Origin of the sequence: Actinospica sp. (assembly GCF_035552695.1) — a bacterium.
In the GTDB taxonomy this organism is placed as follows: Bacteria; Actinomycetota; Actinomycetes; order Streptomycetales; family Catenulisporaceae; genus Actinospica.
Genome location: NZ_DASZKT010000044.1, coordinates 56,931 through 114,601, shown reverse-complemented (window position 1 = coordinate 114,601; position 57,671 = coordinate 56,931). Strand labels below are relative to the sequence as shown.

53 protein-coding genes (1 of these 53 only partly in view) are annotated in these 57,671 nt (G+C 69.7%); 29 read left to right on the top strand and 24 right to left on the bottom strand.

The window, feature by feature from the left end:
* Positions 1–480, bottom strand: partial view of an APC family permease gene (locus VG296_RS07685; RefSeq protein WP_325564567.1) — the beginning only. It extends 975 nt beyond the left edge of the window; the window shows 480 of its 1,455 coding nt (coding positions 1–480); the start codon lies at positions 478–480; the stop codon falls past the left edge of the window.
* A gap of 125 nt (positions 481–605) precedes the next feature.
* Between VG296_RS07685 and VG296_RS07680 the strand changes: the two genes are divergently transcribed.
* The gene (locus tag VG296_RS07680) at positions 606–1,799 is read left to right on the top strand and encodes an ROK family transcriptional regulator (protein WP_325564565.1); all 1,194 of its coding nucleotides are present in this window, start codon (positions 606–608) and stop codon (positions 1,797–1,799) included.
* Positions 1,800–1,936: 137 nt separating this feature from the next.
* Positions 1,937–4,789 (top strand): glycoside hydrolase family 2 protein, encoded by a 2,853-nt coding sequence (locus VG296_RS07675; RefSeq protein WP_325564563.1) that lies wholly within the window; start codon positions 1,937–1,939, stop codon positions 4,787–4,789.
* Positions 4,790–4,864: 75 nt separating this feature from the next.
* Here the strand turns inward: VG296_RS07675 and VG296_RS07670 are convergent, their stop codons facing one another.
* From VG296_RS07670 to dctA, 6 genes are all read right to left on the bottom strand, one after another.
* Positions 4,865–5,218 carry a hypothetical protein gene (locus VG296_RS07670; protein ID WP_325564561.1) on the bottom strand — a complete coding sequence of 118 codons (354 nt, stop codon included), beginning with the start codon at positions 5,216–5,218 and terminating at the stop codon, positions 4,865–4,867.
* Positions 5,219–5,284: 66 nt separating this feature from the next.
* Positions 5,285–5,524 carry a DUF5999 family protein gene (locus VG296_RS07665; RefSeq protein ID WP_325564559.1) on the bottom strand — a complete coding sequence of 80 codons (240 nt, stop codon included), beginning with the start codon at positions 5,522–5,524 and terminating at the stop codon, positions 5,285–5,287.
* Between the two features lie 200 nt (positions 5,525–5,724).
* Positions 5,725–6,618, bottom strand: a complete 894-nt coding sequence (locus VG296_RS07660) for a transglutaminase family protein (protein ID WP_325564557.1) — start codon at positions 6,616–6,618, stop codon at positions 5,725–5,727.
* Positions 6,619–6,632: 14 nt separating this feature from the next.
* The gene (locus VG296_RS07655; protein ID WP_325564555.1) at positions 6,633–7,604 is read right to left on the bottom strand and encodes an alpha-E domain-containing protein; all 972 of its coding nucleotides are present in this window, start codon (positions 7,602–7,604) and stop codon (positions 6,633–6,635) included.
* Positions 7,605–7,621: 17 nt separating this feature from the next.
* On the bottom strand, positions 7,622–9,217 hold the full coding sequence (locus tag VG296_RS07650) for a circularly permuted type 2 ATP-grasp protein (RefSeq protein WP_325564553.1): 1,596 nt from the start codon (positions 9,215–9,217) through the stop codon (positions 7,622–7,624).
* Positions 9,218–9,330: 113 nt separating this feature from the next.
* The gene (dctA, locus tag VG296_RS07645) at positions 9,331–10,668 is read right to left on the bottom strand and encodes a C4-dicarboxylate transporter DctA (RefSeq protein ID WP_325564551.1); all 1,338 of its coding nucleotides are present in this window, start codon (positions 10,666–10,668) and stop codon (positions 9,331–9,333) included.
* A 123-nt stretch (positions 10,669–10,791) separates the two neighbouring features.
* Between dctA and VG296_RS07640 the strand changes: the two genes are divergently transcribed.
* Both VG296_RS07640 and VG296_RS07635 read left to right on the top strand, forming a co-directional pair.
* A complete protein-coding gene (locus VG296_RS07640) occupies positions 10,792–12,456 on the top strand; it encodes a sensor histidine kinase (RefSeq protein WP_325564549.1) in 1,665 nt (554 codons plus the stop codon).
* Positions 12,453–13,163, top strand: coding sequence for a response regulator (locus VG296_RS07635; RefSeq protein ID WP_325564547.1), 711 nt, complete (start codon positions 12,453–12,455; stop codon positions 13,161–13,163). The genes VG296_RS07640 and VG296_RS07635 overlap by 4 nt, the downstream gene beginning before the upstream one ends.
* A gap of 17 nt (positions 13,164–13,180) precedes the next feature.
* On the opposite strand, the gene VG296_RS07630 is transcribed toward VG296_RS07635, so the two are convergent.
* The 3 genes from VG296_RS07630 to VG296_RS07620 form a co-directional block, all read right to left on the bottom strand.
* Complete coding sequence (locus VG296_RS07630; RefSeq protein WP_325564545.1) at positions 13,181–13,759, bottom strand: hypothetical protein; 579 nt, start codon at positions 13,757–13,759, stop codon at positions 13,181–13,183.
* Between the two features lie 239 nt (positions 13,760–13,998).
* Entirely contained in the window at positions 13,999–15,453 is a 1,455-nt protein-coding gene (gene argG, locus VG296_RS07625) for an argininosuccinate synthase (protein ID WP_325564543.1), read from the bottom strand.
* An 80-nt stretch (positions 15,454–15,533) separates the two neighbouring features.
* Positions 15,534–16,595: a PucR family transcriptional regulator gene (locus VG296_RS07620; protein ID WP_325564541.1), complete on the bottom strand. Its 1,062-nt coding sequence runs from the start codon at positions 16,593–16,595 to the stop codon at positions 15,534–15,536.
* Positions 16,596–16,703: 108 nt separating this feature from the next.
* Between VG296_RS07620 and VG296_RS07615 the strand changes: the two genes are divergently transcribed.
* From VG296_RS07615 to VG296_RS07605, 3 genes are read left to right on the top strand one after another with little or no spacing between them, the layout of a single operon-like run.
* On the top strand, positions 16,704–17,801 hold the full coding sequence (locus VG296_RS07615) for a Gfo/Idh/MocA family oxidoreductase (protein WP_325564539.1): 1,098 nt from the start codon (positions 16,704–16,706) through the stop codon (positions 17,799–17,801).
* Positions 17,798–18,721, top strand: a complete 924-nt coding sequence (locus VG296_RS07610; RefSeq protein ID WP_325564537.1) for a PmoA family protein — start codon at positions 17,798–17,800, stop codon at positions 18,719–18,721. Before VG296_RS07615 ends, VG296_RS07610 begins: the two co-directional genes overlap by 4 nt.
* The gene (locus VG296_RS07605; RefSeq protein ID WP_325564535.1) at positions 18,715–19,425 is read left to right on the top strand and encodes a cupin domain-containing protein; all 711 of its coding nucleotides are present in this window, start codon (positions 18,715–18,717) and stop codon (positions 19,423–19,425) included. The genes VG296_RS07610 and VG296_RS07605 overlap by 7 nt, the downstream gene beginning before the upstream one ends.
* Before the next feature lie 17 nt (positions 19,426–19,442).
* On the opposite strand, the gene VG296_RS07600 is transcribed toward VG296_RS07605, so the two are convergent.
* On the bottom strand, positions 19,443–20,348 hold the full coding sequence (locus tag VG296_RS07600; RefSeq protein WP_325564534.1) for a TIGR01777 family oxidoreductase: 906 nt from the start codon (positions 20,346–20,348) through the stop codon (positions 19,443–19,445).
* 108 nt (positions 20,349–20,456) lie between these two features.
* Between VG296_RS07600 and VG296_RS07595 the strand changes: the two genes are divergently transcribed.
* Positions 20,457–20,951 carry a MarR family transcriptional regulator gene (locus tag VG296_RS07595; protein WP_325564532.1) on the top strand — a complete coding sequence of 165 codons (495 nt, stop codon included), beginning with the start codon at positions 20,457–20,459 and terminating at the stop codon, positions 20,949–20,951.
* A 125-nt stretch (positions 20,952–21,076) separates the two neighbouring features.
* Positions 21,077–22,045, top strand: coding sequence for an aldo/keto reductase (locus VG296_RS07590; RefSeq protein WP_325564530.1), 969 nt, complete (start codon positions 21,077–21,079; stop codon positions 22,043–22,045).
* A 12-nt stretch (positions 22,046–22,057) separates the two neighbouring features.
* Here the strand turns inward: VG296_RS07590 and VG296_RS07585 are convergent, their stop codons facing one another.
* From VG296_RS07585 to VG296_RS07555, 7 genes are all read right to left on the bottom strand, one after another.
* Positions 22,058–22,750 carry a DUF4232 domain-containing protein gene (locus VG296_RS07585; RefSeq protein ID WP_325564528.1) on the bottom strand — a complete coding sequence of 231 codons (693 nt, stop codon included), beginning with the start codon at positions 22,748–22,750 and terminating at the stop codon, positions 22,058–22,060.
* 88 nt (positions 22,751–22,838) lie between these two features.
* Positions 22,839–24,953 carry a glycoside hydrolase family 36 protein gene (locus tag VG296_RS07580; RefSeq protein ID WP_325564526.1) on the bottom strand — a complete coding sequence of 705 codons (2,115 nt, stop codon included), beginning with the start codon at positions 24,951–24,953 and terminating at the stop codon, positions 22,839–22,841.
* An 89-nt stretch (positions 24,954–25,042) separates the two neighbouring features.
* Positions 25,043–27,592 (bottom strand): carbohydrate-binding protein, encoded by a 2,550-nt coding sequence (locus VG296_RS07575; protein ID WP_325564524.1) that lies wholly within the window; start codon positions 27,590–27,592, stop codon positions 25,043–25,045.
* A 262-nt stretch (positions 27,593–27,854) separates the two neighbouring features.
* A complete protein-coding gene (locus VG296_RS07570; protein WP_325564522.1) occupies positions 27,855–28,841 on the bottom strand; it encodes a LacI family DNA-binding transcriptional regulator in 987 nt (328 codons plus the stop codon).
* Positions 28,842–28,941: 100 nt separating this feature from the next.
* Positions 28,942–30,297: a sugar ABC transporter substrate-binding protein gene (locus VG296_RS07565; protein WP_325564520.1), complete on the bottom strand. Its 1,356-nt coding sequence runs from the start codon at positions 30,295–30,297 to the stop codon at positions 28,942–28,944.
* Positions 30,298–30,345: 48 nt separating this feature from the next.
* A complete protein-coding gene (locus VG296_RS07560) occupies positions 30,346–31,182 on the bottom strand; it encodes a carbohydrate ABC transporter permease (protein WP_325564518.1) in 837 nt (278 codons plus the stop codon).
* A gap of 10 nt (positions 31,183–31,192) precedes the next feature.
* A complete protein-coding gene (locus VG296_RS07555) occupies positions 31,193–32,134 on the bottom strand; it encodes a sugar ABC transporter permease (protein WP_325564516.1) in 942 nt (313 codons plus the stop codon).
* A gap of 164 nt (positions 32,135–32,298) precedes the next feature.
* On the opposite strand from VG296_RS07555, the gene VG296_RS07550 reads away from it, so the two are divergent.
* Positions 32,299–33,060 (top strand): DUF2071 domain-containing protein, encoded by a 762-nt coding sequence (locus VG296_RS07550; RefSeq protein WP_325564514.1) that lies wholly within the window; start codon positions 32,299–32,301, stop codon positions 33,058–33,060.
* A gap of 51 nt (positions 33,061–33,111) precedes the next feature.
* Here the strand turns inward: VG296_RS07550 and VG296_RS07545 are convergent, their stop codons facing one another.
* Both VG296_RS07545 and VG296_RS07540 read right to left on the bottom strand, forming a co-directional pair.
* A complete protein-coding gene (locus VG296_RS07545) occupies positions 33,112–33,366 on the bottom strand; it encodes a hypothetical protein (RefSeq protein ID WP_325564512.1) in 255 nt (84 codons plus the stop codon).
* Between the two features lie 83 nt (positions 33,367–33,449).
* Complete coding sequence (locus VG296_RS07540) at positions 33,450–33,854, bottom strand: hypothetical protein (RefSeq protein ID WP_325564510.1); 405 nt, start codon at positions 33,852–33,854, stop codon at positions 33,450–33,452.
* Between the two features lie 21 nt (positions 33,855–33,875).
* On the opposite strand from VG296_RS07540, the gene VG296_RS07535 reads away from it, so the two are divergent.
* Positions 33,876–34,214: an MMPL family transporter gene (locus tag VG296_RS07535; protein WP_325564508.1), complete on the top strand. Its 339-nt coding sequence runs from the start codon at positions 33,876–33,878 to the stop codon at positions 34,212–34,214.
* Between the two features lie 69 nt (positions 34,215–34,283).
* Entirely contained in the window at positions 34,284–35,867 is a 1,584-nt protein-coding gene (locus VG296_RS07530) for a N,N-dimethylformamidase beta subunit family domain-containing protein (RefSeq protein WP_325564506.1), read from the top strand.
* Here the strand turns inward: VG296_RS07530 and VG296_RS07525 are convergent.
* On the bottom strand, positions 35,839–36,831 hold the full coding sequence (locus VG296_RS07525) for a hypothetical protein (protein WP_325564505.1): 993 nt from the start codon (positions 36,829–36,831) through the stop codon (positions 35,839–35,841). The two genes, VG296_RS07530 and VG296_RS07525, sit on opposite strands and share 29 nt — an antisense overlap.
* Positions 36,832–36,936: 105 nt before the next feature.
* On the opposite strand from VG296_RS07525, the gene VG296_RS07520 reads away from it, so the two are divergent.
* From VG296_RS07520 to VG296_RS07510, 3 genes are read left to right on the top strand one after another with little or no spacing between them, the layout of a single operon-like run.
* Positions 36,937–38,193: a hypothetical protein gene (locus tag VG296_RS07520; protein ID WP_325564504.1), complete on the top strand. Its 1,257-nt coding sequence runs from the start codon at positions 36,937–36,939 to the stop codon at positions 38,191–38,193.
* 17 nt (positions 38,194–38,210) lie between these two features.
* The gene (locus VG296_RS07515; protein WP_325564502.1) at positions 38,211–39,410 is read left to right on the top strand and encodes a glycosyltransferase; all 1,200 of its coding nucleotides are present in this window, start codon (positions 38,211–38,213) and stop codon (positions 39,408–39,410) included.
* Positions 39,407–40,948 (top strand): glycosyltransferase, encoded by a 1,542-nt coding sequence (locus tag VG296_RS07510; protein ID WP_325564500.1) that lies wholly within the window; start codon positions 39,407–39,409, stop codon positions 40,946–40,948. Before VG296_RS07515 ends, VG296_RS07510 begins: the two co-directional genes overlap by 4 nt.
* On the opposite strand, the gene wecB is transcribed toward VG296_RS07510, so the two are convergent.
* Positions 40,914–42,023 carry a non-hydrolyzing UDP-N-acetylglucosamine 2-epimerase gene (gene wecB / locus VG296_RS07505; protein WP_325564498.1) on the bottom strand — a complete coding sequence of 370 codons (1,110 nt, stop codon included), beginning with the start codon at positions 42,021–42,023 and terminating at the stop codon, positions 40,914–40,916. The genes VG296_RS07510 and wecB overlap by 35 nt on opposite strands.
* A 215-nt stretch (positions 42,024–42,238) precedes the next feature.
* Here wecB and VG296_RS07500 point away from each other — a divergent pair, with 215 nt between their 5' ends.
* From VG296_RS07500 to VG296_RS07435, 14 genes are all read left to right on the top strand, one after another.
* Entirely contained in the window at positions 42,239–43,576 is a 1,338-nt protein-coding gene (locus VG296_RS07500) for a glycosyltransferase (RefSeq protein WP_325564496.1), read from the top strand.
* Entirely contained in the window at positions 43,573–44,802 is a 1,230-nt protein-coding gene (locus VG296_RS07495) for a glycosyltransferase (RefSeq protein ID WP_325564495.1), read from the top strand. The genes VG296_RS07500 and VG296_RS07495 overlap by 4 nt, the downstream gene beginning before the upstream one ends.
* Positions 44,799–45,344 carry a hypothetical protein gene (locus tag VG296_RS07490; protein ID WP_325564493.1) on the top strand — a complete coding sequence of 182 codons (546 nt, stop codon included), beginning with the start codon at positions 44,799–44,801 and terminating at the stop codon, positions 45,342–45,344. The genes VG296_RS07495 and VG296_RS07490 overlap by 4 nt, the downstream gene beginning before the upstream one ends.
* Before the next feature lie 82 nt (positions 45,345–45,426).
* A complete protein-coding gene (locus VG296_RS07485) occupies positions 45,427–46,215 on the top strand; it encodes an ABC transporter permease (RefSeq protein ID WP_325564491.1) in 789 nt (262 codons plus the stop codon).
* On the top strand, positions 46,202–47,125 hold the full coding sequence (locus tag VG296_RS07480) for an ABC transporter ATP-binding protein (protein WP_325564489.1): 924 nt from the start codon (positions 46,202–46,204) through the stop codon (positions 47,123–47,125). Before VG296_RS07485 ends, VG296_RS07480 begins: the two co-directional genes overlap by 14 nt.
* A 1-nt stretch (position 47,126) precedes the next feature.
* The gene (locus tag VG296_RS07475) at positions 47,127–48,266 is read left to right on the top strand and encodes a glycosyltransferase (RefSeq protein ID WP_325564487.1); all 1,140 of its coding nucleotides are present in this window, start codon (positions 47,127–47,129) and stop codon (positions 48,264–48,266) included.
* Positions 48,263–48,886 (top strand): acyltransferase, encoded by a 624-nt coding sequence (locus VG296_RS07470; protein WP_325564485.1) that lies wholly within the window; start codon positions 48,263–48,265, stop codon positions 48,884–48,886. The genes VG296_RS07475 and VG296_RS07470 overlap by 4 nt, the downstream gene beginning before the upstream one ends.
* Positions 48,887–49,987, top strand: coding sequence for a DegT/DnrJ/EryC1/StrS family aminotransferase (locus tag VG296_RS07465; RefSeq protein WP_325564483.1), 1,101 nt, complete (start codon positions 48,887–48,889; stop codon positions 49,985–49,987).
* 6 nt (positions 49,988–49,993) lie between these two features.
* The gene (locus VG296_RS07460; protein ID WP_325564481.1) at positions 49,994–50,998 is read left to right on the top strand and encodes a Gfo/Idh/MocA family oxidoreductase; all 1,005 of its coding nucleotides are present in this window, start codon (positions 49,994–49,996) and stop codon (positions 50,996–50,998) included.
* Between the two features lie 28 nt (positions 50,999–51,026).
* On the top strand, positions 51,027–52,328 hold the full coding sequence (locus tag VG296_RS07455) for a nucleotide sugar dehydrogenase (protein ID WP_325564479.1): 1,302 nt from the start codon (positions 51,027–51,029) through the stop codon (positions 52,326–52,328).
* A 70-nt stretch (positions 52,329–52,398) separates the two neighbouring features.
* On the top strand, positions 52,399–52,845 hold the full coding sequence (locus VG296_RS07450; RefSeq protein ID WP_325564477.1) for a carboxymuconolactone decarboxylase family protein: 447 nt from the start codon (positions 52,399–52,401) through the stop codon (positions 52,843–52,845).
* A gap of 24 nt (positions 52,846–52,869) precedes the next feature.
* Positions 52,870–53,382 carry a YbaK/EbsC family protein gene (locus VG296_RS07445; RefSeq protein ID WP_325564475.1) on the top strand — a complete coding sequence of 171 codons (513 nt, stop codon included), beginning with the start codon at positions 52,870–52,872 and terminating at the stop codon, positions 53,380–53,382.
* A gap of 139 nt (positions 53,383–53,521) precedes the next feature.
* Complete coding sequence (locus tag VG296_RS07440) at positions 53,522–54,076, top strand: SigE family RNA polymerase sigma factor (protein ID WP_325564473.1); 555 nt, start codon at positions 53,522–53,524, stop codon at positions 54,074–54,076.
* Between the two features lie 2 nt (positions 54,077–54,078).
* Complete coding sequence (locus VG296_RS07435) at positions 54,079–55,056, top strand: hypothetical protein (RefSeq protein ID WP_325564471.1); 978 nt, start codon at positions 54,079–54,081, stop codon at positions 55,054–55,056.
* Positions 55,057–55,072: 16 nt separating this feature from the next.
* Here VG296_RS07435 and VG296_RS07430 read toward each other — a convergent pair whose 3' ends face one another.
* Complete coding sequence (locus VG296_RS07430) at positions 55,073–56,230, bottom strand: hypothetical protein (RefSeq protein WP_325564469.1); 1,158 nt, start codon at positions 56,228–56,230, stop codon at positions 55,073–55,075.
* A 28-nt stretch (positions 56,231–56,258) separates the two neighbouring features.
* Positions 56,259–57,539 carry a mannosyltransferase family protein gene (locus tag VG296_RS07425; protein ID WP_325564467.1) on the bottom strand — a complete coding sequence of 427 codons (1,281 nt, stop codon included), beginning with the start codon at positions 57,537–57,539 and terminating at the stop codon, positions 56,259–56,261.
* Between the last annotated feature and the right edge of the window lie 132 nt (positions 57,540–57,671).

Sequence of the window (57,671 nt, the reverse complement as noted above, 5' to 3'; positions counted from 1 at the left end):
CACGGCCCACATGCCCACGGTCAGCCGCCCGATGTTCTCCACGCGCCGCCACAGCAGCAGCATCACCAGCGCGATCACCGCGATGCCGACGATGTCGCCCTGACCGCGCGTCATGCTCGGCCAGAGGTAGGCGAGGTACTGCACCAGGCCCTGCACGCCGGTGGACATGATCAGCGGGATGAAGAGCATCGCCGTCCACACGAACAGGAACGGCATCAACCGGCCGGTCCGGTACTGGAAGGCCTCACGCAGGTACACGTACGTCCCGCCGGAGCCGGGAAGCGAGGCGCCGAGCTCGGCCCAGATCAGGCCGTCGGCCAGCGCGAGGACGGCACCGGCGATCCAGCCGATGATCGCCTGCGGGCCGCCGAAGGCGCCGACCATCAAGGGGATGGTGACGAACGGACCGATGCCGACCATCTGACTCATATTGATCGACACGGCCTGGAACAGGCCGATCTTTCTGGACAGCTCCTGCATCGCATCCTCCAAGGCGTGGGCGGTTAGGTAAAGTTAAGTTCCTATACAATATGAGTCAAGGGGGCGGCGGATCACCGATTGGCTACAGTTGGCGCAGGTGGCGTGATCAGGAGCGGATGGCCTTGGTGGACAGCGAAGTTCCGTGGAACCGGCAGCGGTTGCGCAGCAACAACGAGCGGTTGCTGCTCGAGCAGCTGCGCACGGTCGGACCGACCTCGCGGGCCCAGCTCGCCCGGGATACCGGCCTGTCGAAGCCCACGGTCTCGCACGCGCTCGCCGCGTTGGAGGAGCACGGCCTGGTGCGCGCGGCCGGCAGGATCGCGGCCGAGCGCGGCCGCACGGCGCTGCTCTACGAGTCCGATCCCACGGCGGGCTATGTGCTGGGCATCGACATCGGCCGGGCCCGGCTGCGCGCCGCGGTGGCCGATCTTTCCGGCGAGATCCTGGCGCGCACCGACGTCCCCAACCAGGGGCGCACCGCGAACGCGGTCGCCGACGCCGCGGCCCGGGCCGCCGGGCAGGCGCTGCGTGCGGCGGACGTCCCGGCCACGAGCGTCATCCACGCCGCCGTGGGCACGCCGGGCGTGTTCGATCCCGAAGACGGCCGGGTGCGCTACGCGGCGAACCTGCCGGGCTGGGGCCGCAGCGGACTGTTCGGGCGGATCCGCGAGCGGCTCGGCGGCATCGAGATCTCCGTGCACAACGACGCGAACCTGGCCGCGCTCGGCGAGTACGACTTCGGCGCGGGCCGGGACAGCCGGCTGTTCGTCTACGTGCTGATCGGCACCGGGCTCGGCGTCGGCATCGTGGCGAACGGCGAACTGTTCACCGGCGCGCACGGAGCGGCCGGCGAGGTCGGCTTCCTCCCGGTGTCGTTCTCGGCGCCGGGCTTCGGCGACGCGGCGGACCCGCATCCCGGCGGCGAGTTGGAGGAGGCCGTCTCGGCGGACGCCGTCGTGCGCGCGGCACGCGAACGCGGCCTGAAGGGCCGGTTGACCGCCAAGCGCGTGTTCGACGAGGCGCGTGCGGGACACCCTGCCGCGGTCGCCGCCGTGCACCAGGAAGGCGAGCGGATCGCGCACGTCGTCGCGGCGATCAGCGCCGTGATCGACCCGGACGTGGTCGTGCTCGGCGGCGGTGTCGGCCACAGCGCGGACCTGATGCTCGACCCGGTGCGCGAGGTCCTGCACCGGAGCACCCCGCTGCGCCCGCTGCTCAGCGCGAGCGAACTCGGCGACGACGCGGTGCTGCTCGGCGCCCTCACCACGGCCCTGCGCGTCGGGCGGCCGCAGGTCTTCGATCGGCGGACTGGGAAGTAGCGGTCCGCGGGGCGGACAATAGTGATCATGGGAGTGAGCGTTGACGGGCGCTGCTTCGCGAGCTAGCGTCCCCCGAGTAAAGTTATCTAACTTTACTAAGACTGCCCGCGGACACCCACGCCCTCAGGGAGACTTGAGTGAACGTCCGAAAGCTCAGAAATCGGCTGGCCGTCCCGCTCGCCGCCACCCTCGCGATCACGGCGGTCGCCGGATTCCGCTACGCCCCGGTCGCCCCCACCTTCCGGTACGCCTTCAAGTACGCATCCACCAACCCCGCCGCGCAGTACGCCGTCCCCGGGGCGGTACTCGGCTCCGGCGGCTGGCAGGTGCTCTCCAGCGCCAAGACCAGCGCGTCCGGAGCCGCGATCTCGGCCTCCTCGTTCGACGCCTCCGGCTGGCTCCCGGTCGGCAACGACGACGGGGGCGCACCGGGGACCGAGATCGAGGCACTGCTGCAAAACGGCGCGTGCCCGAACGTCTACTACTCGACCAACATGAAGTCCTGCTTCGGCTACGAGAGCAAGAACGGCGCGGATTCGGTCGCGCAGTTCGACGTGCCCTGGTGGTACCGAACCGACTTCACCGCGAACCTCACCTCCGGCCAGCATGCGAATCTCGTGGTCAACGGGATCGTGGGCGCGGCCGACCTATGGGTCGACGGAAAGGAGGTGGCAACGCAGAGCACTGTCGAAGGCGCGTACACCCGCCACACCTTCGACGTCACCGGCGATCTGACACAGGGCACGAACACGCTCGCGCTCGAGGTGTACCCGAACAACCCGAACACGATGCTGACACTCGACGACGTGGACTGGAACCAGATTCCGCCGGACAACAACACCGGCATCCAGATGCCGATCCAGCTGCTCACCTCGGGCGCTTTGAGCGGCGCGGACGCGCACGTGGTCGAGAGCAACGCGACGGATCTGAGCAGCTCCGCGCTCACGGTGAAGACGAACGTCACCAACCACACGTCATCCGCGCAATCCGGCGTGGTCAACGCAACGATCACCCCGCCGGACGGGAGCACGCCGATCGCGCTCCAGCAGACCGTGACCGTCCCGGCGAACTCGACGCAGACGGTCTCGTTCACCCCGGCGGCCCACCCCGCGCTGACGATCAGGCATCCGGCGGTCTGGTGGCCCTACCAGATGGGCGCGCAGCCGCTTTACGGGCTGACGACCTCGATATCGCAGAGTTCGACCGTTTCGACCACGACGACCGGCACGTTCGGTATCAGGACCGTGACCTCGTCGCTCGTCGGCGCGGGGCCGGTGGACGAGAACGGCGTGCGGCAGTACAAGATCAACGGCGTGCCGTTCGTGGCCCGCGGCGGCGGTTTCGCCCCGGACCTGTTCCTGCACTACTCGGCCGCGGACATCGCCAAGCAGATCTCGCTCATGCGGGACATGGGCGTCAACATGATCCGGCTCGAGGGCCACTTCATGCCGGACGACTTCTACCAGCAGATGGACCAGGCCGGGATCATGATCGATTCCGGGCTCCAGTGCTGCGACGCGTGGGGAAACGACCTCAGCGGCAACCTGCTGACCGTCGCCACGAACTCGGCGCTGGCCATCGGACAGGACGAGGTCGACCACCCGAGCGTCGTCACCTTCTCATGGAGCGACAACGCTCCCGGCTCGGCCGATGCGAAGGACACCCTCGCGGCGTTCGCGCAGGCGGATTTCGACGTTCCGGTCGTCGCATCGGCCGAGGAGAACAGCGTCGCCCCGCTCGGCGACTCGGGCGAGAAGGAGGGTCCGTACGACTGGGTTCCGCCGGACTACTGGTACGACACGACGCACAACCAGCCCGGCGACAACCAGACGAACGCGGGCGGCTCCTGGGGCTTCGACAGCGAGCAGAGCGCGGGCGACACCATCCCGACCCTCGACTCGATCAACCGCTTCCTCTCCCCCGCCGAGCAGCGGCAACTGTGGCAGTCGCCGACGTACAACCAGTACCACGCGAACTATGAGACCGGGCACGGCGACTACCAGTTCGGCACGCTGTACTACTTCGACCAGGCGATGAACAACCGGTTCGGCACGCCGACCGGCCTCGACCAGTACGTCGAGGACGGCCAGGTGCAGAACTACGAGAACACGCGTGCCCAGTTCGAGGCGTTCCTCGACCATTCGACGAACAGCGCCACGCCGTCCACCGGCACGATGTACTGGCAGATGAACAAGGGCTGGCCGTCGCTGCTTTGGAATCTCTACAACCAGGACGGCGATCAGGCCGGCAGCTTCTACGGTGCGCAGGAGGCGAATCAGAATCTTCACGCTCTCTACGCGCTGGACAACGGCACCGTGACGCTCGACAACCTCGGCGGTACGACGCAGAGCGGCCTGTCGGTCGAGTCAAAGGTCTACAACACATCGGGGACGCTGCTCGACGACCAGACCGCGAGCAGCGTCGGCCTCGGCTCGCAGCAGGTCAAGAACAAGCTGCTCACACCGAAGGTCCCGGCGACCGTGACGAGCAAGTCGAAGGCGAGCACGTACTTCGTCGAACTGACGCTGCGGCAGAACGGGAACACCGTGGACCGCAACGTCTACTGGGAGTCGACGTACCCGGACAAGGTGAACTGGTCCGCGACGCTGAACGGGCAGAACGCCAATTCTTACGCGACGATGACCCAGTACGCCGACCTACAGTCGCTCAACTCGCTCGCGGCGGGCACGGTCAGCGCGAGCAACGTGACGACGACGAGCAAGCCGGGGCCGAACGGAGCCGACAGGGTCGCGGACGTGACGCTGACCAACACGTCCGCCAAGGCCGTCGCCTTCTTCCTGCGGACGGACCTGCGCCGCCCGGACAGCAGCGAGGTGCCGTCGGCGCTGTGGAGCGGGAACGACAGCACGCTGTTCCCCGGCGAGTCGGAGACCGTGAGCGTCACCTATAAGGCCGCTGACCTTGCCGGAGCGAGCCCGCTGATCAGCCTGTCCGGCTGGAACGTCGCGTTGCTGGACATCGCGGCCTGAGAACGCGAACGCGCACACAGAGCCGTCCCCCGGGGTTCCGGGCTCCGGGGGACGGCGATCGTGGGCGCCTGTCCGTCAGTCGCGGCGGCGCGGGGCCGCTCCGGGAGTGTCGGCGACTTCCGCGATGATCAGCTCGACGAACGCGTGCGGCAGCGCGCAGCGCGCGGCGATCCAGTTCGCGGGCACCCGGCGCCTGGCCAGCTCGTAGGCCAGCGCGATGCGCTCGCTCGGCGCGTCAGGATCCTGGTCCTGCGGCGGGTGCGCCGCGGCGCGGTCCGGCGTCCGCGGGGCCTCGTACCGTTCACTCCTGGCCCACGCCCGCCGGGCGAGGCGGCCGAGCGCGAGCCTCAGCCGGCCGAAGAAGCCCGAGCGGGACGGGGGCGCCGTTCGCCGCCGCCCAGGCGCGCCGTCGCGATCCGGGGAATTCACATACGACCCTTACCCGCGCTCAGCCCGCTTCATCGCCTCCGGCGGAAATCGGGTCGGCGTCCGGGCTCAGGCCTGGGCGAGCAGGTCGGTGGGCCGCCGCGGCGCGACGATCCGGCCGTCCGGAAGCAGCTCGCCGGTGTCCTCGAAGAGCACGATGCCGTTGCACAACAGGCTCCAGCCCTGCTCAGGGTGGGTGGCGACGGGCATCGCCGCCTCACGGTCGGGTGCGTCGGCATCGGGGCAGGCAGGCCAGTGCGCGCACGCCCTGGCCGCTGTCGGGGAGGGGTCCTCGTTCACCACGATCACACCGCCGAAATGTCCGGTTTTCTGCGTAAGCAGCTAGCCTGAGTATCGCGCACCCGGGTGACCAGAGAGCTAACGATGAGATAACGAACCCATGAGAGATGTTTTGAGAGATGGTGGTCGGGCAGCTCAGAGCGCCGCCCGACCACCACTGACCGTTCAGATTACGCTCTCGGGACGGCCGGCCGCTCCCGTTGCCGAAGTCACGCCAGCCGCGTCAGCTTCACCGAGACGGTCAGCGTGCTGTCCGGCGAGCCGAGATAGATCCCCTTGTGCGGGACGACGTCGCCGTATTCGCGGCCGTAGCCGACCACGACGTGGCGCAGGCCGGGGGCGACGTTGTTGGTGGCGTCGATGCCGTACCAGGCGCCGGCCCAGTACTCGGCCCACGCGTGGCTCTGGCCCTCGCAGCTGACGCCGGGCGTGGACTCCTGCAGCGGGAATAAATAGCCTGATACGTAGCGGGCGGGCAGGCCGGCGGCCCTGAGCATGCCGATCGCGATGTGCGAGAAGTCCTGGCAGACGCCCGACTTGCTCTCCCAGGCCTCGCGGCCGCTGGTGTGCACGCCGGTCGCGCCGGGCACGTAGGACATCGCCTCGTGGATCCAGCCGCAGACGCGCTCGGCGGCGGTGTGCGGTCCGCCGTCCGCGACGCGCTCGCGGAGCTCTTCTCGCAGCGCGGGGCTGAGCCTGGTCCGGCCCGTGGTCCCGGTGAACTCCGCGAGGTCGCCGGACTCGATCACGTCCTCGATCGCCTCCCAGGTCGCGTCGCGCAAGCCCGCGGAGTCCGGCTCCGCCCACGTCGAGGGGCTGGTCTCGACGACGGAGCTCGCGTTGATCGTGAGCGACTCGTGCGGGTCCTGGAGGTCGAAGCTGGTCACCCGGGTGCCCCAGTAGTCCGTGTACTGCGACGTCTGCGCCCGCGGGCCGACCTCCACCCGGCTGGACAGCCGGGTCTGGGCCGCGGTGTCCAGCGGGGTCATCCGCAGTTCGTTGTACGACGCGCGGACCGGGCCGTCATAGCTCAGCGCGGTCTCGTGCCGGATCGCGATGCGCCAGCGGCCGAGGGAGGTGTCTTCGGGCTCGAATATCGACATCGTCGTGGTCTCCCTCAGTCCTCGCGGTGCTGCCAGGCCAGCGGCGCGCTGTACTGGAAGTATTCGTCGGCCACGTGCCGGGTCGCGGTGACGCAGCCCTCCTGCAGCTCCTTGAGATACGCCGTCAGCTGGGTGCCGAGGGTGCGGTCCTCGGCGTACTCGAGCATCGTGCGCATCCGTCCCACGTCGCGGCGCGCGGACGGCAGGCCTCTGCCGACCAGTCCTAGGTGTCCGCCGGATGCCGCGAAACCATCGCCCGCGAGCGTGGCGAGGCATTGCTCGGCGACGCTGAGCGCGTGGATGACCGAGCGCGGGAACGTCTGGTCCAGCAGCAGGAATCGCGCCGCGGACTGCGGGTCGCGGCCCCAGCCGAGCGAGCGGCGGTGCGGTTCGTCGGCTCCGGCGGCGCGCAGCAGCGTCGACCAGTCCGGCGCGTTGCGGGAGGCGACCATCTTGGCCGACAGCAATCGCGCCGTCATGTCCACCCGCTCCAGGCTGCGGCCGGTCGTCAGGAACAGCCAGCCGTCGTCGCGGCTCATCGTCGAGTCGGCGAGGCCGCAGAACAGCGCCGCGCGTTCCCGGACGAACCGCAGATAGGCGTACGGTCCGAGCCGGCCGGCGGCCTTGCGCTGGCCGGGCAGCGCGTGCCAGGTGGCGTTCAGGCACTCCCACGCCTCGGTCGAGATCACCTCGCTCACGCCACGTGCGTTGTCCCGGGCCGCGCACCACGCCCCGGACACGGCGCTGGGGCTGGCCGTGTCGAAGCCGAGCAGGTCCATGACCCCGACCGCGTCGTACCTGGCTCCCCGCGGGTCGGCGGGCTTCACGCCGAGGATGGCGTAGAGCGTGCGGCACGCGGCGTGCTCGTCGGTCGCGGGATCGTCGAGCAGTCGGTGCATGAAGGCGTCGAGGATGCGTGCCGTGTCGTCGGCGCGCTCGACGTACCGGCCGAGCCAGAACAGTGACTCGGCGATCCGGCTGAGCATGAACCGTCCTCCTTCGCCTATTTCGCCTGCTGCTGTTGCTGTTGCTGTTGCTGCTGTTGCTGCTGGAAGCCGTCGGCGCCGGGTCCCGCGAGCCGGCCGGCCACGGCCTCGGCGGGATCCAGCTGGCCGTCGACCGCGTCGCTTCCGTCGGATTGCGCGGGGCTCACGGCGTCCGGGTCGAAGTCCGGGGCGAGCACCCAGGTGTCCTTGGAGCCGCCGCCCTGGCTGGAGTTCACGATCAGCGCGCCCTCGCGCAGCGCCACGCGGGTGAGCCCGCCCGGCAGCACCCAGACCCGTTCCCCGTCGTTGACCGCGAACGGGCGCAGGTCGATGTGCCGCGGCGCGAACCGGTCGGTGGTGAACGTCGGCGAGGTGGAGAGCGCGACCGGACGCTGCGCTATCCAGCCGCGCGGGTTCTTCGCGACCTGGGTCCGCAGGTTCACCAGGGTCTTCTCGTCGGCGGCCGGACCGATCACGATGCCCTTGCCGCCCGCGCCGTCCACCGGCTTCAGGACGAGGTCGGCGAGGTGGTCGAGCACGAATTCGAGGCGTTCCGCGTCCTCGAGGCGGTGCGTCTCGACGTTGTCGAGCACCGGGTCCTCGCCGAGGTAATACCTGATCAGCTCTGGAATGTAGGTGTATATGAGCTTGTCGTCGGCGGCGCCGCAACCGACCGAGTTGGCGATCGTCACGCTCCCGGCGCGGGCGGCGTTCAGCATTCCGGGGACGCCGATGACGGATTCGGGCCGGAAGTGCAGCGGGTCGATGAAGTCATCGTCGATGCGCCGATAGATGACGTGCACCGGCTCGTCCCCCGCCGTCGTGCGCATCCGGACCTCGTTGCCGACGCAGAACAGGTCGCGCCCCTCGACGAGCTGAACGCCCATCAGCCGCGCCAGCAGCGCGTGCTCGAAGTACGCCGAGTTCGCCACACCGGGCGTGAGCACGACGACGGTCGGGTCGACGACGTCCGGAGGGGCCGCGGCGCGCATCGCCGCGAGCAGCCGCACCGGGTAGTCGTCCACGGGACGCACGCGCTGCTCGGCGAACAGGCCGGGGAATGTGCGGGTCATGATGCGCCGGTTCTCCAGCACGTAGCTGACCCCGGAGGGCACCCGCACGTTGTCCTCTAGGACCCGGAAGCGGCCGTCCACGTCGCGCACCAGGTCGATGCCCGCGACGTGCACGCGCACCCCGTTCGCCGGCTCGATGCCGTGCGCCGCGCGGTGGAATCCGCTGCCGGTCAGCACGACCGAGCGCGGAACGATCCGGTCACGGAAGACGTTCGCCGGCCCGTAGACGTCGGCGAGGAAGGCCTCGAGGGCCAGCACCCGCTGCCGCACCCCGCGGTCGATCAGATCCCATTCCTCGGCGGCGATCACCCGCGGCACCAGGTCCAGCGGGAAGGGCCGCTCCTCGCCGTCGAAGGCGAAGGTGACTCCGCGGTCGGTGAACGCGCGGGCCACCTGGTCGGCGCGCAGCCGCAGCTCACTCGGGTCGAAATGCTCCAGCGCCGCGCGCACGGCCTTGTAGGCCGGCCGCGGCTGGGCCGGTCCCGAGAACATCTCGTCCCAGGCCGCGCCCAGTGCGTACTCCTCGAACACATCCGCCATGTCCGAAAGGTAGAGGCGGGATGTTTCCGAACCATGACAACCGTGGTGATCTTTGTGTCGGGTGCCGGTCCCGATTTCGGGACCGGCACCCGGTTCTCACGAGATCAGTCTGCTCAGACTCCGGCGAGCGCGGGGGTCTCCGCGTCCTCGTCGATCGTCGCCCCACTGAGCACGGCGCGGGCCCGATCGCGGTCCAGCACGCCCTCCCACGCCGCGACGACGAAGGAGCCGACCGCGTTGCCGCACGCGTTGGTCAGCGCCCGGGCGGTGGACATGAAGCGGTCGATGCCGAAGATCAGCATGATGCCGGTGACTGGGATCGTGCCGACCGAGGCGAGCGTGGCGGCCAGCACGATGAATCCGGACCCGGTCACGCCCGCCGCGCCCTTCGAGGTCAGCAGCAGGATCGCGAGGATGCCGAGCTGCTGCGCGAGGGAGAGATGGGTGCCGGTGGCCTGCGCGACGAACAGCGCCGCGAGGGTCAGGTAGATGCAGGTGCCGTCGAGGTTGAAGGAGTATCCGGTCGGCACCGTGAGGCCGACCACGTCCTCCGGCACGCCCGCGCGCTCGATCTTGCGCATCAGCCGCGGCAGCACCGTCTCGCTCGACGAGGTGCCGAGCACGATCAGCAGTTCGTCCTTGATATAGCGCAGCAGCGACAGGACGTTGAGCCCGAAGGCCGCGCAGACCGCGCCGAGCGCCACGATCACGAAGATCGCGCAGGTGCCGTACATCAGGCCGATCAGCGAGCCGAGGCTGGTCAGCGTGTGCACGCCGTATTTGCCGACGGTGAAGGCCATCGCACCGAACGCGCCGACGGGGGCCGCGTACATGATGATGCGCAGAATCGCGAAGAACACCTTGCCGAGCTTCTCGACGCCCGCCGCGACTCCGGCCGCCGGCTCGCCGACCAGCTTGATCGCGACGCCGAAGAGCACCGCGAAGAACACCACCTGCAGGTCGCTGCCGGTCGAGGTGAACGCGCCGAGCGCGCTCGGCGGCACGATCTCGGTGAGGATCGACCAGAATCCCTGGGCCCTGCCCTCGGCGGCGTACTGCGCCGCGCTGCCGGTGAGCTTCAGCGAGGCCGGGTCGGCGTGGATCGAACTGCCCGGGTGCAGCACGTCGATCGCGATCAGGCCGAGCACGAGGGCGACGGTGGTCATGCCCTCGAAGTAGATGAGGGATTTGATCCCGATCCGGCCGACCTTGCGTAGATCGTCGACGCCCGCGATGCCGCCGACGACCGTCACGAAGATGATCGGGCCGACGACCATCGTGATCATGGATACGAACACCGTGCCGAGGGGCTCGAGATTGGTGCCGGCCTTGGGCCAGGCCGCACCGACCACGACCCCGGCCACGATCCCCACCAGTACCCACACGTACAACTGCCGATACCACCCCGACCGGCCTCTCACCGCCGTGCTCGTCGCTGCACTCGCCGCCATGCGAAGACTCCCAACACCTGGGCCACCACACCGTGACCGTCCCCCAGACCATCGCGGACGGCGACCCCGCAGGTCAGCATTACGCGCATTTCGAATCTGAACGGTGGATGCGACACTGTGCGGATGCGCGAGACTGTGCCCCCACGTCTGGTGCGGCGGCTGCTCCGCCGCACCTCGCGCCTGAGCATCTCCAAGCAGGTCCTGTTCATGCAGCTCGCGATGGCCGTGCTGCTGACGACCGCCGGGATCACGATCGCTATCCAGCAGGCGCGCAACACAGACTTCGATCATGCGCGCGCCGAAACACTGGCCCTGGCGGAGACCGTCGCGGCGGCCCCCGGCACGGCCGCCGCCGTGCGGAGCGGCGACCCGACGACGGATCTGCAGCCGATCGCGTCGAGCATCGAGAAGTCCACCTCGGTGGACTTCATCGTGATCATGAGCCCGGCCGGGATCCGCTACACGCATCCGAACCCGGACGAGATCGGCAAGCACTACATCGGCGACACGGCTCCCGCGCTGGCCGGGCACCCGTTCAGCGAGGTCTACACGGGCACGCTCGGGCCCTCGGTCCGCTCCGTCGCCCCGATCTACGCGGCGAACGGCAGGATCGTCGGCCTGGTCTCGGTCGGCATCACGCTGGAGCGCGTCTCGACGATCGCCGGACGGCAGCTTCCGCTGATCCTGGCCATCGCGCTCGGCGTCGTCGCGCTGATCGGCCTCGGATCCTGGGCACTGTCCAGGCGCCTGAGCAAGCAGACCCTGGGCCTGGGACCCCAGGAGATAACCCGTCTCTACGAACACCACGACGCTGTGTTACACGCGATGCACGAGGGTCTGGTCGTCCTCGACCGGCGACGCAGAGTCCTGCTGATGAACGACGAGGCGCTGCGACTGCTGGATCTTGACCCGGCCGAGGATCCGGGCGGCCGCACGGTCGCCGGTCTCGGCCTCGATCCCGCGTTCGCGGAACTGCTCGGTTCCGGCCGTGACGCGCACGACGAGACGCACCTGGCCGGCGCGCGCGTGCTCGCGGTCAACCAGTCGCGGGCCATGCGCGACGGCCGCGACCTCGGCACGGTCGTCACGCTGCGGGACCACACGGAACTGCGTGCGCTGGCCGGCGAACTGGACTCGGCTCGCGCGTTCGCCGACGCGCTCTCGGCGAGCGCGCACGAGGCCGCGAACCGCTTGCACACCGTCGTCACGCTGATCGAACTGGACCGTCCGCAGGACGCGGTCCGCTTCGCGACGACGGAGTTGGCCGCGTCGCAGGGCCTGATCGATCGGCTGCTCGGCGCGGTCGGCGACGAGGCGGTCGCCGCACTGCTGCTCGGTAAGATCTCGCAGGCGGCCGAGCGCGGCGTCGAGATCGCGATCGGCGAGGACACCGCCGCGCCGGATCTCGCCGTGCCCAACCGGGATCTGATCACGATCCTCGGCAACCTGATCGACAACGCGGTCGACGCGGCGGCCGCGACCGAAGTGCCGCACCGCGTCTCGGTCAGCCTGTGCTCGGGAGCCGAGGGCGTGCGAATCCGCGTGGCCGACACCGGCGCGGGCATCGCGCCCGAGCACGCTGACGAGATCTTCACTCGCGGCTGGACGACGAAGCAGGAGGCCGGTCACGGCATCGGCCTGGCGCTCGTGCGGCACAGCGTCGGGCGGAACGACGGAACGATCGCGATCGCCGTCGATCCCGTCCTCGGCGGCGCGGCGATCACCGTGTCCCTGCCGACATCCGCCGGCGCCCGCGTCGGCCTGCTGGAAGATCGGGCCGAGGTATGACGTCCCCATCCCAGCCTCTGATCAATACCCTGATCGTCGAGGACGATCCGGTGCTCGCCGAGGCCCATCGCGCGTTCACCGAGCGGGTCCCCGGCTTCGCCGTCGCGGGCGTCGCGCACCTCGGCACGGACGCGCTGCGCCTCGTCGCGACCCGCCCGGTGGACGTGCTGCTGCTCGACGTGAATCTGCCGGACATCAGCGGAATCGAACTCTGCCGCTCGCTGCGCTCGCACGGCAACGCGGTGGACGTCATCGCCGTGACCTCGGCCCGCGACCTGGCGACCGTCCGCGCGGCCGTGTCGCTCGGCGTCGTGCAGTATCTGCTGAAGCCCTTCGCGTTCGCGTCGTTCCAGGACAAGCTTCAGGCGTACGCCGAATACCGTCGCCGCGCCGCGCAGGCTCCGCGGCAGCTCGCCCAGACGGACGTGGACCGCGCACTCGCCGCGCTGCACGAAAGCCCGACGCCGGCTCTGCCCAAGGGCCTGACCGAAGCGACGCTCGGCGCGATCGTCGAACTGCTGCGGAAGAGCGGCGGCGGCCTGTCGGCGGCGCAGGTGTCGCAGGGTGTGGGTATCGTCGTGCAGACGGCCCGTCGCTACCTGGAGTATCTGGTCAGCCAACGCCTCGCCGCACGCACCCCGATATACGGCGGCGCCGGACGCCCCGAGCAGCTGTATCAGTGGACGGGAAGCTCGACGCCGTCGTAACCGCGTGGCGGGTGAGCTCAGCCGCTGAAGCTGGACGGGTTGTAGCAGGTGTCGCTGGACGAGTCGAACAGTGGCGTGGTGTCCACCGGCTCGTCGCTCGGCGGGTTGACGATGACCTGCGCGGAGTTCTGGGTCAGGTTGTCCTCGCAGTTGATGACATCGCTGTCGGACTGGGCGCCCTGACCGCCGACCCAGAGGTCGATGTGGTACAGCCCGGGACCGCCGTCGGGGCCCGAACCCGTCCAGTCCTCATCGCACTCGACGCAGTCGTCCTCCATGATGAAGTACCGGTGCAGGTACGGGTAGTAGACGATCGTGCCGATCGGCAGCTCGGCCTGGTCGGTGGCGTAGGTGATCGGGTCGGAGTAGGTGCCCGTTCCCCCGGCCGCGTCGTGGATGGTGTTGTAGCCGTCGCTCGCCGGGTACGCGATCGCGTTTCCGGGAGGCGAGTTGTCCGGCCAGCCGTACAGCGTGACCAGGAAGTTCTGCGTGTCGGCGTGAGCGGCCGTGGTGGACGCCGTAACGCCGAGCGTGGTGAGCGCGAGCGTCATGGTCCCGCCGGCGAGCGTGGCGAGGCGCCGCTTGGTCAAGCGCATGTGTGGGTGATCCTCTCCATTCTCAGGCACCGACCCCCCAAGGCCGATGCATCGAATTAGTTAGATTTACTAACTCGGAGGGGAAAGTACTTCGCGTCCGGAGGACCGTCAAGAGGCCCGCCGCGATCAACGCAGCGGGCCTCTTGACGCGTGAATGTCTTCTTCGAGGTCCTCGTGAAGACCTCGTATTGAGGAGCTATCCGACGTGAGGGGCACGATTCTGTGAGCGGCTGTCAGTTTCAGTCCGTGCCGGACTCGAGGGCGGTGCGGTTCAGCAGCTCCTCGTCCGGGAGCTCGGCGGGGATCGCGTCGCCGCGCTCGGCGATCGCCTCGGCGCCGCCCTCCGACAGCGCGCCGATCAGCGCAGTACTCTGACCGGCACCGGTGAGCGCCACCTGCGCGGTGCCGACCATGCCGAGGCTGGCATACTGCTCCAGTTTCGCGCGCGAGTCGGCGATGTCGAGGTTGCGCATCGTCAGCTGGCCGATTCGGTCGACCGGGCCGAAGGCGGCGTCCTCGGTGCGCTCCATGGAGAGCTTGTCCGGGTGGTAGCTGAACGCCGGGCCGCTCGTCTCCAGGATCGAGTAGTCCTCGCCGCGCCGCAGCCGCAGCGTGACCTCGCCGGTGACGGCCATGCCGACCCAGCGCTGCAGCGACTCGCGGAGCATCAGCGACTGCGGGTCCAGCCAGCGGCCCTCGTACATCAGGCGGCCGAGGCGGCGGCCCTCGTTGTGGTAGCTGGCGACGGTGTCCTCATTGTGGACCGCGTTGACCAGGCGCTCGTAGGCCGCGTGCAGCAGGGCCATTCCGGGCGCCTCGTAGATGCCGCGGCTCTTGGCCTCGATGATGCGGTTCTCGATCTGGTCCGACATGCCGAGGCCGTGCCGACCGCCGATCGCGTTGGCCTCCAGCACCAGCTCCAGGGCGGTGTCGAAGCGCTTGCCGTTGATCGTGACCGGCCGGCCCCGCTCGAAGCCGATCGTCACGCCCTCGGGCTCGATGCTCACCGCGGGATCCCAGAAGCGCACACCCATGATCGGCTCGACGATCTCGATGCCGGTGTCGAGGTGCTCGAGCGACTTGGCCTCGTGCGTCGCGCCCCACAGGTTGGCGTCCGTGGAGTAGGCCTTCTCCTTGCTGGAGCGGTACGGCAGCTTGCGGGCGAGCAGCCACTCGGACATCTCGGTGCGGCCGCCGAGCTCGTTGACGAAGTCCGCGTCGAGCCAGGGCTTGTAGATGCGCAGCGAGGGGTTGGCCAGCAGGCCGTACCGGTAGAAGCGCTCGATGTCGTTGCCCTTGTAGGTCGAGCCGTCGCCCCAGATCTGCACGCCGTCCTCGAGCATGGCGCGCACCAGCAGGGTGCCGGTCACGGCGCGGCCGAGCGGGGTGGTGTTGAAGTAGGTGCGGCCGCCCGACTTGATGTGGAACGCACCGCAGGCGAGCGCCGCCAGGCCCTCCTCCACCAGCGCGGCACGGCAGTCGACGAGCCGGGCGAGCTCGGCGCCGTACTCCGCGGCACGGTCGGGCACCGAGGCGATGTCGGCCTCGTCGTACTGGCCGATGTCGGCCGTGTACGCGCAGGGCACAGCGCCCTTCTCGCGCATCCACGCGACAGCTACGGACGTGTCGAGCCCTCCGGAGAAGGCGATTCCGACACGTTCCCCGACAGGGAGGGAGGTGAGTACCTTGGACACGATCAGAATTATATGCACTCGACTGCACGACTATGCAAGTCGGTCCAGATCCCGGGCGTGTCGCGTCGTCTGCGAGGACGTTACCGGGACGCGTCGGCGCTCTGCGGCTGCGACTCGCCCAGATACTCGTGCACGCGCACGGCCAGCAGCAGGGCCGCGGACTGGTCTCCGTCGCCCGCGTGCGAATCGAGAAAGGGCCGCAGTTCGTTGAGCCGATAGCGCACGGTATTGGGATGCACGGCGAGATCGGCGGCGACTTCTTTCAGCTTGCCCTGACACCGCAGATAGGCCGAGAGCGTCGGCAGCACCCAGCTTCGGTCCGCCAGCCGTCCGAGCGGACGCAGGCAGCCCTGGGCGAATCGGCGTGCCCGGTCGGGGTCGGCGACGAGCGAGGCGAGCGGCGCGAGTTCCTGGCAGTCGTATATGGCGCTCGGCGTTGAACTCAGCCGCGTGCCGACCTGCATCGCGTCGACCGCCTCGCGGTAGCTGTGCCGGATCTCGTCGGGCCCTTCGGCGATCGCGCCCACCGCGACGGTGAAGGGCGTGCGGGCGTTGGTGAAGCGGGCGAGCCGGCGCAGCAATGCGTCCCGGCCACCCGCGGAGTCGACCGGACACGCCGCGACGACGCTGCGCAACCGCGTCGTCCAATAGCCCGCGCGCACCTCGCGGACGAGCGCGGCGGCCACGTCGTCCAAGGAGATGCGAGCCTGCTGCGGGACTTCGACCACGACGACGCAGTGCGGCGCGTTGAGCTTGACCGCGTGGTGGTACTGATCGCGCCCGCGGTCGGAGAGGATCGCCTCGAACAGGGCCGAGCGGCTGAGTTCCGGCTCGTGCGCCGAGCGCAAGGCTTCGTCGGCGTACGCCTGCTCGGCGGCCGTGGTGAGCCGGTCGGTGAATTCGAGCATGCGCGTCGAAAGCGGCGCGATCAAATCCTGGTCGACCGGCAACTCAAGGGTCTCCTGCCACACGACACGCGCGGCGATTCGGTACGCGCGCATCATCGCGTCCATGCCGACGCCCTGGATCGCGCGACGGCGGATCGCCTCCAGCACGGGCCGCAGCAAATCCGCGTCGACCGGCCGGTCCTGTTCCAGGAAGTCGAGCCAGGAGCGAAGCCCGGCGAGCGAGACCGCTGTCATGTCGGCGAGTACGAGAGGGTCGTTGACCCGTGCATACTGTGGAATCTCGGCACGACCACACCCATCGGTTCCTGTGGGATGTGGGCTGATTTGCGATAGATTCGACGCGTGGCTTCAATCGGTTCGCCGCGCCCGGCGCGTGTCGCGCTCGTGGGTACCGGCGGCATCGCGGAAAACGCCCATCTGCCCGCTCTTCGATCTCTCGGCGACCGTGTCACGGTGGTCGCCGCCCTCGACACCGATCCGGCGCGGCTCGCCGATTTCACGGCCCGGCACGGGATTCCGGCCGCACGCGCCGACCTCGCCGAACTCCTCGAACGTGACAAGCCAGACCTCGTACACCTGTGCACCCCGCCGGCCGCGCACGCCGCGGACGCGATCCAGTGCCTCGACGCCGGTGCGTGGGTGCTCATCGAGAAGCCGCCCGCGCGCAGCCTGGCCGAGTACGACCGGATCACCGCCGCCGAGGGCACGGTTCCTTCGGGTCCTTACGCGTCGGTCGTCTTCCAGCACCGCTTCGGGTCGGCCGGGCTACGGCTGGCCGGACTCGCTCGCGCGGGCACGCTCGGGAAACCGCTGGTCGCCCAGTGCGTGACGGCCTGGTACCGGGATCACGCGTACTACGAGGTGCCCTGGCGCGGCCGCTGGGACACCGAGGGCGGCGGGCCGACCATGGGCCACGGCATCCACCAGATGGATCTGATGCTCGCCGTGCTCGGCGAGTGGGACGAGGTCCGCGCGATGACCGGCACCCTGGACCGCGATGTCGAGACGGAGGATGTGTCCGCGGCCGTCGTCCGCTTCGCATCCGGCGCGATCGCGACCGTGCTCAACAGTGTTCTGTCACCGCGCGAGGAGAGCTACCTGCGCTTCGACTTCACGAACGCGAGCGTCGAGGTCAGGCACCTGTACGGATACGGCGACGACGACTGGACCTTCACTCCTGCTCCGCACGCGAATGTCAGCGGGGTCTGGCGAATAGAGCATCCTGACACTCCTAGCTCGCATCAGGCTCTGCTCCCCCACGTGATAGACGCCTGGGAGCAGGGGCGACGTCCTCCGCTCAGCGGAGCCGACGGGCGCGCGACGCTTGAGCTGGCCACGGCGATCTACCGGGCCGCGGCCACTGGTGTGCCGGTGCGCCGCGAGGATCTCGGCCCGCACGACCCCTTCTACCACCGGCTCGACGGGAGGCACAGACCATGACGGCGACCGATGAACTCACCTCCGCGCTCCTCGATGACAATGCGGATGCGTCCGTAATCGCGGCTCGCGTGGGCGACCGCGAGCTGTTCCGATACAGCTACCGGCCCGCACTCGATCCGTTCGAATGTCCGGCCCCTTACTTCCATCCGCTCCGGACGCTCGGCGGCGGCACGGTGACCAACCATCGGCCGAACGACCACCGCTGGCACAAGGGCCTGGCGATGACGATCTCGCACCTGTCCGGTCAGAACTTCTGGGGCGGCGGTACGTACGTGCACGGCGACGATGGTCACGGGTACGTGAACCTGCCGAACGTCGGCAGCCTCGCGCACCGGGAGTTCGAGTCCTTCGACGCCGACGGCTTCTCAGAGCACATCGATTGGATCTCTGCGGACGGCGAGCACCGGATCGCCGAGACGCGGCGGATCGCAGTGCTCGACGTCGACCCGGAAGACGGTCGGTGGACGCTGCAATTCGACACCGAACTGCTCAACGTCAGCGGCCGCGTGCTGGATATCGGCAGCCCGACCGTGTTCGGCCGCGTCCTCGCGGGCTACAGCGGATTCTTCTGGCGCGGGCCACGGTCGTTCGCGGGCGGGAGCGTGATCGCAGGTGGCGGGCTCGAAGGCCCGGAAGTGATGGGCCAACGCGCGCCTTGGCTCGCGTACAGCGGGGAGTTCGACGGAATCGACGGGCGCGCGACGCTCGTCTTCCGCGCCGCGCCCGACACGGCTGGCGGTGAGCCGTACTGGTTCGTGCGCAGCGAGCCGTTCGCCGCGGTCAACCCGTCGCTCGCCTATTATCAGGGCTTGGACTTGCCAGCGGACGAGACGCTGACCCGCAGCTACCGCGTCACCATCGCGGACGGCGCCTGGGACCGCGCACGCGTCGAGGCCCACCTCGCGGGGCAGTCATGGTGACCGCGCGCCCGGCATTCCCGGGTGCCGCGGCCGTTTCGGGGCTGCGGGTCTACGACTGGTCCGCCGAGGACGGGCTCTGCGGCGGGTCCCCGCACGTGCATCTGGCCTGCACGGAGGCGTACCTGGTCGTCGGCGGACGCGGCGCGCTGCACACGCTTACCGTCGCGGGGCTGGAACGTACGCCGCTGCATGCCGGTGTCGTCGCCTGGTTCGGGCCTGGCACCGTGCACCGCGCGGTGAATCTGGACGGCGCGCTCAAGGTCGTGGTCGTGATGCAGAACAGCGGCCTGCCCGAGGCGGGCGACGCGGTGCTCACCTTCCCGCCCGAGCATCTCGAGTCGGCGGACAGCTACCGGCTCGCCGCGACGGCCGAGGACGACGCGGGCGCCCGGAGACGCCGTGACCTGGCCGTCGCGGGTTACCTGTCGCTCCTCGACGCGGTCGCCGCCGGCGATCCCGGCCCCTTGGCGGAGTTCTACCGTCAAGCCGTTCGGCTGCGATCAGAGCTCTTCGACTCCTGGGAGAAGGTGCTGCGTTCCGGAGCCCTCGCCGCCGCCGAACGCACCGCTGACGAGCTCACGGCACTGAGACAGGGCCGGATCGACCATCTTCTCGACGCCGCGCTGCGAGTCGAGGACGCACCGGAGCCCGCGCAGCGTGCGTTCGGGATGTGCGGACGACTTGACCGCTACAAGCTCGGATGACAGCGCCTAGACGCCGCCTACTTGCCGAGAACCGCGTTGAGCGACTGCTCGATCGTCGGGTACTGGAACGTGAACCCGGCCTTGAGCAGGCCCGCGGGCACGGCGCGGCAGCTGCCGGTGATGCCCGAGGTGAATTCGCCGATCGCGATCTTGAGCGCGAATTCGGGCACTGAGGCGATCGTCGGGCGGTGCATCGCGCGACCCATCGCCTTCGTGATCTCGCGGTTGGTCAGCGGCTCGGGCGCGGCGAAGTTGAGCGGGCCGACGACGCCGTCGTCGTCGATGGCGAAGCGCAGCGCCGCGATGTGGTCGGCGAGCGCGATGAACGGCCAGTACTGGTTGCCCGAGCCGAGCCGTCCGCCGACGCCGTAGCGGAACAGCGGAAAGAGCTTGCCCCAGGCGCCGCCCTTGGCGGAGACGACCAGGCCGGTGCGCGGGTGCACGACGCGGATGCCCGCCTGCGCGGCCGGGGCGGCGGCATCCTCCCATTCGATGCAGAGCCCTGCGAGGAAGTCCTTGCCGGCCGGGGTGCTCTCGTCGACGACGCGGTCGCCGGTGTCTCCGTAGTAGCCCACGGCCGAGGCGGAGACCAGCACGCGCGGCTTGACCTCGAGGGCCGCGACGGCCCGCGCGATCGTCTGGGTGCCGAGCACGCGGCTGTCCCGCAGCTCCTTCTTGTACGCGTCGTTCCACCGCTTGTCGCCGATGCCGGCGCCCGCGAGGTGCACGACGGCCTCGACGCCCTCGAGCGCGCCGGACTGCACGGTCCCGGCCTTCGGGTCCCAGGTCGCCGACTCGCTGCCGTCGCCCGCCGAGGCCGAGCCGCCGCGGGTCAGCCGCAGCACCTGGTGGCCGTCGAGCAGGAGGGAACGGGTGAGGGCGGATCCGATGAGTCCGGTGGATCCGGTGATCGCGACGCGCATGGCGTCCTCCCGAGAGCAGAGCGTTTTATACTTCAAACATAGTCAGGAGCGATCGTACGCCCCGATCGCCGCGAAGGCGAACCGGGCCCGTCCATTAAGGTCAGGACCATGTCCCCGAGCACCCCGCGCTGGCTCGACGCCGAGGAGCGCCGCGCCTGGATCGCCTACATGGCCAGCAGCACGCTACTCGAGGACTACCTCGACCGGCAGTTGCGACGCGATGTCGGAATCACCCATGCGGACTACTCGCTGCTCGCGCGGCTGAGCAATTCGCCCGATCAGGCGTTGGGCATGTCCGAGCTCGCCGAACAGATGAAGATCACCCGCAGCCGCCTGACGCATGCCGTCACCCGTCTGGAGAACGCCGGCTACGTCGAGCGCCGCGAGCACCCCACCGACCGCCGCGGCCAGCTCGCCGCCCTCGCCCCCGCCGGCCGGGAGCTGCTGGAACGCGCGGCCCCCGACCACGTCGAGGCCGTCCGGCACGCCGTCTTCGACGCGCTGACTCCGGATCAGGTCCGGCAGTGGGGCGAGATCAGCGCCTCCATCTACGCGGCCATCGAGGGCGTGACGTCCGACCCGCTTCCGTGGCACCGGCGCTGAGCCGGCTGAGGGGTACGGACGTTACCCGGAAGAACCCGCCCCCTCCCGCGGCGCGCATCGCGGCGTCTTCCGTGTGATCGTTGACGGCGTACCCCGTACATCGCTCGGATCGAAGGGAACGCGCCATGCGCACCACCACTCTCGGCCCCACCGGACCGCAGGTCGGCGTCGTCGGCCTCGGCTGCATGGGCATGACCGCCAGCTACGACATGGAGACGCCGCGGGACGAGGCCACGTCGATCTCCGTCATCCACCAGGCACTCGACCTCGGCGCGACGCTGATCGACACCGCCGACGTCTACGGCCCGTACACCAACGAGGATCTCGTCGGCCGCGCCCTGGCCGGTGGGCGCCGGGACCGCGCTGTTCTCGCGACGAAGGTCGGCCTCGTGCGCGACCCGGCGCGGCCGACCGAGCTCAAGTTCGTCAACAACGGCCGCCCGGAGCACGTCCTGGCCTCGATCGACGCGAGCCTCACCCGGCTCGGCACCGACCACGTCGACCTGTACCAGCTGCACCGCGTCGACCCGGACGTTCCGATCGAGGAGACGTGGGGCGCGATGGCCGAGGTCGTGAAGGCGGGCAAGGCGAAGGCGATCGGCATGTCCGAGGTGACGGTCGATCAGATCGAGCGCGCCGGCTCGGTGCACCCCGTGGCCTCGGTCCAGTCCGAGTTTTCCCTCTGGACGCGCGACGTCCTCGCCGAGGTGCTGCCGTACACCGAGAGCCACGGCATCGCCCTCCTGCCCTTCTCCCCGCTCGGCCGCGGCTTCCTCACCGGGAACTTCCAGTCCTTCGACGAGCTGCCGAAGGAGGATTTCCGCCGCAGCCTCCCGCGCTTCCAGCAGGACGCGCTCAAGGCCAACCTCGCGCTCGTCGCGCGCGTCCGCGAGATCGCCGAGCGGGCCGGCATCTCGCCCGCTCAGGTCGCGCTCGCCTGGGTGATCGCGCGGGGCCGCTACGTCGTCCCGATCCCCGGCACCAAGACCCCGAAGTACCTCCTCGACAACGTCGCGGCCGGCGAGGTGCAGCTCTCCCCCGCTGACCTCGCCGACCTCGACGCGCTGCCCGCCCCGGTGGGCGGACGGTACTGACGCTTACGCGGCCTAGCCGGCGCGGCCGGAGGTGCCCGGCACGAGCGGGTGGACCTCGAAGCCCGAGCAGAGGTTGCCCGGCGCCGGGAACGGCGTGGACTGCCGGGTGTTCGGCGGGGTGATCAGCACCTTGCCGGAATCCATGCCGGGGCAGTTCGCGCCGACCGGGGTCTCGCCGTTCGGCGGCGCGTCGAGCCATTCGAGGACGGTCGACGCGGCGGAGCCGGGCTTGAGCACGATCGTGGCGGGGCTCGGATACTGGCCGCCCATGTAGCCGCGCTGCGTCCGCGTCGCGTTCAGCACGACCTGCCCCGGCGTGTCGGTCACCCCGGCGCCGGGGTAGCCCTCCACCGAGCACGGCACGGATCCCGTGTTGGTGATCACGACGACCCAGCCCGCGTGCCCGAGCGCGGCCCCGGACGAGACCGTCGTGACCTTCAGTTCGGTCTCGCCGCACGCGGGCGTCCCCGCGGCGGCGCCGGTGCCGGCGCTGTTGCTCGCGCCCGCGGTCGTCGACACCGCGCCGGTCGACGAATTCGTGGCGCCGCCGGTCGTCCCGGTGGCAATCGCGGTCGCCGCGCCCGACGTCGTCGCCCCTCCGCTCGCCGCCGACTGCGCGCTCGACGTACACCCGCTCAGCGCCGCGGCAGCCACCATCGCCCCCAGCACCGAGGCGGTCCCCACGCCCAACTTCGAGTACTTCATCGCGACCCCGCGTCCTTCTCCACCCGCGGCGGGTGTCTCCCGCCCTCGAATAAACAAGACGATCCGGCGGACCAACGGTTGTCACGACTCAGTTGCGAACCGTATTCAGTCTCAGCAGGACGGCCGACCACTCCGGGAGCCGGACCGTGAGGGAGCGGAAGTCCTGGTGCCAGGAGACGTCGGCTTCGTTCGGGGAGGTGGGGAAGACGACCTCGGGGCGGATGGCGCGGTCGGCGATCCAGGGGATGGGGAGGTCGACCGCGAGGTTATCGGCGGCGCGTCGCCAGACGAGGACGTAGCCGGCGGTGGAGGAGTCCGACGCGACTTCGAGGGCCACGGCGACCCAGCCGTCCCGCCACTTGGGGAGGCCGAGCGGCCAGTGCGGCAGTGCGGTCGGGAGGTGGGCGCGCAGTTCGCGGTAGGCGGCCAGCGATTGGTGCGTGAGTGCTTCCTGTTCGGGCCGCAGCAGGTCGAGGCGGCCGCTGAGGTGGATGCGGCCGAGCAGGGCGCCGGCGAGGTTGAAGGCCGTTTCGCGGTCGGTCATCGCAGGCACCGGATACGCCCACATGGCCGACTGTTCGGGCGCGACGGCCATCGGGGCGGCGGCGGCGATCGCGGGGAGCAGGCGGAAGTCGGTCTGGTCGGTGACCGAGTGCAGTTGCGCGGTGGCGAGCATCGCGTGGTCGGTGCGCAAGCCTCCTGAGGAGCAGCTTTCGATGACAAGGCCGGGGTGGCGGTCGAGCACGGACTCGATCCACGCGAGGTACGCGCGGTTGTGCCCGAGCAGCCCGTCGCCGGGACTGTCGGCGTCGTGGTCGGTGCCGGGGCCGATCTCGATGTTGTAGTCGAGCTTCAGGTATCCGAGGCCGAAATCGGTCACGAGGCGGTCGATCGTCGCGTCGAGGTGCTGGCGGGCGGCCGGGTGACGGAAGTCCAACTGGTGACGGCCGCGCTCGGTCAGCCGCCTGCCCGCCCGCTGGAAGAACGCCCCGTCCGGCAGACGGCTCGCGAACGGGCTGCGCACGCCGACCACCTCGGGTTCCAGCCACAGGCCCGGGGTCATGCCGCGTTCGCGGATGAGGTCCATCACCTTGTCGAAGCCGCCGGGGAAGCGTACCGTCGAGGGCTGCCATTCCCCGACGCTGTCCCACCAGCCGTCGGTGTCGTCGTACCAGCCCGCGTCCACGACGAAGTATTCGGCCCCCGCCCTGGCCGCCGCGTCGATCAGCGGCCGCAGCCGCTCGGTGCTCGGGTCGCCGCCGAGGCAGTTCATATAGTCGTTGAAGATGATCGGCAGACGTTCGTGGTCGGCATGGGGGCGACGGGTTACCCGGCGGTGGTTGGTGAGCTGGCCGATCGCGCCCTCCAGGCCGTGCGCGGAGGCGGCGAGGGTCGCGGGGACGGTGGTGAACGTCTCGCCGGGGGCGAGGACCTTCGACCACTGGTTTTCCGCATCGCAGGGTCCGGACAGGCCGACGTATACGGCGTCGTACGTGTCGCCGACCTCCCAGGCCCAGGAGCCGTTGTGCTCGATCTGCCAGACGACGGCGCGGCCGCTCCGCTCGTCCGTGAGCGCGCCCATCGGGAGGTCTTCGGACGAGGACCACGAGCCGGTGCTCGAACGGGCCAAGCGGTTCCGCGCGTCGGGACGGTCGGTGGTGGTCAGGCCGCGCTCGGAGAGGGTGGCGGAGCTCCAACGACCCTCGCCGCACCACGGATTCGCCGCCGTCCACGTGGTGAGGCGGTCCTCCCAGCGGTCGTCGCCGACGGGGAGAACGCCCGGGATGAGCAGGGAGGTGGCATGCAGAAGGACGACCTCCTTGGTACCTGCACTAACGCGGGTCCAGCTGCGGACGGCACTGATACCGGGGTGCTGTTCTAGGCAGGCCACCACGGTGAGGTCGGTGACGGGGTCGTGCGAGGTGATTTCGAGCAGGCTTGAACGATCGGAGCGAGATATCGAGTGGCGCACGTATTGAAGGCGGGAAGACACGGCGCCGCCGATGTGGCGTTTGCCGTTGATGAAATCCCGGGCGTGGCCGGCGAGTTCGATGTGCGACAGCGGAAGAACGGTGCGCGTTTCTGAATCCGTGCTCTCGACGGCCAGCAGGCTTTCGCCGATCCGAAGCTCGGCCAGCCGTGGCGGCTCGCCCTCGGCGCAGTAGAGGGCCAGCTCCAGGACGTCCCCGAAGGTGATGATCATGAGCGTCGCTTTCGATCTCGGCGGGCGGGAGACCCGTTCCCCCGCCCGCGCTCCAGCGGACGGGGGAACAGAGAATTATTCGGCCAGTGCTACAACTGGGCCACTTGGATGTAGTCGAGGTTCGGGACGTAACCGGTGGAGTTCGAGAACTCGATGGTGTTCTCCCCGGCCTTGAGGGTCACGGGAATAGCGACGGTGCGGAAGTTGTCCCAGCTGTAGGTGTTGGCGAACACTTCCGTGGTGGCGGTGCCGCCATTGACCGAGATCTGGGACCAGCGCGATTCGATGTTGGAGTTGTAGTTGCCGGAGCCCGACGTGTCATCGTTCGCATACGCGATGAGCAGCATGTACGTGCCCGCGCTCGCGGCGTACACGTTGTTGAAGGTGAGCGTGTTGGCCGACGCGTCGCCGATCCAGCCGACGTAGTCGCCGCCGGACGCCCACGTGTCGGCCTCGACCGCCGCGGTGCCGGCGCGCGTGTTCGACGAACTCTCCGCCTGGTACGTCGTTCCGGTGCTGCTGGGCGACGCCGCGACGAGCAGGTCTTGCACGGTGCCGGTGCCGCTCGCGGTCACGGTCACCGGGTTGAGGCCGGCCTGCAGGTAAACCGATGCGCTGCCGGTGGATATGGAGCCGGACGTGGACGGGAGCGAGGATCCTGCGACCGGCTCCCCGTTGGCCGTCAGCGTCAGGCTGCTGCCGCCGGCTGCGGAGTACCGGACGCTGGTCGTGTAGTAGCCGTTGGACGGCGCGTACACATCGACCGTCGACGCGGCGCCCGAGGCGAGGTCGAGCGTGCCCTCACCGGTGCCGTCGGACGTGGAGTAGTCATACGAAACCGTCCCGGACGTGCGCCCGAGGGTGGATTCGTATTCGGTCGCCGCCGACGAGGCCGCGCTGAGGATGATCTGGTCCAGCGTGACCTGTCCGGTGGAGTTCCCGAGGGTCGCGTTGTCGACGGCGAGCGTGATCGTGTGCGTTCCCGCGGTCAGCGTCACGGGCACGTTGACGTAGTTGCGCCACAGCCAGTTGAGAGTGGCCGGGTAGTCGACGAATTCGTCGGCCACTCCGTCGATACTCAATGCCTGTGTTGCCCACGTGCCGGTTTCATTGCCGTAGTAGATCGCCAGGTTGTAGGAGCCCGAGGTGGGAGCCGTGACCGAGAAGGCGACGGCGCTGTCCGACTTGCTGATCGAGCCGACGTCCTCGGTGTCCGCGGTCGCGTAGCCGCCCGGATTGCTCTCCGAGCCCTGCGCGTAGACCGTCGCGTCCGTGATCGACGCGGCCGCCGCGTAGTACGCCGCGCTGTACGGGACTGTCGGCGTCGTGGCTGAGGACACGTTCGACGGGGTCAGGACGATGTGGTACGCCGACATCGAGTTCATGTTCGTCAGCGGGACCGTGATCGAGCCGGATGACGTCGAATACGTCGTCCGCGAGATGACCTGCGGCGCCGGACCGGCACCGGAGTACCCGGTCCAGTTGGTCGCCTCGACGGTCGCCGTGACGTGGGACCCGAACACGCTCGACGAGACGCCGTTGACGACGACGTTCGAGGCGCCCGAGGAGCCGCCGAGGATGACCTGGGCCTGCTTGTTTCCCGTGTTGTACGACGCGACGCCCTGCAGTGTGTCCACGGTGTTGGGCGAGGGCGGGGTGACCGCGACCGAGTTGCCGGTCATCCGGGCGTACCAGTAGTACAGCCAATACGCACCGGTCGGCGTGTTCTGCCCCGTCATCAGGTCGTCGAAGTTGCCCGCGATGTCCCAGTAGGCCTGGTCGGCGTAGACCTTGGCCTTCTCGAACATGGCGATCCACTGCACGAGCTGCCCGGGCACGGACAGGTCCGAGCGGTTGCCGTACTCGTCGATGTTGATCGGGATCGGCGTGGTGATGCCCGCCGCGGTCTCGTCAGCGCGGTAGTCGGCGTAGTGCGTGGCGAAATCGGCCAGGCTGGTGCCGGACAGCTCGTGCCAGCTGATCACGTCGGGCAGGTCGCCCGCGGCCTTGGCGTGCGCCAGGAACCCGGGCAGGAACGCCGAGTCGAAGCCGGACTCGTTCGGACCGACGACGAGCGCGCCCGGATCGTCGGACTCGATCTCCGAGTACGTCGCGTCCCACCAGCTGTAGAAGGTGTTGTAGTCGGAGGTGGAGCCGGAGCCGAGGTCGAACCACTGCTGGTCCGGCTCGTTGTAGGGCACGATCTCGAAGTCGGCCCGCTGCGGGCTGGATTCGATCTGGGCCATGATCGTGTTGACGGTGGCGAGGTACGAGGATTCGGTTTCGGTGGGGTACGGCCAGGACGAGTAGACGTCCTGGAGGTACACCAGGATCTTGCCGTTGCCGTCCTCCCGCTCGAAGGACGCTGAGATCTTCCCGGCGTCGCCGTTCGGGTGCTGGGTGTCCCCGGGCGGGCCTTGGGCGATCGTGGTGACGTTGAGCGGCGTGACGAGGTTGGCGGAAGGTACGCCCGCGTCGGAGACTCCGTAGAGCGCTCCGTTCGCGCCGTGCATCATGGCCCCGGTGCTGGTGCCGAGGTTGACCGTGAACGTGGAGGTGGCGGCCGTGGCCGGGTTGGCGAACGCCCCGGCGGTCGCGGCGGTGACGACGAGCGTCGCTGCGACCCCGGCGCGCGTCATTGCGCGTATGCGTCTCATGGCTGTGCATTCACTCCGATCGGTGTGAGTACTTCCTCTTCGCTGAACCCGACCCGCCGGAGGTGGATCAGAGTGCTCGCATGCTCGCCGGCGGGTAGGTCGAGGGGCAGGCCGCGCGCGAAGGGCACGGCGCCGTGGTGGTCGCGGGCATGCGCGATCCGGGGCATGACGTTTCTCTCTGTTAGCGGTAACAGTGATCGGCCGCGGCAGGCCGAACGGTGCCATCAGCCGGGGGTGCTCAGGCTCAGCGCGGCGCGGGGCCGCTGCTCTCGCGCAGGATCAGTTCGGGCTCGTCCCACGTCGCGGGCGGCGGCGCGGCGTTCGGGTCGAGCAGGTTGTGCAGCAGGCCGAAACTGGCCCGCCCGAGTCCCTCGAAGTCCATCCGGACGCTGGTCAGCGCCGGGTTCAGATAAGCGGACTGGGGAGCGTCGTCGAAGCCGATGACGCTCAGGTCGCCGGGCACGTCGCGACCCGCCTCCCGGGCCGCGCGCAGCACGCCGATCGCGAGATCGTCGTTGCCCGCGAGGATCGCGGTGACGCCGCGGTCCGCGACCAGTTCGCGCGCGGCGAGATAGCCCGAGCGCGGTGTCCATCCCCCGGCGTGCCGCGCCGGGACCTCGCGCCCCGCCGCGACCAGCGCGTCCTGCCAGCCCTGCGTGCGCTGGCTGAGCACCTGCGTGGACGACGGGATGGACAGGAAGTGCACGGTCTGGTGACCGAGCCCGAGCAGGTGGCGGGTGGCGCGCGAGGCGGCCTCGCGATCGTCGATCCAGACCTGCGGCCGACCGTTCGGGACCTGCCCGGTGGCCGGGCGCTCCACCAGGCCGACCACCGGGAAGTCGGGCGGCAACGCGTCCAGTGCGCGCGCTCCCGCCGCCTCGAAGGCGATCACGATCGCCGCCCGCCCGGCGCTCAGCCGCTCGATCACGTCCTGCGGACTGTCCGCCGCGTCCGGTTCCAGAACGCTGATACCCACCGTGAACCGGGCCGTGCGCGCCGCCTCCTCGATGCCGCGCAGGGCGGCGGCGTATCCGTGGGCCGCCGTGACGGCGGTGAGCACCGTCACTGCTCGCACGGGTCCGCCGGCCAGCGCCTGCGCGGCCCGGTTCGGGGTGAAGCCGAGTTCTTCGATGGTCGCCAGCACCAGGGCCCGGGTCTCGGGCCGCACGTGCGGCTTGCCGTTGATCACCCGGGAGACGGTCTGATGCGACACGCCGGCGGCGCGGGCCACCGCCCAGATGCTCGTGGCCGCGCCGCGGTCGGGCGGCGTCGTCGAGGTGCCGGTGTTGATGTTACCGCTCCCTGTCGCTCGGTCTTCGTCAGCGTAAACGTTAATCCCCGTTGGCCACGGCCGCGTTGGAGACCGACGTGATGTCGTTCGCAGCGGCCTGCGGGGCCATCTGGTTGAGCCAGACCTGGTTCATGTCCTTGAGCACGACGTTCGTGAACGCGGTGCCCGAGGTGGTCAGCGGATAGCCGATCGTCGCGCCCTGAGATCCCTGGTAGAACGCGGAGACGTCGATGCCCTTCGCCTTCCAGGCGGTGATGAACCCGCTGTCCAGGCTCGGGATCGCGGCCCAGACCGTGCCCGAGTCGGTGACGATCTTCTCGGAGGCGGCCGACCCGAGCCATTCCTCGAGCTGCCACGCCTCCGCCGGGTGCTTGGTGCCCGAGTAGATGGCGTCGGTCAGGCCGTTGAAGACCGTGCCGGAACCCTTCGGACCGGTCGGCAGCGCGGCCACGCCCCAACTGCCGGCGGGCAGCGAACTCTGGTACGTGTCGAGGTCCCAGTCGCCGTCGAAGGTGATCGCGGCGGTGTTCTGCGCGAGTATCTGCGGCAGCGCGGCGGCGTTCGGCGTGTTGGTGATCGTGCCGGGAGCCTCGACGTGCCACTTGTACATGAGGTCCTGTTCGAACTGCATCGCCTGCACGCACGCGGCCGAGCTCACCGTCCACGCGCCGTACGCCCTGTCCTGCAGCTCACAGCCGTTCTCCACACCGAAGTCCCACCAGTCCTGCTGGCCGTTCGGCGCCTCGAGCGCGATGCCGTACTGCTTGATGTGGCCCGCGTCGAAACCGGCCTGGTTCGGGTGCTTGCCGTTCTGGTCGACGGTCAGCTTCTGCAGCGCGGCGACGAACGAGCCGCCGTCCGTCAGATTCCAGCTGAGCGACCCGAGCTGAGCCGGCGTCATGCCGGCCGTCGTCAGGTCCTTCGCGTTGTAGATCGTCGCGATCGTGTCCCAGTCCTTCGGCAGGCCGTAGATCGTGCTGCCGTTCTCCCACTCGGCGAGCAGCTTGGGGCTGTACTGGGTCAGGTCGAGCTTCGAGGACTTCACGTCATCGGCGATGTTCGTGATGATGCCCTCCTTCGCGAGTTCGGGCAGGTACTCCAGGTGGTCCCAGAACACGTCCGGCATGTTGCGTCCGGCGGCAGAGGTCTGCAGCTTCGCCCAGTACTGCGCCCACGACACGAGGTCGATGGTGACGTGGATGTTCGGATGCGCCTTCTCGAACACGTCGATGGACTGCTGGTAGGCGGCCTCTTCGCTGGTCTGCCAGATCATGTAGGTCAGGTTCACCGTCCCGCCCGAGGAGCCGGAAGAGCCTCCGCAGGCCGAGGTGAGTCCGACCACTGTGACAGCGGCGGTCGCGAGGGCGAGTGTCTTTCTGGTGGCTCGTCGGAACATCGTTTATCAGTCCACTTCTCTGTGGCGAATAGAAAGATGTACGGTGGTTTACTTGAGACCGGTCAGCGCGATCGACCGGACGATGTGCCGCTGGAACAGCAGGAAGATGGCGACCAGCGGGAGCAGCGCGACCGCCGCGGCCGGGAGCAGGATGTGCAGTTCGGAGGCGAACTGCCCCTGCAGCGCGGCGACGCCCACGGTGACGACCTCGTCGCGTTCGCTGCTCGTGGCCATCAGCGGCCAGAGCAGGCTGTTCCACGTGTTGACGAAGGTGATCGTGGCGAGCGTGGCGAGTATCGGCTTGCTGAGCGGGAGCATGATCCGCCTGAGGATCGCCCACGTGCCGGCGCCGTCGATGCGGGCCGCGGCCTCCAGATCGGCCGGGATGGTCTGGAAGTACTGCCGGACCAGGAAGATCCCGTAGGGCGTGCCGAAGACGTAGGGCAGGATCAGCGCGCGGTAGGTGTCGATCAGCTGCAGGTGGCTCATGATCAGGAACAGCGGGATGAGCGTGACGATCTGAGGCACCATCATCATCGCGATGAACGCCCAGAACAGCGGCTCGCGACCGGGGAAGTCGAGGCGGGCGAAGGCGTACGCGGCCATCGTCGTGAATACCAACTGCCCGATCGTGATCACGCCGGCGACGATCGTGGTGTGCACGATGAACCCGGACATGTCGTACTGCTGCCACAGCTGTGTGAAGTTGGACCAGGTCGCGGGCACGGCCGGGGTCCAGGCTTGCGTGGAGAGCAGCGTGGACTGCGGCTTGAACGCGGCGTTCAGGGTCATCAGGTAGGGCGCGATCGAGACCAAGCCGCCGACTGCCAGCAGCAGGTAGACCGTCGTTCCATTCACGCGACGGCCGATTCGCTTCGTTGCCATGTCGTCCTCCTCAGCTGAAGTCGTAGATGGTGCGCTTGCGGAAGTAGCGGAACTGCACGATCGTCACCAGGAGGATCACCGCGAACAGCAGGATGGAGAGCGTCGCGGCGTAGCCGGCGTGGAAGAGCTGGAAGGCCTGCTGGTAGATGTAGTAGTTCATGGTCGTCGTGGACTGACCGGGGCCGCCCTGTGTCATCACGTAGACGGTGTCGAACTGCTGGAACGAGCCGATGATGTTGGTGACCAGCACGAAGAACATCGACGGCCGCAGCAGCGGGAGCGTGATCCGGAAGAACCGTTGCAGTGCATTGGTCCCGTCGATCGCGGCGGCCTCGTAGACCTGCTGCGGAATCGCCTGGAGGCCGGCGAGCAGGAAGAGCATCGTGTAGCCGGTGTACTGCCACACGTTGACGCTCGCGATGACCGGCATCGCCCACGTCGTCGAGGTCAGCCAGTTCGGGCCGGTGAAGCCCAGCATCGAGATGAAGTGGTCGATGATCCCGGAGCGCGGGTCGAAGAACCAGTTCCAGATCACGCCGAGGGCCACCGGCATCGCCATCCACGGCAGCACGAAGATGACGCGGAAGAACTTCGAGCCGCGCATCTTCCTGTTCAGCGCCAAGGCGAGGAGCAGCGCGAGGACCGTCTGCAGCGGGATGTTCAGCAGCACGTAGTACGCCGTGTTCAGCAGTGCGTGCCAGGACTGCGAGTCGGTGAACATGCGCCGGTAGTTGGCGAGGCCGACGAACTGCGGCGAGGTGATCAGGTTCCAGCTGAACAGGCTGAGGACGAACACGATCACGACCGGCGCCACCAGGAACGCGAGGAAGCCGAACAGGCTCGGCGCGAGCAGGAGGTAGGCCTCGAAGGCGGTACGGGTGCGGCGTGATCTGGCCCGCGAGCCCGTGGCCACCGGGGCGCTCGTGGCCGCCTCGGCTATGTTAGCGCTCACAATCTCAGCTCCAGGACAGCGCGGAAGGAAACGGATGGGTTGGCCGGATGGCCGGGACACACTGGGAAACTCGGCCGCTGTTCACATCGCGGTTACGTCTGAGGAATAGTTATCGATAACATGGGCGCATTGTCAAGAGGTTCGGGCTGGCATGCTTGGTTTCCATGACCGAGCCGATCTCGCCAGAGCCCCCGTCAGACATCGGCAGAACCCTGCTGACGCAGTCCTGGCTCGACCTCGCCCTGCTGCACTGGGAGATCGACCCGGACCTGGTCAGCGGCCTGCTGCCGGCGGGAACGTCGCCCGATGTGCTGGACGGGCGGACCTACGTCGGTCTGATCGCATTCCGGATGCACCGCGTCGGCTGGCTCGGGCTGCCCGGCGTGCCGTACTTCGGAACGTTCCCGGAGACGAACGTGCGGCTCTACTCGGTCGACGGGCACGGCCGGCGCGGCGTCGTCTTCCGCTCACTGGACGCGTCGCGGCTGCTGCCGGTGGTGATCGCCCGCGCCGGGTTCCGGCTGCCGTATCTCTGGGCCCGAATGTCCATCCGCCGCGAGGGGGCCGTGCTGAACTACGAGTGCCGGCGCCGCTGGCCGGGGCCGCGCGGCGCGCGGAGCGCGCTCAGCATTCGGATCGGCGAGCGCATCGAGGAGCCGAGCGAGCTTGAGCACTTTGTTACCGCGCGCTGGGGTCTGCACAACGATTGGTTCGGCCGTCCGCTCTATCTCCCGAACGCCCATCCGCGCTGGCCGCTGTACCGTGCCGACGTGCTGAACTGTGACGACGAGCTGGTGCGGGCGGCCGGGCTCCCCGCACCGACCGCCGCTCCCGTCAGCGTGCTGTATTCGCCCGGCGTGCAGGTCCGCTTCGGGCCGCCCGCTCGTGACCCGGCGACCAGGTCGACGCCGTCGGCCGGCTCGTAGGTCTGGCTCGTAGGTCTTCAGCCGCAACGCCCTCGACTCCGGCCCGCTCGGCTACAAGAGCGGCGAGGTCACGCCGGATTCGTCGGTGCCGGAGGCGGTGGTCGAGCGACTGGAGGACACGGTCGTCGTGGTCGTGGTGTCGGTGCGGGACAGGTCGCCGAGCACGACGACGCCGAGCATCGAGACCCCGACCATCGCGGCCGTGCTGATCAACGTGATCGGCCGCTTCATGAACGCCCGGATACCCTTGGCGCCCCGACCCGCGTCCGCCTTCTCCTGCTCCCCCAAAGGGTTCTCGGTAGTCATACCAGCGAGCATGCGCTCCGGCGATCAGAGCGCAGTGACGCACGCATGAATTCTCATTAAGAACGTCCCGGGCTACGACTCGGCTACGACTCCAGGGCCGCGAACGCCTGGCGGACCAGCTCAGTGAGCTCCTTGACCGGCAGCGGGCCCATGCCGCGCTCCTCGCCGCACTCGCCGCCGCCGACCGGATACGCGACCATCATGCCGCGGATCGCCGAGACCCCGGCGCGTGCCTGGACGGCGGCGCGCAGCAGCGTCGAACGCGCTTCGGGGTCGGCGCCCGCGGCCACCAGACGATCCATGAAGGCGTCGGTGATCGCGTTCTCCAGGTCGTTCTTCAGCGCGTGCGCCTCGTGATGCTCCTCGTGCATTCCCTTGGGCGGGCCGCTGACCAGCAGCGTCGGCGCGGCGCCGGTCTCGGTGAACCAGTCGACCACGGTCTCGCGGAGCGCGACGAGCGGCGGCTCCGCGGCCGGGCGCTCGCGCACCACCGGGACCCGATCGCCGCTGTGCACAGCGGAGCGCGCAACGCCGGCCGCGTCGTGACGGCGGCCGCGCTGATCATGTTCTCGGTGTTCGCATCCTTCGTCACGAGCGACAGCATGATCCTCAAGCAGATCGCCTTCGCTCTCGCCGTCGGCGTGCTGCTGGACGCGTTCGTCGTCCGGATGACGCTCGTCCCCGCCGTCCTCGCCCTCACCGGACGCGCCGCCTGGTGGCTCCCGCGCTGGCTGGAGCGTGTGCTGCCCAACCTCGACATCGAGGGCGAGAGCCTGCGGCGGCAGCCCGCGTCATCGGCGGCTGCCGACGGCAGTGAGGAGGACGCCTCCATGATCTCTCTTCATTAGTGCTTAAGAAACCTCTGGCTCCCGGATTGTTCACCTAACGAGCGTTCAGTCTTTCTAGGATGTTCGCTCGTGCCTGAAATCTCTCGTCGTTCCGTTCTGACCGTTCTCGGCGCGGGTGCCCTCGCCGCCGGGGCCACCGCCACCGTGCAAGCCGCCGCCGGATCCGGTGGGCCGGCCGTCGGCGCGGCCGCGGGCCCCGGCGACAACCCGATCCGCGTCGAAAACAGCAAGCCGGGCAGCGGGGACTGGCGGATCGGCGCCGGGGACACGGTGGGCGCGGACGACCTCGGGCGGCAGATCGCCGGGTATGCGTCGGCGACCAGTGTCAATCTCGGCGGCTCGATCGACTTCCACGTGTCGACCGAGCCCGCGCGGCGCTTCACCGTCTCGGTCTACCGGCTCGGCTACTACGGCGGCGCGGGCGCGCGACAGCTGACGACCAGTCCGAAGCTGTCCGGGGAGCGGCAGCCGGAACCGGTCACCGATCCGACGAACGGGATGATCCACTGCCCGTGGTCCTCGAGCTGGACGCTGAGCGTGCCGAAGGGCTGGACCTCCGGCGCGTACCTCGCGGCGTTCACCACCGAGGACGGGCACCGCAGCGTGACCCCGTTCGTGGTGCGCGACGACGAGCGGAAGGCCGACTTCCTGGTCGTGCTGCCGTTCTCGACGTACCAGGCGTACAACCAGTGGCCGCTGAACGGGAAGGTCGGCAAGAGCCTCTACTACGGGTACGGCGACGAGAGCGACGCGGGCGAGGCGCTCGCGGAGGGCGGCTCGACGCGGGTGGACGTGCACGGCAAGCCTGTCTCGTACGGCGCGCGGGCCAGGACGGTCAGCTTCTCCCGGCCGTACTCCGGCGTCGGGCTGCCGCAGCGCATCGACCTCGACTACGAGTTCCTGCAGTGGGCCGAGCGCATGGGCTACGACCTGAGCTACGCGACGAGCGTCGATCTGCATCAGGGCCTGGTGACCACGTCGCAGTACTCGGGCCTGGTGTTCTCCGGCCACGACGAGTACTGGTCCCAGCGGATGCGGGAGACCGTCTCGGCCGCTGTGGACCGCGGCACGCACCTGGCGTACATCGCGGCGAACAACGTCTACTGGCACGTCCGCTTCGAGCAGGATCCGCACGGTGGCGACACGCCGATCATGGTCTGCTGGAAGAGCGACCCCGACCCCGCGCCGGACGAGAGCGGCCCGACCTGCCTGTGGCGCGAGGTGAAGTCGAACGGGACGCAGGCGGAGCAGGGACTGCTCGGCGTGATGTACAACGGGATCCCGCGCGAGGAGGTCCCGCTCCAGGTCTCGAACCCGCAGCACTGGTTCTGGGCCGGGACCGGGGTGCACGACGGCGAATCGATCCCGGGGATCGTCGGTGGCGAGGCGGACGGCTACTACCCGGGCGCGCCGGCGCCGCGGAATCTCACCAGCCACACGCTGCTCTCGGCCTCGCACTACATGGCCCTCGGCGGCAGCAACTGGCCGCGCGTGCAGCACACGAGCCTGTACGAGACCAACCGCGGCGCCGTGGTGTTCGCCGCCGCGACGTTCAACTGGTCGTTCGGTCTCAACCGTCCGGGCTACGTCGACGCCCGAGTGCAGCAGGCCACGACGAACCTGTTCAACCGGCTACGACAGCGGTCCGCATGAGGTCGGCCTCCGTGGGCTCGGCCTGACGCGACGTCAGCATCGCCGGGACGGCGGCGGGGACCGCGAGCAGCAGCACCTTGACGGCGTCCGGTCCCGGCAGCGGAACCAGGAGCACGATCGCGAGCAGCGCGGCGTACCCGGCGATCGCGCGCACGGCGATCGTGGATCGTTCGGCGCGCGCGACGACGAGGACGGCCGCGACGCAGGACCACCACGGCGAGCACAGGTCCGCCGCGCGGAGCACGTCCGCGCCGATCGGCGTCGACGTCCATTCGGCGTAGGCGACGGCGCCGAACGTCAGCAGCCCCGCGAGCAGCTCGGCCGCCCACGCTGCGAGCAGCACGCGCAGCCAGAGCCGGACGCGGCGCCCCTCGCCAACGGCACTGCCCGCGTCTACCGCAGCGGCAACGACCTCAGCACCGGGAGCGATAGCCGCACCGGCGGCAGGAGCGGTAGCCGCACCGGCAGCGGGAGCGGTAGCCGCACCGGCAGCAGCGGCCTCAGTACCGGCAGCGGGCGCGGCACCGGCAGCCGCACCGTCCGTGGCGTTGGCCACTACACCGGCAGCGGCACCATCCACGAGACTAGCGACGACACCGGCACCGCCTACCGCATCGACGACGGCACCGGAAGCGGCACCGTCTACGGCACTGGCGAAGGCAGCGGCAGCCGCGGCACGCCGGGTCCGCAGCCGGATCCAGATCGAGACGGCGAGCCAGAACAGCGCCAGCCCCACGTAGGTGACCACCCAGCCGACGCGGCCGGCGTTCTGGCCCTGGAAGGCCCAGTCGTTGTGCCCGACGTCGTGGGAAATACGGGAGATCAGATAAGCCGGGATCGAGTGGGCGCTCTGCCCGCTGTCGGCCGGGCCGAGTGCCACGGCGGCTAGCGGGGTGACAGCGATGGTGGCCGCTGCGGTGAGCGCCAACAGTGCCCGGCTGAAGAGTGGCGAGGCGGTGTGCATGGCCCGCAGCGTACGCGGGTGAAAAGAACGGCAGCACACCTCTCGGTTACCGGGGGGACATATCCATAACCCCGGGGGTTGGCCGAGGACCGCTAACGTCCGCGAGTGGCCTTCAGCAATTTCAAGTCCGACCTGCGCAAGCGGTTCATCGCGGGAGCGATGCTCGTCGCGGCGCTGTTCACCCTGATCCAGGCGGTCGACTACCGGCAGAACGTGCCGTCGAACGACACCTATCAGTACGCGAAGCAGACGCTGCGCATCCTCGGCGACAGCCAGGACAAGGCGATACACGACGCGGTGGTGATGTACTGCCAGGACAGCGGGAACGCGGCGGCCACGGCATCGACGCTCAACTACGCGGGCGGATCGAGCAGTTCCTCCACGAGCTATTCGTCGGCGTACAACGCCTGCCTCAGCACCTACCGGAACGGGCTGACGCCGAACTCCGCGCGCTATCTCGCGATCTTCACGTCGCGACCGGGGTATCCGCTGCTCGCCGCCCCGTTCGCCGCGCTGTTCGGGCTGCGGTTCGGGCTCTGGTTCGCGGCGATGCTCTGCACGATCATCGGCGGCCTGTTGGTGATCGTGCTGCTGCGCACGGCCGGGGCCGCCCGGATGGCGGCGCTCGGCGGGCAGGTGCTCTTCCTGGCCGCGCCGACCGGCTACTGGGGAAGCAGGATGCTGACGGACGGGCCGTCGCTCGCCACGACACTGCTCGCGCTGCTCGGCGCGCTGTCGCTGGCGAAGGGCCGGACGCGAGCCGGGCTCTGGGCGCTCGGGGCGGGCCTGGTGACCGGGTTCGTCGTGCGGTACTCGAGTGAGCAGATCGCGGCGCTGGTGCTGGCCGTGGCCGCGCTGATCTGCCTCAGATGGGTGCCCTCGTCCCGCACGCGCGGCATGAAGCTGCTCGCGGCGGTCGCGGGCGGCGGGTTCATCGTGTCCGAGATCGCCAGTACGGCTCTGGGCTGGCCCGGACTCTCCGCGTCGCTGCAGGACACGTTCACCAAGCATTTCATCCGACCGGACGTCTCGGACCCGGTCGGCCGCCTCGTCAAGCTGGACCTGCACTACTGGGGCTACTACCCGGTCTCCGAGCCGACCGCGCTGCTGCTGCTCGTGGGCCTGATCGCGATCGCGGTGGCGCTCGTGCGGCGGGATGCCGTGTACGGGATCTTCGTGATCGCGGTCGCGGCCACCGGGCTCGCCGCCGTCATCGCGCACCCGATCTCCTCGCAGGCGGACCGGCTGATGTCGCCGGTCTGGGTGCTCCTGGCGCTGGGCCTGCCCCTGCTGTTCACCGCGCGCCGGGACCCAGTGCCGGAACCCCACAAGGAAACAGCCTTCGCCTCGGAAGCCGCGTGAGAGGGAACGACAAGCTCATGAAGGTATTGATGCTCGTCCAGTCCAATGTGGCGCACGACGCGCGGGTGCTGCGCGAGGCCCGCTCGTTGGCCGACGAGGGGCACGCGATCCACATCATCGGCAAGGACGTGCCGCAGGCCTGGCAGCCACCGACCGGGATCACGGTCGGGTCGGTGTCCGGCGGCAGCGGTCTGAAGGCGAAATCCGGCGGTGCATCGGCGGGCGGAGGCTCGGCGGCCGGTGTCTCGGCCGCACGTGGGGGCCTGGCCGGCCAGGCGCGCGGCGCTGCGCGCTGGGCGCTGCTGCCGCAGCATCGGCAGACGGTGTGGCGTACGTGGTGCGAGCGGGCGCGCGAGGCGGTGGGCGATCGCAAGTACGACGTCGTGCACGCGCACGACTTCAACGTGCTCGTGCTGGCCGCCGAGCTGGCGGAGAAGGGCAACGCGCAGCTCGTGTACGACTCGCACGAGTGGTGGTCGGGCCGGGAGCGGCACGGGCGTCCCACTCCGCTGGAGCGCGCGCGGGAGCTGCGGATCGAGCGGCAGATCGTCGCGAAGGCCGACGCGGTGCTGACCGTGAGCGACGGGATCGCGGAGCGGCTCGGCAAGTGGCGGTCGACGCCGGTGACCGTCGTGCGCAACACCTTTCCGCTGCAGGAGCGGACGACCGCCGGTAAGTTGGCGGACCGGCCGAGGGGGGCCGTGTACGCGGGCCGGATCGGGGCGGCACGGGACATCGAGACCCTGCTCACCGCGACCGGCGCGCTCAAGCTCGACACCGTGCTCATGGGCAACGCCGACCGCGAGTTCCTCCCCCACCTGCGGCTGACCGACGCGACGGTCCGGATAGAGCCCGCGCGGCCGGTCGACGAGGTGGACGAGGTGCTGCGGGAGGTGGGGATCTCCGTCGTCACGCTCACCGACAGCTGCGAGAACCACCGGCTCGCCCTGCCGAACAAGGTCTTCCACGCCGTGCGCGCGGGCGTGCCGGTCGTCGCCGCGGACCTGCCGGAGCTGCGGCGGCTGGTGACGAAGTACGGGATCGGCGCGCTCTACCGGCCCGGCGACGCCGAGTCGATGCAGCGTGCGCTGGAGCAGGTCGCGAACGACTACCCGGCGCTGTGCGAGCGCGTGGCGCAGGCGCGTGACGAGCTGAGCTGGGATCAGGACTCGAAGGAGCTGGTGCGCGTGTACGAGTCGCTGGCGAGGGCCCGGTGAGCAGTTCTCCGAAGGTCGTGATGCTCGTCGCCAACGGTGTGGTCGGCGATTCACGGGTGCAGAAGATCGCCTGGTCGATGGCGGCGGCGGGCTACGACGTGACGCTGGTCGGCCGCGCTCTCGGCGACGCGGGGCAGCGATACAAGCTCGGCTCGGCGGACGTCGTGCTCGTGCCGGTGCCGAAGACCGTGTCAGCGTACGAAGGGGCCAGGCTGCGCGGCGGGGCCCGGGCGAAGCGGCTGCGGCCCGGCTATCGTGACGCGCGAGCCGGCCTCGCCGAACGCGACGTCGCGTCCGGACGCCTGTGCGCCTCGGCCTCGGCGCAGGTTCGGCACTGGCTCGCCACGCGTCCGGCCACCGACAACCTCGTCGCGAGCCTCGGCCGCGGCCCGGTCGGCGGCGCGGCGCACAAGGTGGTCGGCAGCACGCTCGGGCTGGTCGACCAGTACGGCGGCTGGCGCTGGTTCAACCCGTGGTTCGCAGACCTCGAACTCACGCTCGCGCCCGTGGTCGCGGAGCTCGAACCGGATCTGATCCACGCGCACGACTTCCACATGGTCGGCATCGGCGCCCGGCTCGCCGCGACGCTCAGCACCGCCGAGCGGCCGGTGCGCTGGATCTACGACGCGCACGAGTATCTGCGCGGGATCGAGGTGCCCTCGTCCACCGACGTCCGGCTGCGGATGCGTCGCAGGATGCTGATCGGCGTGGAGCGCGAGTACATCGGCCGTGCGGACGCCGTCCTGACCGTGTCGGAGGGCATCGCGACGAAGCTCGCGAACGATCACCGGCTGAGCCGACGCCCGCGGGTGATCCTGAACGCTCCGGTGATCAAGCGGAGCATCACGCAGAATTCAGACGAGGGGCCCGGTCGGAGCCTGCGCGGCGACTGCGCTCTCGCAGAGGATGTCCCACTGCTGATCTACAGCGGCGGCATGTCCCCCCGCCGCGGCGTCTCGACGGCGATCGAAGCGCTCGTCGAACTACCCGGCGCGCACCTCGCCCTGATCGCGCGCGAGGACGACCCGGATGTCGCGGCGCTCCGGCAACGCGCCACGGACTGCGCGGTCGCGGACCGGCTGCACGTGGTCCCGTACGTACCGGTGGACCAGGTCGTGCCGTATATCAGCTCCGCGACGATCGGCCTCATCCCGATCCTGCACCTGCCGAACCATGAGCTGTCGCTGATCACCAAGTACTTCGAGTACCTCCACGCCGCCCTGCCGATCGTCACCAGCGACGTCCGCGAGATGGCCGCCGAGACCCGCCGCCTCGGCGTCGGCGAGGTCTTCATCGCCGGCGACGCGACGTCCCTGGCAGCCGCGGTCCGCAGGGTCCTCGACTCCCCGGCGACCTACCGCGCGGTGTATCAGGGCATCGACGACCCGCGGCCCGCCTCGTCCTGGGCGGGCCAAGCGGCCAAGCTCGACGCGCTCTACCGGCAGGTGCTCGGCCGCGAGCCGGGCGCCGTCCGGGTAGCCGGCGAGCTGGAACTCGTGCCGGTCAGTGAGAGCGAGCAGCCCGCTCCAGCTCGGTGACGACGCGGGCGGCGGCTTGGCCGTTGCCGAAGGGATGGCCTGTCGGCGTCGCGGGGGCCGGGCGGGCGGCGTCGGCGGCGAAGGTGGGGGCGGTCGGCTCCGCCAGGACGTTCCACCCGTCGACGAGGGTCTCGGGCCACTCGGTCTCGGTGCGCACGGTCGTGCACGGACGCGCGAGGATGTACGCCTCCTTCTGCAGGCCGCCGGAGTCCGTGACCACGCCGACCGATCCGGCGAGGGCCGCGACCATTTGCGCGTACGGCAGCGGGGCGCCTGCATGGAGGGCGCCGCGGTCGAGTTCGATCCCGTGCTCGGCGGCGCGGGCGCGGAGGCGGGGGTGCGCGAGCAGGGCGACGGGGATCGGCAGCGCGGCGAGGGCGTCGATGATCGCGGAGAGCCGCGAGCGGTCGTCGGTGTTCTCGGCGCGGTGGATCGTGGCGAGGAGGTACGGCTGCGAGGGGTCGACGCCGGGTGCCGGGGCTTCGGACTCGGTCGCCAGGGAACGCGCGCGCAGGCAGGCGTCGACCATGACGTCTCCGACCATCACGGTCCGGTCGCCGAGTCCTTCGCGCTCCAGATGCTCCACGGCCTGCGGCGTCGGCGCGAGCAGCAGGTCCGCCGCGTGGTCCGTCAGCACCCTGTTGTGCTCCTCGGGCATCCGCCGGTTGAACGAGCGCAGCCCGGCTTCGAGGTGCGCGAGCGGCAGGTGCAGCTTCACGGCGCTCAGCGCGCCCGCGATCGTCGAGTTCGTGTCCCCGTAGACCAGCACCCAGTCCGGCGCGTACTTGGCGAGGATCGGGTCGAGTGCCGCGAGCATCGCGGCGGTCTGCACCCCGTGGCCCGAGCCGGCACCACTGCGCCCGTCCACGACACTCTGCCCATCCAAAACCGCGTGCAGCTGCTCGTCCGGCTCCGGGATCCCGAGGCCCGAGAAGAAGACTCCGGACAGCTCCGGGTCGTAGTGCTGGCCGGTGTGCACGATCACGTGCTCGTGCCCCGCCGCCGTGACCGCGGCCGCGATCGGGGCGAGCTTGACGAACTGCGGGCGGGCGCCGACCACGCTGACGATTCTCACGCGCCCGATCATAGAGTCGATCATCAGGAGATTCCCAACCCTCGTACCGCAGCTGACAGGAGTTCACCCGGCGTTCATTGACTACTGAAATGGCACGACGATTCGTCGTCCAGCGGACAGATTCGCAGTCGTCTCCGGCTACCTTTTGTTAACACGGCACTTGTTTGGTTGGAGCGTTCACCCGCCCCGCACGTCAGTCTCTTGAACCAGGGATGATGAAAGACCGAACAACCGCTGACTTCAAGTCGCCGAGGGTCCTCTACCTGGCCTTCTTCTTCCCGCCCAGCCGGTCAAGCGGGGTGTACCGGGCGCGAGCGACGGCGAACCATCTCGCCGCCGCGGGCTGGGACGTGACGGTGCACACGGCACCGCGCGAATTCTTCACACAGTACATCGGCAGTGTGGACGTCTCTCTCGAGGAGGGCGTGGACGAGCGCATCAAGGTTCGACGTCCGAAGATGGGCTATTTCCGCTGGGAAAGGGACATCCGGCGGTACGGGCGTTTCCGGGCGAACATGCCGGTGCTGGCGAACGCGGGCTACAACTACATGCAGCGGCGGTTCTTCCCGGAGCATTACGCCTCCTGGATCCCGCACGTCGTCGCCCGCGCGCTGCGTGAACACACCCGCAAGCGCTACGACCTGATCGTGGCCACCGGCAACCCCTTCGCGTCCTTCGCGGCCGCCTACTGGCTGAACAAGCTGACCGGCGTGCCCTACGCGCTGGACTACCGCGACTCGTGGACGTTCAACCAATTCACCGAGGAGCACAAGTACCCGGACGGGCATCCGGCCTGGGAGTGGGAGCGCAAGACCCTGGAGCGCTCCTCGCTGACCGCGTTCGTCAACGAGGGCCTGCGTGGCTGGCATGCCGAGCGCTACCCGAAGGCCGCGCCTCAGATGACGGTCGTGCCCAACGGCTGGGAGCCGGAGATCCTCGGACGCGCCACGTATCCGGGTCCGACGACGGGCCGGCCGCTGCGCTTGGGCTACATCGGCACGATCACCGAGGCCATGCCGCTGGACGTACTGTTCGACGGCTGGCGCGCGGCGAAGGCGCATCCGGAGTTCGCGGACGCGACGCTGGAGCTGTACGGACACCTCGGCTTCTTCAAGCAGTCGGCGGACTCGCTGAGCGACAAGATCCCGTTGCACGAGGGCCTCGACATCACGTACCACGGCCCGCTCGCGAAGACCGATGTCGGCGACGCGTACCGAAGCCTGGACGCGCTGGTGTTCTGCGTGCCGGGGGCGAAGTACGTGACCTCCGGCAAGATCTTCGAATACATGGCCACCGGCAAGCCGATCGTCTCGGTGCACGCGCCGGACATCGCGGCCGTGGACGTCCTCACCGGACATCCGCTCTGGTTCGGCATCGACCGGCTCGACGCGCAGGCCGTGTCGAACGCGATGGTGTCGGCCGCGAAGCGCTCGCGGGATCTGACGGAGGCGGACTTCGAGGCCGCCCTCCAGCACGCCGAGCGGTACACGCGGGACAACACGCTCGGGCCGTTCGAGGCCGAACTGCGCAAGATCGCGGGGCGCGACAAATGAGCGACAAGGCTGACAAGACTCTGGCGGTCACGACGCCCTGGCACCCGACGCTGCAGCGCCCTTTCGCCGGATCGTTCGTCCAGGCCACGACGATGGCCGTGCGCGACCTCTTCTCGCGCATCGACCTCTATAACACGGAGGACTGGACCGGGCCCGCGGATCCGGTGCAGGCCCGCATGGTCCGCAAGGGCTATGCCGCGCTGACCTCGGGCCCGTCACCCCGCATCGATCTGACGGCGCACCGGGCCGACGAAGGGTACTGGGTCACCGACATCCCGACCCCGGTCACGCCGAAGAAGCACTACGCGGACTGGGCGCTGTCGCACGAATCCGTGCTCGGACCAGTGCTGAAGAACGGTCAGTTCGAGGCAGACGTCGTCCACGGCCATGTCGGCATCTACGGGGGCTGGCTCGCGCACCGCTTCGCCCGGCCGGACGCGCGCATCGTGTTCACCGAGCACGCCTCGTTCCTCGGCAAGATCCTCGGCCAGCCGCGCTCCCGCGCGATGTACGCCGAGGTGATGGACCGGGCCGACGCCGTGCTCTGCGTCAGCGAGAAGCTTCGCAACGAGCTGATGGCCGCGTTCCCCGGGCACGTCGGCAAGATCCGGGTGGTGCCGAACGCGGTCGAGATCGAGGCCATGCCGGTGCGGCCCGCGCCGGTCGGCCAGCTGCACAAGTGGATCTACATCGGCAAGGTCGTGGCGACCAAGGGCGTAGGCGAACTCGTCGAGGCCTTCGCGATCGCGGCGAAGGACGAGCCGGAGCTGCGGCTCACGATCCTCGGCACGGGGCCGCTGGTCGAACCGCTGCGCGCCCGCGCCGCCGAGCTCGATCTCGGCGAGCGGATCACCTTCCACGACTCCGTGCCCCCGCAGCGCGTCTTCGAGTTCCTGCACGCACACGACCTGCTCGTGCACCCCAGCAAGTCAGAGACCTTCGGCATGACGACGGTCGAGGCCGTCGGCAGCGGAATGCCGGTGCTGGTCACGCGGTGCGGCGGACCGGAGGAGACGCTCGCCGGGCTGGACGGCGTGGCCGGGATGCTGATCGACGTCAGCGAGGACCCCCAGGTCATCGTGGACGGATACCGGCGCCTGGCGGCGCGGACCGCGCAGCTCGACCCGGCCAGGGCGCGTGCGGAGCTGATCGGCCGGTACGGCTCGGCGGCCGTGGCCGCGCGGCTGGCCGAAGTGTACGGCGTAACGGAAGGCCCGACCTCATGAGTGTTCTGCTGGTGGCCATCGGAGTGACCCGGTCCCGGGCGGTGACCGACACGGCCGACTACCTGCTCGCGCGCGGGGTGGACGTGGACCTGCTCACCGTCGAGGCCGGGCCGTGGGAGGCGGCGGGCCTCGACGCCCGGGTCACGCTGCACACCCTCGCCGACGGGGAGGCCGGGCATCCGCTCGCCTGCCTCGGCCGGCTGGTCCGCAAGCTCTCGAAGGCCGCGTACACCAAGGTCTACGCCAAGATCTACCGGCTCTGCCGCCCCTACGTGATGTGGCGGGCCGCCCGCTCCACGGTGGCGCGCAAGATCGACTGGAACAACGTCGAGCAGCTGGTGATCTGCGACTCGCACGCCATCCCGATCGGCTGGCACCTGGCCAAGCGCCACCCCCGGCTGACCGTGGGCTTCGAGCTGGACCGCGCCCCGTACGCGGACCGCCCGGCGAGCGCCGACCGCGAGCCCGCGCCGGCCCCAGCGACCACCACCGCACCAGACCCCCTCCCGTCCACTGCCGGAATCGATGTCGTCGATGGTTGATACGCAGTCCCCGCCCAGGGACGCCTCGCTGGATAACCTGGAACACCACGTGTTCCGGTCCCGCAAGTCCGGAGTACCGAGCATGCGGCGGTACCTACCCGAGCTGTGGGAACGCCGCGAGTTCGTTTACGAGCTCGCCCGCTGCACGCTGCGCGGACAGAACTACACGAATGTGTTCGGTCAGCTCTGGTTGGTCCTCAACCCGCTGCTGATGGGCTGCGTGTACTTCGTCCTCGTCGACATCATCAACGGCAGCAAGCACGCGTCCAACTACTTCGCCGTGCTGCTCGCCGGGCTGTTCCTCTACACCTTCTTCTCCAGCATGCTCTCGCAGTCCGCGGGCTCGATCATCGGCAGCAGCCGGCTCGTGCTCAACAGCCGGCTGCCGCGCCTCGTGATGCCGATCACCCAGATGGTCATCGCGTTCTTCCGCTTCGCGCCCAGCCTGATCGTCCTGTTGGTGGTGCACGAGCTCCAGCACGTCCACTGGGGTGTGGCGGCCTTCTACGCGATACCGGCCTTCCTCGAGGTCGCGATGTTCGGCGCGGGCCTCGGCTTCATCTGCGCCACGGCCCAGGTGTACTTCCGCGACTTCTCCAACTTCCTGCCCTACGTCACCCGGATCTGGATGTTCCTGTCCCCGGTGCTGTGGCAGCTGAACCAGGTGCTGGGCAAGCACGACCTCAAGGCGCACCTGCTCCCGCTCAACCCGCTCTCGCCGATGATCGGGACCTGGGGTGACGCGCTCGTCTACAACGTCGCCCCGCCCTACTCCTGGCTGCTGCAGGGCCTCGCCTGGGGCCTGTGCACGCTGATCGTCGGCACTTTCGTCTTCGTCCGGAGGGAGCGTGAGTTCAGTGTCCGTCTCTGACTCCGTGGAAACACCCGTCACTTCCGCCCCGGCCGCCCCGAAAGCCGCGCCGACCGAGGCCGAACTCGACCAGGCTCTGTCGATCCGGGTCAAGAACGTGAAGGTCGACTACCGCACGATCGTCAACCCGCGGGCGAACACGCTGCGGCACACGCTGACCAACCTGGGCCGCAAGACCAACGACCGCAAGGTGCGCTACATCCACGCAGTGCGCGGCGTCTCCTTCGACGTCACGCACGGCCAGGTGCTCGGCATCATCGGCGCGAACGGCGCGGGCAAGTCCACCATGATGCGCGCGATGGCCGGGATCCTGCCGCCGAGCGAGGGCGAGGTCGTGGTCAACGGCCGGATCAGCGTCCTGCTGGCGCTCGGCGTCGGCTTCAACGGCCAACTGTCCGGCCGGGACAACGTCGTGCTCGGCTCGATGGCCGCGGGCCTGACCCGCAAGCAGGTCTACGAGCGCTTCGACCAGATCGTCGAGTGGGCCGAACTCGAGGACGTCATCGACCTGCCGATGAAGGCCTACTCCTCCGGCATGTACGGCCGCCTCGCCTTCGCGGTCTCCACGCACCTCGACCCGGACGTGCTGCTGGTCGACGAGGCGCTGTCCACCGGCGACGCGCACTTCAGGCGCAAGTCGTACGACAAGATGCAGGAACTCGTCTCCCAGGCCCGCACGATCGTGATCGTCAGCCACGGCATCGCCGCCATCCGGGAGATGTGCGACGACTGCATCTGGATGGACAAGGGCCAGATCGTGCGCCGCGGCAAGCCGGACGAGGTGGCCGACGAGTACCTGGAGTTCCAGGGCGTGCCGCCGACCAAGAAGTCCAACGCCTCGGACGAGACCGCGGAGGACGACGACGACCTGAGCATGATCGACGACTCCCTCAACTCGGGGGACTTCTGAGATGGCCCGCGCGAGCTTCGATGTGACCCTGCTGAGCAGCGGGCACGACGTGGCCGACGCCCGGCTGCACCGGCACTGCGCCGCGCTGCGCCGGGCCGGGCTGCGGGTCGAGGTGATCGCCAAGGGCCGCGCCGAGGACGCCCCGGCCGAGACCGAGTTCCGCTCGATCCGGCCGAAGGGCATCACCGGGCGTGGCGTCAAGGCCCTGACGCTGCCCGGCAAGGCGCGCGGCACCCTGCTGGTCACCCTCGACCCCGACCTGATCCCGGCCGCGCGGGCCAAGCGGCTGTTCTCGCACGGCCGCCGGCTCGCGGTGGACCTGCACGAGGACTACGTGGCCCTGCTGGACGACCGCGCCTGGGCCAAGGGCGCGGCCGGGAAGATCGCGAAGGTCTGGGCGCGCAGCGCGATCGCGCTCAGCCGCCGCGCGGACCTGACCGTGGTGGCCGACCAGCACGTGCCGCCCGCGGACGCGGCGCGCCGCCTGGTGGTGCGCAACCTGCCGGACATGACGCTGCTGCCGGAGCGCGGCGCGCTGGACGGGATCCCGCGCGCGCTGTACGTCGGCGACGTGCGGGACAGCCGCGGTCTGTTCACCATGCTGGAGGCGATCGAGCAGGCTCCGGAGTGGCTGCTCGACGTGGTCGGCCCGGTCGCCGCGCGGGACAAGGAGCGGCTGGACGCCTGGCGCGCCTCCTCCCCCGCCGCCGAGCGGGTGAAGATGCACGGCCGGATGCCCCCGGCCGCGGCCTGGCAGCTGGCCCGCGGCGCGTGGGTCGGGATGTCGCTGCTGCACAGCACTCCGGCGTTCGAGAGCGCCATACCCTCGAAGATCTACGAGTACCTGGCCTGCGGGATGCCGGTGCTCAGCAGCCCGATCAAGCGCGCCGCCGAACTGGTCGAGAAGGCCGGGGCGGGCGCGATCGTCGCGGACGCGACCGAGGCCGGGGCGCAGCTGCGCGCCTGGTCCGGCGAGTCGCGCGCGGAGTTCCAGCTGATGCGCAAGGCGGCGAACGAGTGGGCCGAGCGCGACCTCGGCGCGACGAACCCGCACGACCTGTTCGCGCGGGCCGTCGCGGAGCTCGTGGCCGATGCGCGCGGAACCAAGGCGGCGATGCCCGTGGTGGCGAGGACGCAATGACTTTCGATCAGTCAGTTCGCATCGCGGCCACCGCGGACGTCGACGACCGGGCCGAGATCGGTTCGGGCAGCTCGGTGTGGCACCTGGCGCAGGTACGCGAGCAGGCCGTGCTCGGACGCGACTGCGTGATCGGACGCGGCGCGTACATCGGCACCGGCGTGAAGCTCGGCGACAACGTCAAGGTGCAGAACTACGCGCTCGTCTACGAGCCCGCCGAGGTGGGTGACGGCGCGTTCATCGGGCCTGCGGCCGTGTTCACCAACGACCACCGGCCGCGCTCGGTGGACCCGGACGGCAAGCAGAGGCGCGCGGGCGACTGGCACGCGGTCGGCGTCACCGTCGGCGCGGGCGCCTCGATCGGCGCCCGCGCGGTGTGCGTCGCGCCGGTCCGGATCGGACGCTGGGCCATGGTCGGCGCGGGCGCGGTGGTCACGGCCGACGTGCCGGATTTCGCGCTCGTCGTCGGAGCTCCGGCACGGCGCATCGCGTGGGTGGGCCGTTCCGGGGAGCGGCTCGAGCAGGTGGCTGCCGAGCGAGGCGAGAACGCCGAGATCTGGCGCTGCCCCGAAACCGGCGCCCGCTACCGCGAGGTGGCGGGCGAACTTACGGAGATCGAGTAAATGAGCGTATTCATCCCCCCGGCGAAGCCCGTCATCGGCGAGGACGAGATCGAGGCCGCGGTGCGCGTGATGCGCAGCGGCATGGTGATCCAGGGCCCCGAGGTCGCCGCGTTCGAGCAGGAGTTCTCCGAACTCGTCGGCGGCCGGCACTGCGTCGCCGTCAACGCGGGCACCTCGGCGCTGCTGCTCTCCCTTGTGGCGGCAGAGATCGGCGCGGGCGACGAGGTGATCATCCCGTCGTTCACGTTCGCCGCGACCGCGAACTCGGTGGCGCTGGCCGGCGCGACCCCGGTCTTCGCGGACATCGAACCCGAGACGTTCAACCTCTCCCCCGAGGCCGTCGAGGCCGCGATCACGCCGCGCACCAAGGCGATCATGCCGGTGCACCTCTACGGCCAGGCCGCCGACATGCGGCGGCTGGGCGCGATCGCCGAGCGGCACGGCCTCGCGATCATCGAGGACGCGGCGCAGGCGCACGGCGCGAGCTGGGAGGGCACGCCGGTCGGCGCCTTCGGCCTGGCCGCGGCGTTCAGCTTCTATCCGACCAAGAACATGCACTCGCTCGAGGGCGGCATGGTCGTCACCCCGGACGCCGAGTTCGCGCGGACCATCAGGCTGCTGCGCAACCAGGGCATGGAGCGCCGCTACGCGAACGAGATCGTGGGCTACAACCTGCGGCTCACGGATGTGGCCGCGGCCGTGGGCCGGGTGCAGCTGACGAAGGTCCGCGGCTGGAACGAGCAGCGCCAAGCGAACGCGGCGAAGCTCGACGCCGGTCTCGGCGAGTCCGGCCTCGTGCTCCCACCGACCATCGCCGAGGGCGCGACCCACGTCTACCACCAGTACACCGTGCGTGTCCCGGCCGGGCGGCGGGACACACTGCAGCAGCACCTCACCGCTCAGGGCGTCGGTAGCGCGGTCTACTACCCGACACCGACGCATCAGCTGCCGCCCTTCGCCGGGGCGGCCCGGGACGAGGACCTCCCCGAGACGCTGCGCGCGTCGGCCGAGGTGCTCTCGCTCCCCGTTCACCCGGCCCTGACCGACGCGGACCTTGACCGCATCGGCGAGGCCGTCAAGTCGTACGACTTCGGAGACTGATCCATCATGAGCAAGCCGCGACTGCGGGCGGGCCTGATCGGCGTCGGCGCCATGGGACGGCATCACGCGCGCGTGTTGAAGGCCCTCGACGGCGTGGACCTGATCGCGGCCGCCGACCCTGGCGGAGACCCGTACGGGGTGCTGGCCGACGTCCCGCTGCTGCCGGACGTGCAGAGCCTGATCGCGCTCAACCCGGACTACGCGGTCGTGGTCTGCCCCACCGCGCAGCACGAGCCGGTCGCGCTGCAGCTGGCCGAGGCGGGCATCCCGGCGCTGATCGAGAAGCCGCTCGCGCACGACACGCCGGCCGCCCATTGCGTCGTCGAGGCCTTCGAGAGCCGCGGCCTGGTGGCGGCGGTCGGACACATCGAGCGCTACAACCCGGCGCTGCAGAGCATGCGCACCCGGCTGGAGGCGGGCGAGCTCGGCGACGTCTTCCAGGTGGCGACGCGCCGGCAGGGCCCGTTCCCGAACCGGATCGCGGACGTCGGCGTGGTCAAGGACCTCGCGACGCACGACCTGGACCTGACCGGCTGGGTCACCGGCACGAAGTACACCAGCGTGGCCGCGAAGACCGCGCACCGCAGCGGCCGCCCGCACGAGGACCTGGTGACGGTGCTCGGCGAACTGGACAGCGGCGTGATCGCGAACCACCTGGTCAACTGGCTCTCGCCGCTCAAGGAGCGGGTCTCGATCGTGACCGGCGAGAAGGGCTGCTTCGTCGCCGACACGCTGACCGCTGACCTGACGTTCTTCGCGAACGGCTCGACCCGCACCGAATGGGACGCGATCTCGGTCTTCCGCGGCGTGTCCGAGGGCGACATGACCCGCTACGCGATCCCGAAGCGCGAGCCGCTGGTGCTGGAGCACGAGACCTTCCGCGACGCCGTGGAGGGCAAGACCGACGCCGGTATCGTGACGCTGCGTCAGGGTCTGCGCGCGGTCATGGTGGCCGAGGCCGTCCTCGACTCCGCGCGCACCGGCGCCACGCTCCCGCTCACCCTCCCCTAGTTCCCCTCGTTCTGATCGGACCACTGCCGTGCAGATCTGCGTCTTCGCCCTCGGGAAGATCGGCCTCCCGCTCGCCGTCCAGTTCGCGAACCTGGGCCACCGCGTGACCGGAGTCGACATCTCCCAGCGGGTCATCGACCTGGTGACCGCGGGCGAGGTCCCGTTCCCCGGCGAGACGGGGCTCGACGAGGCGCTCAAGCAGGTCGTCACCGACGGCCGGCTGACCGCGACCCTGGACGGCACCGCGGCCGTCGCCGAGGCCGAGGCCGTGGTGATCGTCGTGCCGCTGATCGTGGACGAGGACGGGGTGCCGGACTTCGGCCCGCTCGACGCCGCCACCAGCGCCGTCGCCGCCGGTCTCAAGCCGGGCACCCTGGTCAGCTACGAGACGACGCTTCCGGTCGGCACCACCCGCGAGCGCTTCGCACCGATGCTCGGCTCCGGTTCGGGCCTGACGGCGGGTCAGGACTTCCACCTCGTCTTCAGTCCCGAGCGCGTCTCCTCGGGCCGGATCTTCGCCGACCTCAAGAGGTACCCGAAGCTCGTCGGCGGCATCGACGAGGCCTCGACGGAGCGCGGTGTCGCGTTCTACCGGCAGGTGCTCGAGTTCGACGACCGGGATGACCTGCCCCGCCCGAACGGCGTCTGGAACCTCGGCACCTCCGAGGCCTCCGAGCTCGCGAAGCTGGCGGAGACGACGTACCGCGACGTGAACATCGGCCTGGCCAACACCTTCGCGCGCTATGCCGACCGCATCGGCGTGGACGTGTCGGCCGTCATCGAGGCCTGCAACAGCCAGCCGTTCAGCCACATCCACCAGCCCGGCATCGCCGTCGGCGGGCACTGCATCCCGGTCTACCCGCGGATGTACCTGTGGAACGACCCTGAGGCCGAGGTCGTCCGCGCCGCCCGCGAGGCCAACGCCGCGATGCCGTCGTACGCGGTGTCGCTGCTGGCCCAGGAGCAGGGCTCGGAGCTCGCGGGCGTGCGCGTGGTCGTGCTCGGCATCGCCTACCGCGGTGGCGTGAAGGAGACGGCGTTCTCCGGCGTCTTCCCAACCGTCGAGGCGCTCAAGGAGCGCGGCGCCGACGTCGTCGTGGCCGACCCGATGTACACCGACGACGAGATCCGCGGCCTGGGCTTCACCCCGTACACCGTCGGTTCCGGCGAGTCCGTCGACGCGGCGGTCATCCAGACCGACCACGTCGAGTACCGGACTCTGACCCCCGCGGACCTGCCCGGCATCAGCATCCTCATCGACGGGCGCCGCATCACCGACCCCGCCGCCTGGACCGCCGTCCGCCGCCGGGTGATCGGCGCCGGGGACTGACGGGGTTCCCGCCTCTCGGGCCTCGCCCTCGCTAGCCTCGGATACGTCGTCTGACGAAAGGACCCGACCCATGTCCGAGACCGTGCTCCCCGAGGGCCCCGGCCCGCAGGACCCGCAGACCCGCCAGCAGCGCATCGACTACGGCCGCAGCGTGCTCGAAGCGCTGAACGCCGAGGCGGCCCGACAGGTGCTGCCCACGCTCAGCGACGTGTCGCCCGCCCTCGGCGAACAGGTCCTGATCGGCTTCGGCGACATCTATTCGCGCCCGCAGCTGAGCCCGCGCGACCGCCAACTGCTCACCCTCGGCATGCTCACGGCGCTCGGCGGCTGCGAGGCGCAGATCGAAGTGCACGTCAACACCTCCCTCAACGTCGGGCTGACCCCGCAGGAGATCGCGGAGGCGCTGCTGCACTCCTCGGCCTACTGCGGCTTCCCGCGCGCGCTCAACGCCACCTTCGCCGCGAGGCGCGTCTTCGAGCAGCGCGGCCTCCTGCCCCTCGACGCCAAGGAGGAGTGAGGGGGCGATCTAGAATCCCGTCCCATGACGGATGCGGCGGATGCGGCGGACGAGACGAGCGGCGCGATTCTGGAAAGGCCGGGGGTGCGGGCGGTCCGGGAGGCGATGCGGGCGGCGGGGATCGCGGACGAGGTACGGGTGCTGGGGGCCTCGGCACCCACGGCGGTCGCGGCGGCGGAGCAGCTCGGCTGTCCGGTCGGGGCGATCGCCAACAGTCTGGTGTTCGAGGCGGACGGCGCGCCGCTGCTCGTGCTCACGAGTGGGTCACACCGCGTGCAGACGGAGGCGCTGGCCGGTCGGATCGGCGTGCGAAGGATCCGACGCGCCTCCGCGGACTTCGTACGGACGGCCACCGGCCAGGCGATCGGCGGAGTCGCTCCGCTGGGTCATCCGACGCCCGTGCGCACGCTCGTCGACGAGGCCCTGGCGGCGTACGAGGTGATCTGGGCCGCCGCCGGACACCACCAGACCGTGTTTCCCTCCACGTTCGCGCAGCTCGTCGCGGCGACGGGTGGAACGATCGTCGCGGTGGACTGAGTCTGGCCGAAGGCCGACCGAGCTCCGGCCGAGGTGCCCGGCAGCGAAACCGAACCGTGATGTAACCGGCCCCATGCGCCGCGCGTAGTCTCACCGAAGTCGCGCGTGGGATCGCGACACCGTGATGGAGGGGGGCGTGATGGCAGTCGAGCTCGAGCAGGATTTCGACGCCTTCTACGCATCGACGCACCGGCGGATCGTCGGGCAGATCTACGCGATGACCGGCAGCCTGCACGAGGCCGAGGACTGCGCGCAGGAGGCCTACGCGCGGGCGTGGCAGCGGTGGGCGAAGCTGTCCGCCGACCACGGCAACCCCGAGGCGTGGGTGCGCACGGTGGCGGCCCGGCTCGCGGTGTCGTCCTGGCGCAAGACCGTCAACCGGCTGACGGCGCACCGCCGCGAGTACCAGGCGGACGAGGTGTCGGGGATGAACCCGGATCACCTCGCCGTGGTCGCGGCGCTGCGCAGGATCTCCGACGAACAGCGGTTGGCGATCGTGCTCTACCACTACGCCGGCCTCTCGGTCGAGGAGATCGCGGTGGAGACGGGTGCGTCGCACAGCTCCGTCAAGGCGCGACTGGCCCGCGGCCGCAAGGCCCTGGCGCCGCATTTGACCGAATTCGCGGACAGCTTCGAGAAACCCCGTACTCCGCGCACGTACGAGCAGCCGCAGACCAGCCGACGGGAGATCTAGCCGTGTCCAAGGACTTCGACACCACGCTCTCCGACGCCATCGATCTCGCGTCGCGAGCCGCGCACACCTCGGGCGCCACGGCAGCCCGAATCCGAGGGAGGGAACGCACCATGCGCAAGCGAATCGTCATCTCCACCACGTCTTTCGTCCTCGTCGCGGCCGGCGCGGGCGCCGCGTTCGCGGTCACGTCGCAGAACGGCGGCCTTCCGCACCCGACGGCCGCCAGCCCGAGCAGCACGGCGAGCCAGACTGCCACTGCGAAATCCAGCCCGAGCAGCACGCCGACGACGAGCACGAGCGCGAGCGGATCGCCGGGCACGTCCGGCGCCGCGAGCTCGACGACGCCGTCGGGTTCCACCTCCGGGACCACCGCGTCCGAGCACTGGCTCACCGCGGCGCAACTGCCCTACGAGAGCACCATGAACTGGAGCTCCAACAGCCCGATCAGTTGCGCCGCGGGAAGCTTCGCCATCTCGGATCTCTACCCGGGCGGCTGCTCCGAGCACACGATCCCCACCGACCCGCACCCCGCTCAGAAGATGGACACCGTGGTCTTCGGCTCGACCGGCGTGCCGACGGGGAACGGCGCGTGGGCCGGAACCACCGCCGACCAGGAGTTCTACACCTACGCGAGCGCGGCCGAGGCCCAGTCGGCGTTCCAGTACATCACGCAGTCGATCCTCGGCGAGGACTCGTCGTTCGCCGGAGATCGGGACGCCAGCAACAACCTCGCGGTGACCAGCACGACGACCGAGACCGCGCACTCGAGCGGCGCCGTCGCCATCGACAGCGAGCTGCGCGACAGCAACGGCAAGCCCGCGCAGCTCAACGGCAACCCGGGCGACGCGTCCGACCGGCACTACTTCTTCGCCGTCAAGGGCAATATCGTCGAGATGCTCGTGATCAAGGGCGGCCCGTCGGTCAGTGTCACGGCGAACGACGCGTCGTATCTCCAGACCGTCATCAATGCTCTGAGCTGACCCCGGTCTGAGCTGATTATGGCGAGTGCGTCCAGATCGTCAGCAGGTAGCCTCCGTACCACGCGGAGAGTCCCGCGCAGACGACGAGGGCGCACGTCGCCACGTAGAGCTTGCGTCGGGCGAGGAACGCGGCGGGGGGAAGCAGCAGCGGGAAGTCCGGCATCAGGAAGCGCGCTTCGGCATGGAAGTACGTCGGGCCGATGAACAGCGCCAGCGCGACCGACAGCCAGGCGAACGCGAGGACCGGCAGGCCCTTGGAGCGCATGCGGCGGCTGAGCGTCAGGGCGAGCGCGAAGAGCAGGGAGAATCCGAGTACGTAGACGGGAACCTGGTAACCGAGCGCCAGCGGGTGCGTGATCGATCGCTCGATCTGATGCCAGACGCCGATGAGGCTGGGGGAACTCCCCCAGCCTCGCTGCTCCATGTACGAGAAGCCGTCCCAGCGGCCGAGTTCGATACCGACCCAGCCGAGGTACGCGAGTGTGCCGAGCGGCCCCATCGCCGTGGCCACCCACGGAGCCCAACCGCGTTCCCGACGTTCACCGCGCACCAGCACCGCGAGCAGGCACACTCCGATCGTCAGCGCGGCGGCCACGCCGGTCGGGTGGGTGAGCCCGGCGAAGAACGCCGCGATACCGGCCGCGATCCAGCGCTCTCGCAGCAGGAAGAGCACGGTCAGAGCGGCGAGGGCCGTGTACAGAGACTCGGGGTACGCCATCGACTCGACGATCGCGGTCGGCAGCGCGCCCCAGAGCGCCGCGAGGATCACGCCAGTCCGCTTGTCGTACAGGTGCTCGCCGATGCCGCACATCGCGATCGCGGCCACGATCCCGGCCGCGAGGCTGAGCAGCAGCGCCGCCGGGACGACGCCGATGACCAGACCCACCGCCGCGGTCAGGAATGGGTAGAGCGGGAAGAAGACGATGTCGGTGTTGACGAGGCTGCCGTCGGGCCGGTAGGTCAGCGCCGTGTCATAGCCGTGCCGCGCGACCGTGAGGTAGAACGAGCCGTCCCACTTCGTCAGCAGCGAGGCGATATGGCCCGGGTGCGTCGCCATCGCCGCGAGCACGACGAGACCGATGGCCCGGACGGCGCAGTACGCGATGATCTCAGGCGCGTGCCTTCGCAGCCGTGCGCGGGCGGCGGTAGCCGCCGTCCGGCCGCGCGTCTCCACGACCGGACGTTGAGTTGATTGCGCCACGCTATCCGGCCCACTTGCCGCTCAGGAACATGTAGGTGATGACGAACATCACCGGAGCGGAGAAGGTCAGATAGACGGACTTGAACCACGGCTTGCGCACGCACCAGACGCCGAGCATCGCCCACAGCGGCCACCAGCTGAGCATCTCGCGGTTGACCGAGAGGTACACGTGCGAGGTGGCGAGCGTGCCGACGGACAGGCCGACGTACACGAACTCGGCCCAGCGGCGCTTGTAGGCGAGCCAGAGCACGAGCGCGATGCCGATGAACGTGACGACGAGTTCGAGCTGGTACTCCCATGCGTTCTCGGCGACCATCGCGCGGCCGAAGGCGTAGTGCCAGGTGTTGGCGAGCGTGCGCCAGGGATAGGTGATGTGCCGGTTCCAGCCGGTGGCTTCGGCGTGCTCCCAGGCGTTCCAACTGTGCGTCAGTTGGTGCAGGTAGACCATGAACGCGGCCACGGGCAGCACCGGAAGGGCGAGCGGCCAGCCCTTCAGCCATTCGCGCAGCCCGCGCGGTCGGGATTGCAGGAACAGGATGCCGACGCCCGCGAGCACGAACAGGCCGTTGATGTGGATGGCCGACGCGAGGGCGAGCAGGATTCCGACGCGCAGCCACTGGCCGCGGCGCGCGTAGATCCAGGCCCACAGCGCGCAGGCCAGGAACGGCGCCTCGGTGTATCCGGCGGCCATGAAGACGGCTGCCGGGGCCCAGACGAAGAGGATCAGGCCATCGCGGGCCGCGGTGCGCACGCCGTTGGCCGAGAGCCCCGCGGCCTCGGCCTCCATGGTGATGATCCGCACCAGAGCGAAGCAGGCGATCGCGCCGCAGACGAGCGAGATGATCAGGCCTGAGTAGACCCACGAGCGAAGCACGAAGTGGACGACGTACAGCAGTATCGGGTAGCCGGGGAAGAAGGCGATCGACGCGCCGTGCCGGGCGTGCAGCGTGTATCCGTCCGCTGCGATGTTCTGATAGCGCAACCAGTCCCAGCGCTGCCAGACCGAGGCGTAGCCGTGCGGGTCCTTGGCCGTGTAGCTGAAGCCGGTCCAGGCGACGCCCCAGGTGATGAGCAGCATCGGCACCCGGGAGAGCAGCCACGTCTTGAGCGCGTCCTCCTGGAGGTCGCCGATCCCGAGCCGCGCCCGCCAGGGGTCGGCGGCCGCGGTCAGCCGGTCGTGCAGGGCCGCCAGCGGTCCGCTCGCGGGGCGCACGTCGGATGTGGCGGCGTCGTCGGCGGAGGCGGGTTGATCAGATTCAAGAAGTCGTACGTCGGAATCCACGGCGGCGAAGTTATGCCGTACAGGTGACCGGTTTGCGAAATACACATGGCCGACACCCGAAGAACGCACACCGGTCCTGGCCCGACCATGGCGAATCCGCTGTCAACCGTTGCCGGGGCCGGCCGTCTCTAG

Coding starts and splice junctions, on each gene's coding strand:
- VG296_RS07660 (WP_325564557.1), bottom strand. CDS start 6,618: ATGTCGATATTCGAGCCCGAAGACACCTCCCTCGGCCGCTGGCGCATC.
- VG296_RS07655 (WP_325564555.1), bottom strand. CDS start 7,604: ATGCTCAGCCGGATCGCCGAGTCACTGTTCTGGCTCGGCCGGTACGTC.
- VG296_RS07650 (WP_325564553.1), bottom strand. CDS start 9,217: ATGGCGGATGTGTTCGAGGAGTACGCACTGGGCGCGGCCTGGGACGAG.
- dctA (WP_325564551.1), bottom strand. CDS start 10,668: ATGGCGGCGAGTGCAGCGACGAGCACGGCGGTGAGAGGCCGGTCGGGG.
- VG296_RS07640 (WP_325564549.1), top strand. CDS start 10,792: ATGCGCGAGACTGTGCCCCCACGTCTGGTGCGGCGGCTGCTCCGCCGC.
- VG296_RS07635 (WP_325564547.1), top strand. CDS start 12,453: ATGACGTCCCCATCCCAGCCTCTGATCAATACCCTGATCGTCGAGGAC.
- VG296_RS07630 (WP_325564545.1), bottom strand. CDS start 13,759: ATGCGCTTGACCAAGCGGCGCCTCGCCACGCTCGCCGGCGGGACCATG.
- VG296_RS07620 (WP_325564541.1), bottom strand. CDS start 16,595: ATGACAGCGGTCTCGCTCGCCGGGCTTCGCTCCTGGCTCGACTTCCTG.
- VG296_RS07610 (WP_325564537.1), top strand. CDS start 17,798: ATGACGGCGACCGATGAACTCACCTCCGCGCTCCTCGATGACAATGCG.
- VG296_RS07605 (WP_325564535.1), top strand. CDS start 18,715: ATGGTGACCGCGCGCCCGGCATTCCCGGGTGCCGCGGCCGTTTCGGGG.
- VG296_RS07600 (WP_325564534.1), bottom strand. CDS start 20,348: ATGCGCGTCGCGATCACCGGATCCACCGGACTCATCGGATCCGCCCTC.
- VG296_RS07595 (WP_325564532.1), top strand. CDS start 20,457: ATGTCCCCGAGCACCCCGCGCTGGCTCGACGCCGAGGAGCGCCGCGCC.
- VG296_RS07590 (WP_325564530.1), top strand. CDS start 21,077: ATGCGCACCACCACTCTCGGCCCCACCGGACCGCAGGTCGGCGTCGTC.
- VG296_RS07585 (WP_325564528.1), bottom strand. CDS start 22,750: ATGAAGTACTCGAAGTTGGGCGTGGGGACCGCCTCGGTGCTGGGGGCG.
- VG296_RS07580 (WP_325564526.1), bottom strand. CDS start 24,953: ATGATCATCACCTTCGGGGACGTCCTGGAGCTGGCCCTCTACTGCGCC.
- VG296_RS07575 (WP_325564524.1), bottom strand. CDS start 27,592: ATGACGCGCGCCGGGGTCGCAGCGACGCTCGTCGTCACCGCCGCGACC.
- VG296_RS07565 (WP_325564520.1), bottom strand. CDS start 30,297: ATGTTCCGACGAGCCACCAGAAAGACACTCGCCCTCGCGACCGCCGCT.
- VG296_RS07560 (WP_325564518.1), bottom strand. CDS start 31,182: ATGGCAACGAAGCGAATCGGCCGTCGCGTGAATGGAACGACGGTCTAC.
- VG296_RS07550 (WP_325564514.1), top strand. CDS start 32,299: ATGACCGAGCCGATCTCGCCAGAGCCCCCGTCAGACATCGGCAGAACC.
- VG296_RS07545 (WP_325564512.1), bottom strand. CDS start 33,366: ATGACTACCGAGAACCCTTTGGGGGAGCAGGAGAAGGCGGACGCGGGT.
- VG296_RS07525 (WP_325564505.1), bottom strand. CDS start 36,831: ATGCACACCGCCTCGCCACTCTTCAGCCGGGCACTGTTGGCGCTCACC.
- VG296_RS07515 (WP_325564502.1), top strand. CDS start 38,211: ATGAAGGTATTGATGCTCGTCCAGTCCAATGTGGCGCACGACGCGCGG.
- VG296_RS07500 (WP_325564496.1), top strand. CDS start 42,239: ATGAAAGACCGAACAACCGCTGACTTCAAGTCGCCGAGGGTCCTCTAC.
- VG296_RS07495 (WP_325564495.1), top strand. CDS start 43,573: ATGAGCGACAAGGCTGACAAGACTCTGGCGGTCACGACGCCCTGGCAC.
- VG296_RS07490 (WP_325564493.1), top strand. CDS start 44,799: ATGAGTGTTCTGCTGGTGGCCATCGGAGTGACCCGGTCCCGGGCGGTG.
- VG296_RS07485 (WP_325564491.1), top strand. CDS start 45,427: ATGCGGCGGTACCTACCCGAGCTGTGGGAACGCCGCGAGTTCGTTTAC.
- VG296_RS07475 (WP_325564487.1), top strand. CDS start 47,127: ATGGCCCGCGCGAGCTTCGATGTGACCCTGCTGAGCAGCGGGCACGAC.
- VG296_RS07470 (WP_325564485.1), top strand. CDS start 48,263: ATGACTTTCGATCAGTCAGTTCGCATCGCGGCCACCGCGGACGTCGAC.
- VG296_RS07465 (WP_325564483.1), top strand. CDS start 48,887: ATGAGCGTATTCATCCCCCCGGCGAAGCCCGTCATCGGCGAGGACGAG.
- VG296_RS07460 (WP_325564481.1), top strand. CDS start 49,994: ATGAGCAAGCCGCGACTGCGGGCGGGCCTGATCGGCGTCGGCGCCATG.
- VG296_RS07450 (WP_325564477.1), top strand. CDS start 52,399: ATGTCCGAGACCGTGCTCCCCGAGGGCCCCGGCCCGCAGGACCCGCAG.
- VG296_RS07445 (WP_325564475.1), top strand. CDS start 52,870: ATGACGGATGCGGCGGATGCGGCGGACGAGACGAGCGGCGCGATTCTG.
- VG296_RS07440 (WP_325564473.1), top strand. CDS start 53,522: ATGGCAGTCGAGCTCGAGCAGGATTTCGACGCCTTCTACGCATCGACG.